Origin of the sequence: Streptosporangium sp. NPDC020145 (assembly GCF_040631275.1) — a bacterium.
In the GTDB taxonomy this organism is placed as follows: Bacteria; Actinomycetota; Actinomycetes; order Streptosporangiales; family Streptosporangiaceae; genus Streptosporangium.
Genome location: NZ_JBEXZT010000034.1, coordinates 1 through 54,942 on the forward strand (window position 1 = coordinate 1; position 54,942 = coordinate 54,942).

57 protein-coding genes and 2 tRNA genes (1 of these 59 only partly in view) are annotated in these 54,942 nt (G+C 69.1%); 36 read left to right on the plus strand and 23 right to left on the minus strand.

Annotation, left to right across the window (positions count from 1 at the left end; translation table 11 throughout):
* Window positions 1–449 precede the first annotated feature (449 nt).
* Window positions 450–728 carry a BldC family transcriptional regulator gene (locus tag ABZ463_RS36445; RefSeq protein WP_362783653.1) on the plus strand — a complete coding sequence of 93 codons (279 nt, stop codon included), beginning with the start codon at window positions 450–452 and terminating at the stop codon, window positions 726–728.
* A gap of 14 nt (window positions 729–742) precedes the next feature.
* Here the strand turns inward: ABZ463_RS36445 and ABZ463_RS36450 are convergent, their stop codons facing one another.
* A complete protein-coding gene (locus ABZ463_RS36450) occupies window positions 743–1,492 on the minus strand; it encodes a DUF2127 domain-containing protein (RefSeq protein WP_362783656.1) in 750 nt (249 codons plus the stop codon).
* 1,250 nt (window positions 1,493–2,742) lie between these two features.
* Here ABZ463_RS36450 and ABZ463_RS36455 point away from each other — a divergent pair.
* From ABZ463_RS36455 to ABZ463_RS36465, 3 genes are all read left to right on the plus strand, one after another.
* Window positions 2,743–2,982, plus strand: coding sequence for a hypothetical protein (locus ABZ463_RS36455; RefSeq protein WP_362783659.1), 240 nt, complete (start codon window positions 2,743–2,745; stop codon window positions 2,980–2,982).
* Window positions 2,982–4,910, plus strand: coding sequence for a hypothetical protein (locus ABZ463_RS36460; RefSeq protein WP_362783662.1), 1,929 nt, complete (start codon window positions 2,982–2,984; stop codon window positions 4,908–4,910). The genes ABZ463_RS36455 and ABZ463_RS36460 overlap by 1 nt, the downstream gene beginning before the upstream one ends.
* A gap of 318 nt (window positions 4,911–5,228) precedes the next feature.
* A complete protein-coding gene (locus ABZ463_RS36465; protein ID WP_352013567.1) occupies window positions 5,229–5,468 on the plus strand; it encodes a hypothetical protein in 240 nt (79 codons plus the stop codon).
* Between the two features lie 109 nt (window positions 5,469–5,577).
* Here the strand turns inward: ABZ463_RS36465 and ABZ463_RS36470 are convergent, their stop codons facing one another.
* On the minus strand, window positions 5,578–6,120 hold the full coding sequence (locus ABZ463_RS36470) for a carboxymuconolactone decarboxylase family protein (RefSeq protein ID WP_352013566.1): 543 nt from the start codon (window positions 6,118–6,120) through the stop codon (window positions 5,578–5,580).
* Window positions 6,121–6,308: 188 nt separating this feature from the next.
* Between ABZ463_RS36470 and ABZ463_RS36475 the strand changes: the two genes are divergently transcribed.
* Window positions 6,309–7,841 (plus strand): NAD(P)-binding domain-containing protein, encoded by a 1,533-nt coding sequence (locus ABZ463_RS36475; RefSeq protein WP_362783665.1) that lies wholly within the window; start codon window positions 6,309–6,311, stop codon window positions 7,839–7,841.
* Window positions 7,842–7,883: 42 nt separating this feature from the next.
* Here ABZ463_RS36475 and ABZ463_RS36480 read toward each other — a convergent pair whose 3' ends face one another.
* The 3 genes from ABZ463_RS36480 to ABZ463_RS36490 form a co-directional block, all read right to left on the minus strand.
* Entirely contained in the window at window positions 7,884–8,546 is a 663-nt protein-coding gene (locus ABZ463_RS36480) for a nitroreductase family protein (RefSeq protein ID WP_352013564.1), read from the minus strand.
* Between the two features lie 64 nt (window positions 8,547–8,610).
* Entirely contained in the window at window positions 8,611–9,738 is a 1,128-nt protein-coding gene (locus tag ABZ463_RS36485; RefSeq protein WP_362783668.1) for a glutamate--cysteine ligase, read from the minus strand.
* A 92-nt stretch (window positions 9,739–9,830) separates the two neighbouring features.
* Window positions 9,831–10,961, minus strand: a complete 1,131-nt coding sequence (locus ABZ463_RS36490) for a M20/M25/M40 family metallo-hydrolase (RefSeq protein WP_352013562.1) — start codon at window positions 10,959–10,961, stop codon at window positions 9,831–9,833.
* Between the two features lie 236 nt (window positions 10,962–11,197).
* Here ABZ463_RS36490 and ABZ463_RS36495 point away from each other — a divergent pair, with 236 nt between their 5' ends.
* The 4 genes from ABZ463_RS36495 (at window position 11,198) to ABZ463_RS36510 (ending at window position 14,924) form a co-directional block, all read left to right on the plus strand.
* Window positions 11,198–12,505 carry an MFS transporter gene (locus ABZ463_RS36495; protein WP_362783672.1) on the plus strand — a complete coding sequence of 436 codons (1,308 nt, stop codon included), beginning with the start codon at window positions 11,198–11,200 and terminating at the stop codon, window positions 12,503–12,505.
* 108 nt (window positions 12,506–12,613) lie between these two features.
* Window positions 12,614–13,717, plus strand: a complete 1,104-nt coding sequence (locus tag ABZ463_RS36500) for a ferritin-like domain-containing protein (RefSeq protein ID WP_352013560.1) — start codon at window positions 12,614–12,616, stop codon at window positions 13,715–13,717.
* 80 nt (window positions 13,718–13,797) lie between these two features.
* Window positions 13,798–14,496 carry an HAD family hydrolase gene (locus tag ABZ463_RS36505; RefSeq protein ID WP_362783676.1) on the plus strand — a complete coding sequence of 233 codons (699 nt, stop codon included), beginning with the start codon at window positions 13,798–13,800 and terminating at the stop codon, window positions 14,494–14,496.
* Window positions 14,496–14,924 (plus strand): NUDIX domain-containing protein, encoded by a 429-nt coding sequence (locus ABZ463_RS36510; RefSeq protein WP_362783679.1) that lies wholly within the window; start codon window positions 14,496–14,498, stop codon window positions 14,922–14,924. The genes ABZ463_RS36505 and ABZ463_RS36510 overlap by 1 nt, the downstream gene beginning before the upstream one ends.
* Here ABZ463_RS36510 and ABZ463_RS36515 read toward each other — a convergent pair.
* The 3 genes from ABZ463_RS36515 to ABZ463_RS36525 form a co-directional block, all read right to left on the minus strand.
* Window positions 14,899–15,969 carry a polysaccharide deacetylase family protein gene (locus ABZ463_RS36515; protein ID WP_362783682.1) on the minus strand — a complete coding sequence of 357 codons (1,071 nt, stop codon included), beginning with the start codon at window positions 15,967–15,969 and terminating at the stop codon, window positions 14,899–14,901. The two genes, ABZ463_RS36510 and ABZ463_RS36515, sit on opposite strands and share 26 nt — an antisense overlap.
* An 89-nt stretch (window positions 15,970–16,058) precedes the next feature.
* Window positions 16,059–16,457, minus strand: coding sequence for an ATP-binding protein (locus tag ABZ463_RS36520; protein WP_362783685.1), 399 nt, complete (start codon window positions 16,455–16,457; stop codon window positions 16,059–16,061).
* A gap of 69 nt (window positions 16,458–16,526) precedes the next feature.
* Window positions 16,527–16,898, minus strand: coding sequence for an STAS domain-containing protein (locus ABZ463_RS36525; RefSeq protein WP_362783688.1), 372 nt, complete (start codon window positions 16,896–16,898; stop codon window positions 16,527–16,529).
* Between the two features lie 201 nt (window positions 16,899–17,099).
* Here ABZ463_RS36525 and ABZ463_RS36530 point away from each other — a divergent pair, with 201 nt between their 5' ends.
* From ABZ463_RS36530 to ABZ463_RS36550, 5 genes are all read left to right on the plus strand, one after another.
* Complete coding sequence (locus ABZ463_RS36530; protein ID WP_352013554.1) at window positions 17,100–17,384, plus strand: GNAT family N-acetyltransferase; 285 nt, start codon at window positions 17,100–17,102, stop codon at window positions 17,382–17,384.
* Window positions 17,385–17,434: 50 nt separating this feature from the next.
* Window positions 17,435–19,150: a pentapeptide repeat-containing protein gene (locus tag ABZ463_RS36535; RefSeq protein WP_362783691.1), complete on the plus strand. Its 1,716-nt coding sequence runs from the start codon at window positions 17,435–17,437 to the stop codon at window positions 19,148–19,150.
* Between the two features lie 343 nt (window positions 19,151–19,493).
* The gene (locus ABZ463_RS36540) at window positions 19,494–19,613 is read left to right on the plus strand and encodes a DLW-39 family protein (protein WP_013130296.1); all 120 of its coding nucleotides are present in this window, start codon (window positions 19,494–19,496) and stop codon (window positions 19,611–19,613) included.
* A 29-nt stretch (window positions 19,614–19,642) separates the two neighbouring features.
* Entirely contained in the window at window positions 19,643–20,383 is a 741-nt protein-coding gene (locus ABZ463_RS36545; protein WP_362783694.1) for an HAD-IA family hydrolase, read from the plus strand.
* Window positions 20,384–20,496: 113 nt separating this feature from the next.
* Window positions 20,497–20,569 (plus strand) — tRNA-Ala (locus ABZ463_RS36550).
* Between the two features lie 420 nt (window positions 20,570–20,989).
* On the opposite strand, the gene ABZ463_RS36555 is transcribed toward ABZ463_RS36550, so the two are convergent.
* Window positions 20,990–21,616 carry a hypothetical protein gene (locus tag ABZ463_RS36555; protein WP_362783696.1) on the minus strand — a complete coding sequence of 209 codons (627 nt, stop codon included), beginning with the start codon at window positions 21,614–21,616 and terminating at the stop codon, window positions 20,990–20,992.
* Between the two features lie 717 nt (window positions 21,617–22,333).
* On the opposite strand from ABZ463_RS36555, the gene ABZ463_RS36560 reads away from it, so the two are divergent.
* From ABZ463_RS36560 to ABZ463_RS36570, 3 genes are all read left to right on the plus strand, one after another.
* A tRNA-OTHER gene (locus tag ABZ463_RS36560) sits at window positions 22,334–22,408 on the plus strand.
* Between the two features lie 263 nt (window positions 22,409–22,671).
* Window positions 22,672–24,339, plus strand: coding sequence for a TROVE domain-containing protein (locus ABZ463_RS36565; RefSeq protein WP_362783699.1), 1,668 nt, complete (start codon window positions 22,672–22,674; stop codon window positions 24,337–24,339).
* Window positions 24,340–24,538: 199 nt separating this feature from the next.
* Window positions 24,539–25,453, plus strand: a complete 915-nt coding sequence (locus tag ABZ463_RS36570) for a hypothetical protein (protein WP_362783702.1) — start codon at window positions 24,539–24,541, stop codon at window positions 25,451–25,453.
* A 76-nt stretch (window positions 25,454–25,529) separates the two neighbouring features.
* Here ABZ463_RS36570 and ABZ463_RS36575 read toward each other — a convergent pair whose 3' ends face one another.
* Entirely contained in the window at window positions 25,530–25,712 is a 183-nt protein-coding gene (locus tag ABZ463_RS36575; RefSeq protein WP_352013543.1) for a hypothetical protein, read from the minus strand.
* Window positions 25,713–26,585: 873 nt separating this feature from the next.
* Here ABZ463_RS36575 and ABZ463_RS36580 point away from each other — a divergent pair.
* Window positions 26,586–26,738: a hypothetical protein gene (locus ABZ463_RS36580; RefSeq protein ID WP_362783704.1), complete on the plus strand. Its 153-nt coding sequence runs from the start codon at window positions 26,586–26,588 to the stop codon at window positions 26,736–26,738.
* A 28-nt stretch (window positions 26,739–26,766) separates the two neighbouring features.
* On the opposite strand, the gene ABZ463_RS36585 is transcribed toward ABZ463_RS36580, so the two are convergent.
* The gene (locus ABZ463_RS36585; RefSeq protein ID WP_352013542.1) at window positions 26,767–27,369 is read right to left on the minus strand and encodes a response regulator transcription factor; all 603 of its coding nucleotides are present in this window, start codon (window positions 27,367–27,369) and stop codon (window positions 26,767–26,769) included.
* Window positions 27,369–28,532: a histidine kinase gene (locus tag ABZ463_RS36590; protein ID WP_362783707.1), complete on the minus strand. Its 1,164-nt coding sequence runs from the start codon at window positions 28,530–28,532 to the stop codon at window positions 27,369–27,371. Before ABZ463_RS36590 ends, ABZ463_RS36585 begins: the two co-directional genes overlap by 1 nt.
* Window positions 28,533–28,642: 110 nt before the next feature.
* On the opposite strand from ABZ463_RS36590, the gene ABZ463_RS36595 reads away from it, so the two are divergent.
* Entirely contained in the window at window positions 28,643–29,194 is a 552-nt protein-coding gene (locus ABZ463_RS36595; RefSeq protein WP_352013540.1) for a hypothetical protein, read from the plus strand.
* Window positions 29,195–29,223: 29 nt separating this feature from the next.
* Here the strand turns inward: ABZ463_RS36595 and ABZ463_RS36600 are convergent, their stop codons facing one another.
* Window positions 29,224–29,685 (minus strand): HIT family protein, encoded by a 462-nt coding sequence (locus tag ABZ463_RS36600; protein ID WP_362783710.1) that lies wholly within the window; start codon window positions 29,683–29,685, stop codon window positions 29,224–29,226.
* Between the two features lie 165 nt (window positions 29,686–29,850).
* Here ABZ463_RS36600 and ABZ463_RS36605 point away from each other — a divergent pair, with 165 nt between their 5' ends.
* A complete protein-coding gene (locus ABZ463_RS36605) occupies window positions 29,851–30,852 on the plus strand; it encodes a 5'-nucleotidase (RefSeq protein ID WP_362783713.1) in 1,002 nt (333 codons plus the stop codon).
* Between the two features lie 73 nt (window positions 30,853–30,925).
* Here ABZ463_RS36605 and ABZ463_RS36610 read toward each other — a convergent pair whose 3' ends face one another.
* The gene (locus ABZ463_RS36610) at window positions 30,926–31,414 is read right to left on the minus strand and encodes a DUF1648 domain-containing protein (protein ID WP_362783716.1); all 489 of its coding nucleotides are present in this window, start codon (window positions 31,412–31,414) and stop codon (window positions 30,926–30,928) included.
* Window positions 31,415–31,777: 363 nt separating this feature from the next.
* Here ABZ463_RS36610 and ABZ463_RS36615 point away from each other — a divergent pair, with 363 nt between their 5' ends.
* The 4 genes from ABZ463_RS36615 (at window position 31,778) to ABZ463_RS36630 (ending at window position 35,894) form a co-directional block, all read left to right on the plus strand.
* On the plus strand, window positions 31,778–32,719 hold the full coding sequence (locus ABZ463_RS36615) for an RNA ligase family protein (protein ID WP_362783719.1): 942 nt from the start codon (window positions 31,778–31,780) through the stop codon (window positions 32,717–32,719).
* Between the two features lie 156 nt (window positions 32,720–32,875).
* On the plus strand, window positions 32,876–33,892 hold the full coding sequence (locus tag ABZ463_RS36620) for a phosphotriesterase (protein ID WP_362783722.1): 1,017 nt from the start codon (window positions 32,876–32,878) through the stop codon (window positions 33,890–33,892).
* Window positions 33,889–34,959, plus strand: a complete 1,071-nt coding sequence (locus tag ABZ463_RS36625; protein WP_362783725.1) for an aryldialkylphosphatase — start codon at window positions 33,889–33,891, stop codon at window positions 34,957–34,959. Before ABZ463_RS36620 ends, ABZ463_RS36625 begins: the two co-directional genes overlap by 4 nt.
* 83 nt (window positions 34,960–35,042) lie before the next feature.
* A complete protein-coding gene (locus ABZ463_RS36630) occupies window positions 35,043–35,894 on the plus strand; it encodes a DUF72 domain-containing protein (RefSeq protein WP_362783728.1) in 852 nt (283 codons plus the stop codon).
* 2 nt (window positions 35,895–35,896) lie between these two features.
* Here the strand turns inward: ABZ463_RS36630 and ABZ463_RS36635 are convergent, their stop codons facing one another.
* From ABZ463_RS36635 to ABZ463_RS36645, 3 genes are all read right to left on the minus strand, one after another.
* On the minus strand, window positions 35,897–37,243 hold the full coding sequence (locus tag ABZ463_RS36635; protein WP_362783732.1) for a cation:proton antiporter: 1,347 nt from the start codon (window positions 37,241–37,243) through the stop codon (window positions 35,897–35,899).
* Between the two features lie 95 nt (window positions 37,244–37,338).
* Window positions 37,339–38,001: a response regulator transcription factor gene (locus ABZ463_RS36640; protein ID WP_362783735.1), complete on the minus strand. Its 663-nt coding sequence runs from the start codon at window positions 37,999–38,001 to the stop codon at window positions 37,339–37,341.
* Window positions 37,998–39,260: a histidine kinase gene (locus tag ABZ463_RS36645; protein ID WP_362783738.1), complete on the minus strand. Its 1,263-nt coding sequence runs from the start codon at window positions 39,258–39,260 to the stop codon at window positions 37,998–38,000. The genes ABZ463_RS36640 and ABZ463_RS36645 overlap by 4 nt, the downstream gene beginning before the upstream one ends.
* A gap of 255 nt (window positions 39,261–39,515) precedes the next feature.
* On the opposite strand from ABZ463_RS36645, the gene ABZ463_RS36650 reads away from it, so the two are divergent.
* The gene (locus ABZ463_RS36650; RefSeq protein ID WP_362783741.1) at window positions 39,516–41,033 is read left to right on the plus strand and encodes an alpha/beta hydrolase; all 1,518 of its coding nucleotides are present in this window, start codon (window positions 39,516–39,518) and stop codon (window positions 41,031–41,033) included.
* 2 nt (window positions 41,034–41,035) lie between these two features.
* Here ABZ463_RS36650 and ABZ463_RS36655 read toward each other — a convergent pair whose 3' ends face one another.
* On the minus strand, window positions 41,036–42,121 hold the full coding sequence (locus tag ABZ463_RS36655; RefSeq protein ID WP_362783743.1) for an acyltransferase family protein: 1,086 nt from the start codon (window positions 42,119–42,121) through the stop codon (window positions 41,036–41,038).
* Window positions 42,118–42,702 carry a TetR/AcrR family transcriptional regulator gene (locus tag ABZ463_RS36660; RefSeq protein WP_352013527.1) on the minus strand — a complete coding sequence of 195 codons (585 nt, stop codon included), beginning with the start codon at window positions 42,700–42,702 and terminating at the stop codon, window positions 42,118–42,120. Before ABZ463_RS36660 ends, ABZ463_RS36655 begins: the two co-directional genes overlap by 4 nt.
* Window positions 42,703–42,973: 271 nt before the next feature.
* Between ABZ463_RS36660 and ABZ463_RS36665 the strand changes: the two genes are divergently transcribed.
* On the plus strand, window positions 42,974–43,447 hold the full coding sequence (locus ABZ463_RS36665) for a carboxymuconolactone decarboxylase family protein (protein WP_362783747.1): 474 nt from the start codon (window positions 42,974–42,976) through the stop codon (window positions 43,445–43,447).
* Window positions 43,448–43,505: 58 nt separating this feature from the next.
* Here ABZ463_RS36665 and ABZ463_RS36670 read toward each other — a convergent pair whose 3' ends face one another.
* A complete protein-coding gene (locus ABZ463_RS36670) occupies window positions 43,506–44,759 on the minus strand; it encodes a hypothetical protein (protein ID WP_362783750.1) in 1,254 nt (417 codons plus the stop codon).
* Window positions 44,760–44,944: 185 nt separating this feature from the next.
* On the opposite strand from ABZ463_RS36670, the gene ABZ463_RS36675 reads away from it, so the two are divergent.
* Complete coding sequence (locus ABZ463_RS36675) at window positions 44,945–45,451, plus strand: DUF6461 domain-containing protein (RefSeq protein ID WP_352013524.1); 507 nt, start codon at window positions 44,945–44,947, stop codon at window positions 45,449–45,451.
* A 4-nt stretch (window positions 45,452–45,455) separates the two neighbouring features.
* Here the strand turns inward: ABZ463_RS36675 and ABZ463_RS36680 are convergent, their stop codons facing one another.
* On the minus strand, window positions 45,456–46,142 hold the full coding sequence (locus tag ABZ463_RS36680; protein WP_352013523.1) for a dihydrofolate reductase family protein: 687 nt from the start codon (window positions 46,140–46,142) through the stop codon (window positions 45,456–45,458).
* A 505-nt stretch (window positions 46,143–46,647) separates the two neighbouring features.
* Here ABZ463_RS36680 and ABZ463_RS36685 point away from each other — a divergent pair.
* The 3 genes from ABZ463_RS36685 to ABZ463_RS36695 all read left to right on the plus strand — a co-directional run bounded on the left by ABZ463_RS36685 (window position 46,648) and on the right by ABZ463_RS36695 (window position 48,594).
* Complete coding sequence (locus tag ABZ463_RS36685) at window positions 46,648–47,175, plus strand: DinB family protein (protein WP_362783754.1); 528 nt, start codon at window positions 46,648–46,650, stop codon at window positions 47,173–47,175.
* A 436-nt stretch (window positions 47,176–47,611) separates the two neighbouring features.
* Window positions 47,612–47,968 carry a hypothetical protein gene (locus ABZ463_RS36690; protein ID WP_352013521.1) on the plus strand — a complete coding sequence of 119 codons (357 nt, stop codon included), beginning with the start codon at window positions 47,612–47,614 and terminating at the stop codon, window positions 47,966–47,968.
* Between the two features lie 2 nt (window positions 47,969–47,970).
* Window positions 47,971–48,594 (plus strand): class I SAM-dependent methyltransferase, encoded by a 624-nt coding sequence (locus ABZ463_RS36695; RefSeq protein ID WP_362783757.1) that lies wholly within the window; start codon window positions 47,971–47,973, stop codon window positions 48,592–48,594.
* On the opposite strand, the gene ABZ463_RS36700 is transcribed toward ABZ463_RS36695, so the two are convergent.
* Window positions 48,565–49,200, minus strand: coding sequence for a GNAT family protein (locus ABZ463_RS36700; RefSeq protein ID WP_362783760.1), 636 nt, complete (start codon window positions 49,198–49,200; stop codon window positions 48,565–48,567). The genes ABZ463_RS36695 and ABZ463_RS36700 overlap by 30 nt on opposite strands.
* A gap of 258 nt (window positions 49,201–49,458) precedes the next feature.
* On the opposite strand from ABZ463_RS36700, the gene ABZ463_RS36705 reads away from it, so the two are divergent.
* From ABZ463_RS36705 to ABZ463_RS36720, 4 genes are all read left to right on the plus strand, one after another.
* Window positions 49,459–50,772 carry a lysozyme gene (locus ABZ463_RS36705; RefSeq protein ID WP_362783763.1) on the plus strand — a complete coding sequence of 438 codons (1,314 nt, stop codon included), beginning with the start codon at window positions 49,459–49,461 and terminating at the stop codon, window positions 50,770–50,772.
* Window positions 50,773–50,854: 82 nt separating this feature from the next.
* Window positions 50,855–51,484: a PadR family transcriptional regulator gene (locus ABZ463_RS36710; protein ID WP_352013517.1), complete on the plus strand. Its 630-nt coding sequence runs from the start codon at window positions 50,855–50,857 to the stop codon at window positions 51,482–51,484.
* A complete protein-coding gene (locus ABZ463_RS36715; RefSeq protein WP_362783766.1) occupies window positions 51,462–51,965 on the plus strand; it encodes a hypothetical protein in 504 nt (167 codons plus the stop codon). Before ABZ463_RS36710 ends, ABZ463_RS36715 begins: the two co-directional genes overlap by 23 nt.
* 141 nt (window positions 51,966–52,106) lie before the next feature.
* Complete coding sequence (locus tag ABZ463_RS36720; protein ID WP_362783769.1) at window positions 52,107–53,060, plus strand: GNAT family N-acetyltransferase; 954 nt, start codon at window positions 52,107–52,109, stop codon at window positions 53,058–53,060.
* A 58-nt stretch (window positions 53,061–53,118) separates the two neighbouring features.
* Here ABZ463_RS36720 and ABZ463_RS36725 read toward each other — a convergent pair whose 3' ends face one another.
* Entirely contained in the window at window positions 53,119–53,604 is a 486-nt protein-coding gene (locus ABZ463_RS36725) for a hypothetical protein (protein ID WP_362783771.1), read from the minus strand.
* A 304-nt stretch (window positions 53,605–53,908) separates the two neighbouring features.
* On the opposite strand from ABZ463_RS36725, the gene ABZ463_RS36730 reads away from it, so the two are divergent.
* Together ABZ463_RS36730 and ABZ463_RS36735 are read left to right on the plus strand one after the other, a co-directional pair.
* On the plus strand, window positions 53,909–54,448 hold the full coding sequence (locus ABZ463_RS36730; RefSeq protein WP_352013513.1) for a peptidylprolyl isomerase: 540 nt from the start codon (window positions 53,909–53,911) through the stop codon (window positions 54,446–54,448).
* Between the two features lie 161 nt (window positions 54,449–54,609).
* A protein-coding gene (locus ABZ463_RS36735; protein ID WP_352013512.1) for a rhomboid family intramembrane serine protease crosses the window boundary here: on the plus strand, window positions 54,610–54,942 show its beginning. 546 nt of this gene lie beyond the right edge of the window; the window shows 333 of its 879 coding nt (coding positions 1–333); it begins with the start codon at window positions 54,610–54,612; its stop codon lies off the right edge, out of view.

The window sequence follows — 54,942 nt, forward strand, 5'->3', positions numbered from 1 at the left end:
GTTTCCGTGCACGTTCCGGGCGTGCTGGGGAAGGGGAGCCGTCTGGCGCACCGGCCCTGTGTCCTGGGGCCGGTCCTCCTCCAGGGTGCCCGGCCTGTGCTCCCCGGCTCGGGGCCGGGCACCCGCCCCCTCCCCACAGGGACTCCGCTGACCCGAACGATCGGGACCCCGACCCGAAACGACGCCCTCCGAATCAGGACGACCATGACCGGCGACGAACGACGGCTGATCAGCCTGCTCCTCAGCACCCACCCCGCCTGGCGGTACGAACAACATGACCTGCCCGGCCTCCCCACGTGGTGGGCCATCCGGTACGAACCGTTGCGGCTCGACCGGCGAAAGGCCGGGGCCCGGGTGTGCTGGGCCGTACGACCCTGTGTCGGCTGGCCGAGGCGCTGGCCTGGCACGACGAGATCCTGCACCGCAGTCGTCACTGAAGGAGAGCCCCCATGTCACCGCTCAAGGCCGTAGCCCCGGACGGCACCTTCGCCACCGGGCCCGGCACCACCGAACGGCTCCTCACCCCCGGCGAGGTCGCCCGGATCTTCAGGGTGGACCCCAAGACCGTCAACCGGTGGGCCCTCACCGGGCGCATCCCCTCGGTCAGGACCCCCAGCAGGCAGCGCCGCTACCGCGAAACCGACATCAAGGCCCTCCTCGACGTCATGACCACGCAGCTCCGGCCTCAAGAGAAGGATCACCAGGCCGGTGCCGCCTCGACGTCGTAGGCCGAGAGACGCACCTAGGGTCCGTCGTTCATGGCGGCGCGTTCGATCTCGACGAGGGAGTCGTTTCTGCGTTCGGCCTCGTAGGCGGCCCGGCCGCCCCGCAACCCGAACAGCCGTTTCGTCCAGACGAGGTAGCCGAGCAGGGCCAGGTTGACCAGGAGGGCGCCCAGCCGTAGCGGGGTGACCCGCTGGGTGAGTTCGTGGATCTCCAGGGGGAGGAAGACGCCGGTCGCGACGAACGCGAAGTACTCCCCCCACCGTTTGAGCAGCCACAGCCCCACCGCCTCGACCAGCTCGACCGCGGCGTAGGCGACCAGCGCGACGGTGATCCAGCGCAGGGTCGTCTCGCTGGCGCCGAGCGCGTCCTGGATCCAGGACAGGACACGGGAGTGCTGGACGTCGAGGCCGGCCTGGCCGAGGATCGGCAGTTCCCGCTGAAAGATCTGCTGGAGCGGCTCCCGGTTTCCCCTGAAGCGCCAGACCGCGTACGCCGCCAGGAGCAGCAGGACCGTTCTGAACAGGCGCTCGACGGCGAAGAAGCGCAGCACGACGATGTCGCGCAGGTGGTCGCCCCGGCTCACGTCCGGCGCCAGGTCGGCGGGGCCACCACCCTGGGCGGGTCCCACGGTGAAGTCGGCACAGCGCAGGCAGCGCCACGCCTCACCCGCCGCCGTCGCCGTACGCAGACGTTCGCGCAGTTCGGGTTCGTCGGGGGCGTAGGTGCGGTGGCCGGTGAAGGCGCAGGTCAGCAGCGACCAGTCCATGACCGCCACCCTAGGCGCGTCCCCGGGGCGCCGGACGGGCCGACACGGCCCAGGGCTCCCGAAGCCGCAAGTAGGAGGCTGACCGGACAGGACCATGACTTCACGGCTCTGACTCCGATCGCCCCGCCAATCCGGTCCCCCACGCCGACCCGGGACAAGCCGCCGGAACTCGGCCCCGGGAAACCCTCGCTGAGCTGGACCGGCCCGCCTACTTTGCGGCTCGTCGCGGCTTCGGGAGTCCGGGGCCAAGATGACGACGGCCGCGTCAACGACCCACCACCGAGACCGACAGCGAAGCCGACGCACGGATCGGTGGGTCCATCGGCCTGGACGTCGATGGCGGGCAGCGCGGGACCTTGATGCCGGCACTCGCTCCGGCTCGGTGAATAACTAACATTCTCCGCTGAACATTGTGGTGACCTCAGTGGATAACGCCTCATCCGTGAGGGAGAAAGCAAGGCGGAACCCGGCGGATAAGACGACATGGTGAGCGATCTGTTTGAGAAGGGGGCCGGCCGGTCCGGAAAACGGGCCCTTTCCCGACGTCGCCGACGCCGGGTTCAGGCCCTGGCCCAGAGCGTCGGCGGCCGATCCCGGCGGCGTCGAACATGCTGGACGGTTGACGCGACCGGGCTGCGGGCCGATCCGGAACGGGGCCGAATCCGCGCCCAGCAGGTTGAGATGGGCGGGGCGGCCGACACAACCGCGTTCGGGCCGAGGCGGCCGGGCCGGTCGCCAGGAGCGGCAGGACGCGGCCCGTACGGCTTCCAGTGAGCGTATGGATTGACGTTCTAGCAGCTCAGAGGAGTTTCCGAATCATCCCGAAAGTCATTTGATCTTGTTTGGCGAGGCAAAGGAAGCAAGACTGGGACCGGTGAGGCGCTCGCGCGCCCGCCACCTCGGATGCCCGTCTTGTCTTCCTGGGCGCGGCGTGGACCGTTCGAGGGACATGTGGGGCCCCTGTACCGGCAGGGGCCCCTTTATTTATTTCCCCTCTTTTGTCCGGTTCTCCGATGCGGGAAGGTTTCGGCCGCGAATCGCGGTTTCGGAACGGTCGTACGGAATGGGCCGCGGCTATAAGTCGCATACGACCGAACGCTTCCGGAGAATTCCGAAGGACGGAAAGGTCAGGAAATCTAGACCGGTGACCGGGAAATGCGTAACTCTTACGACCACAGATCAAGGGCGGCCGGTAACCGCCCGACGAACACCGCAGCGGATTCCACGCCGCGCCCAGGAAAGAGGCCCACATGTCCGTCCGTACCCCGCGCCGGAAGTCGCCGGCGCCCGCTACGCGTCCCACCCCGGTGACCATGCCCTCCGGCCACCGGATCGTCGTCCTGATCGTGGTCGTCCTCGTCACGGCGGTACTGCGGGTGAGCGGCCAGCCGCTGCCCGAGAGCCTCCTGCTGGTACTCGCGACGGGCGGCGCGGCCGCCCAGATCAGCTCGTGGCTGGCCGGCGGAACAGCCGGAAGCAGGTGGCTGTGATGCCCGGACAGGACAAGGCCCCGGTCCGGTCACTGGTGGAGGAGCTGAAGGACGTCACCACGCCCGAGCAGTTCACCCAGAAGCTGAAGGACCTCAAAGAGGTCAACAACCTGACCTTCGAGACCATCGACAGACGAGGCGGCATCCGCAGCAGCACCGCCTCCACCGTTCTCGGGAGGCGGACACTGCCCGCGGAGCAGTTCGTCAGGGACTATGTGCGCGCCTGCGGTGTCAACGACGACGACGTGGAGGCCTGGGCGCAGGCGCGCGAAAGGCTGTACCAGCAAAGCAGAGCACCCGTGCCCTCCCCGCCGCCTTCCTCCCAGGAACCGCCGCAGCTCGCCGACCCGGCTGCGGCCACAGCACCGGAGCCTTCCGCCCAAGAGCCGCAGCAGCCCGCTGCCACAGCCACAGCCCGGCGGTCCTTGCCGGCGCGATTCGGTACCCGGCGCACGATCGTCATCTCCCTGGCGGTCGGTGTGACCGTGGCCGCCGCCGCGACCACCGCCGTTGTGCTGGTGCGCGACGGCCAGTGCGGCACCGGTGATTCGGCGCTGATGAGCGTCGAGGTCCGGCAGGGGGGAGCAGGCCAGGGTGGGGGCCGCGAGTGCGTGGGCGTCACCGACGCCATCGGCACCTCCACGGTGTTCGGCCCGGAGGCCGCGAAGGTCCTGGAGCTGATCGGTCAGGAGAACGAAAGAGCGATGACCGGCCCGTACGTCACGATCGCCTTCCTGGCCCCGATGGGTTCCGGACAGGGCTCGCTGACGGGCAACCGGAGCGTCCACCAGCTGGAAGGGCTTCTCACCGCCCAGCGCGCCGCCAACGACAGCCAGACCCGTCCGAACATCCGCCTGGTCCTGGCCAACATGGGCAGCGACGAAACCCAGTGGCGTCACGCCGTCGACCACCTGAAGACCATGACCGAGGGCCCGGATCACCTCGTGGCCGTCGTGGGAACAGGGCTCAGCCAGCAGGAGAGCATCCAGGCGGCCCGGGCCCTGTCCGCCGCGGACATCTCCATGGTCAGCGACGTCATCACCGCCGACGGCTTCGACGCCACCGGCACGATCGACGGGGGAAAGCCGATCCGCGGGCTGTTGCGGGTCGCGCCCTCCACCACCAGCCAGCTCACGGCCATCCGGGACTACCTCTTCAAAAACGGATACCTGGGCGACACCAAGCGCAAGCCTCTGAGCGGCAAGGCCGTGCTCGTCTGGACCGACGAGACCCCCCAGGGCAGCTCCGACCTGTACACCTCCTCCTTGAAGGAGGCCTTCCTCAAGCAGTTCGCCGACCTCCTCGGCGACAAGGACCATCGCAGGCAGTTCTACTTCGACACGCGGGGCAACCCGGTTCTCCAGGACGTGTGCGGGCAGGAGATGGTCCTGTACGCGGGACGGCAGACGTTCCTGCCGAAGTTCCTCCACGAGCTGCAGAACCGTGCCTGCCCGGACAAGCTCATCACGGTCATCACCGGCTCGGACGGCGCCGCGCAGCCCAGGGACACCCCCGAGCTCACCGACCCGAAGGTGCCCACCGCGCTGGTCTACGTCCCTCTCGCCGACCCGGGCTATCTCAGGAGTTCCAGGAACACGAACAACAACGCCTTCGTCTACGCCGAGTTCGAGAGAAGGTTCGGTGAGAGATTCAAGATCAAGGACCTGGACAGCGGGTGGGCCGTCATGTCCCATGACGCGCTGCTGACCGCGATCGCGGCGGTCAAGGACGCCTACAACCGGAAGCTGACCTCCGGAGGGCCCGACACGCTGCCCAACAACCACGACGTCGGCAACGCCCTGAGCTCCTTCAAGACCGGGGAGAAGCGCATCCCCGGAGCGAGCGGGTTCATCACCTTCGACATCACCACGGGCAGCCGGGTGACACCGGGCTCCGAGGTCGTCCGCATCGCCCCGCCCGGCAGGTAACGGCCGAGAGCACGTCATCCGCCATATCCCGACCGTGAAGGAATGTTTCACCACGAACCCGTACGGTGCCGCCCGCGATTCACCGCGGGTGGCACCGTTGATCACCGAACATCACAAGTTAAAGATCAGCAGAGCCGTGAACTGGAACGATGTGGTTCCGGTGGCCGGTCAGCCTCCTACTTTGCCCTGACCGCAGCTTCGGGAGCCCTGGGCCGACACACAAGGGACCCTTTCCGGCCTTAACAGGAAGGACTCTTTCCTGTTAAGGCCGGAAAATAATTCGTTTCACGAAAGAGGGTCGCGCCGTAGAGTTGAGGTATGTCTCCCAAGGAATCATCCGGTGGACAACCTGGCAGCACCTGGATTTTTCTGACCTTCATCCTCCCCATCATCGGTCTCTCCTCCATCGTCCGCGGCATTCACGATCTCTCCCACGGCGGGGGCTGGTGGACCTACGTCACCGGGACGTTCTTCCTGGTCGTCGGCGCCGGCATCTGGGGTGTCCGGCTGGGTGTCGTGTGGAACCGCCTCATGAGGCGGCGCAAGGTCTCCCGCTAGTCACCGGATAAATCCGCTGTCGGCTACATATGTCGGATTAGCCATTCTGTAGCATCCGGAGATATCCGTCCGGGCCGTGAAGGAATCACCTTTCGGCCCGGACCACCATTCAGGACAGATAGCCCGATTCGACAATGCGCCGGGCCGAGGCCTCGTACCCCTCCCCACCCTCGGGGGCCAGCGTCCCGAGCCCGTCGACGTAGCGGTTGAACATGCAGAACGCCGCCGCGATCAACACGGTGTCGTGGATCTCCAGGTCGGTGGCGCCCTCCTTGCGGGCCGCCTCGACCAGTTCCCGGCTCACCTCGCGGGCGTCGCCACGCACGACGCCCGCGATCCGCAGCAGGGCGCGCAGCTTGCCGGAGACCGGCGCCGCGTCCAGGTCGACGCGCACCTGCTCGACCAGGGTCATCCCCTCGTCGAGCTGGGCGGCGGCGAACGCCGAGTGGGACGCGCAGCAGAAGGAGCACTCGTTCAGACCGGAGACGTAGGCGGCGATCAGCTCGCGCTCACCGGCGGTCAGCGGGTGCGGCCCGCGCAGTAGTACCTCGGCCAGTGCGCCGAGCGGCCCGGCCGTCTCCGGCCTGAACCGCATGAGTCCGGAGATGCCGGGAAACGCGCGTTCGTCCACGCCGAGATCGATGTGTGCCATGACGTCACTCCTCGAAGGGTCGGTAACACCGGCGAAGAAGGCCGATGGTGACACGGCGTCATCCCGCGTGTCTTCGCTGAAAGTGCTCAGAAGGCGACACGTCCTGATCCGGCCAACTATGCGTCATTGACAGTCTTTTGAGGGTCCCCCATGGTCAAAAGGGGTCACGAGCGGAGGCCATGTCACCCATGAGTGAAGCGCACCAGTACGTCATCGTCGGAGCGGGGCCAGCGGGTCTCCAGCTGAGCTACTTCCTGCAGCAGGCGGGCGCCGACTACGTGACGCTGGAACGCGCGGACGCCCCCGCGAGCTTCTTCCGCACCTACCCCCGCCACCGCAGGCTGATCTCCCTCAACAAGGTGCACACCACGAGCACCGACCCGGAGATCAGGCTGCGCTGGGACTGGAACTCGCTGCTCAACGACTCCCCCGGACTGCTGTTCCCCGACTACAGCGCCGAGTACCTCCCCGCGGCCGACGACCTGGTGCGCTACCTGTCCGACTTCCAGGGCCTGCACGGCCTCGCCGTCCGGTACGGCACCGCCGTGAGCCGGATCGAGCGCTCCGGTGACGGCTTCCTCGTGCGCACCGGGGACGACGTGCTGCGCTGCCGGTGCGTCGTCGTGGCCACCGGGTGGGGCGCGCCGTACGTGCCGGAGATCAGGGGCATCGAGCACGCGGTCGGCTACGAGGAGATGGACACCGACCCGGCGGCGTACGCGGGCAAGCGGGTGCTCGTCGTCGGCAAGGGCAACTCGGCGTTCGAGACCGCCAACGCCATCCTCGGCCACGCGGCGATGGTGCACCTGGCCAGTCGCAGACCGCTGCGCCTGGCGTGGAACACCAAACACCCCGGTGACGTACGGGGTCAGTACGGGGCGATCCTGGACAGCTACCAGTTCAAGACGCTGCACTCGGTGCTCGACTGCGTGATCGACGAGATCTCCTGGACCGGGGAGCACTACGAGGTTCGCATCACCTACACCCACGCCGACGGGGAACAGGCCGTGCTCGAATACGACGCGGTCATCCGGTGCACCGGCTTCAGGATGGACACCTCGATCTTCGACCCGTCCTGCCGTCCGGAGACCGAACGCGACGACAGGCTCCCCTCGCTGCACCCGGACTGGCGTTCGTCCAACGTCGACGACCTCTACTTCGCGGGCACCATCGCCCAGGCACGTGACTTCCGCCGGGCGTCCTCGGCCTTCATCGACGGCTTCCGGTACAACCTGCGCACGCTCACCGCCCTGCTGCGCGAACGCTACGAGGGGGTGGCGCTGCCGTACGACACGGTTCCCGCCGACCCGCAGAAGCTGATGGCGCTGGTGCTCGACCGGGTGAACTGGAGCTCGGCGCTGTGGACCCAGTTCGAGTACCTGTGCGACGTGCTGGTGCTCGACGAGGCGAGCGGGCTGGTCAGGCACTACACGGACCTGCCGGAGGACTACGCGCTCTCCCGGTTCGGGGACGAGCCCCACTACTACACGGTCACGCTGCGCTGGGGGCGTGAGGACTACGGCGACGTCTTCGCCATCGAACGGCACCCAGAACCCGGCCGGGCGCGGGAGAGCGCGTTCATCCACCCGGTCGTACGGCGCCACCGGGGCACCGAGCAGGTGGCCGAACGGCACCTGCTCGAAGACCTGCTGGCCGACTGGCGCCGTCCCGAACGGCACGTGGAACCGCTGCTGGCCTTCTTCGAGGAGAACCTCACCTGAGCAGCCGGGCGATCCCGGCATGATCCGCTCGAAGGAGCGGCCTCAGCAGCGGATCATCACCTCCTCCAGCGGCTTGCGGGTCAGGTCGGGCACCCGGACGCCCGCCGCCGGGTAGCCGACCGGCATCACCAGGTAGGGACGCTCCTCCGGGGGCCGGTCGCACACCTCGTTGAGGAAGCGCATCGGGCTGGGCGTGTGGACCAGCGTGGCCAGCCCCGCGTGGTGCAGCGCCGCGATCAGCAGACCGACCGCGATGCCGACCGACTCCTTGACGTAGTAGGGCTTGGGGGTACGCGGCCCCTGGTGCACCTCGAAGATCACGATCACCACCGGGGCGATCTCCAGGAACGGCTTGTGCCAGTCGGTGCCGATCGGGGCGATCATGTCGAGCCACTCGGCGGGGGCCCGGTGCGCGTAGAACTCCCGTTCCTCGGCCTCGGCGGCCGCACGCAGCCGTCGCCTGCGCTCGGGGTCCGTCACGACGACGAACCGCCACGGCTGCAGGTTGGCGCCGCTCGGCGCGCTCGCCGCCGCCCGTACGGCCGCCTCGATCACCCCTTCGGGCACCGGGTCAGGTGCGAACTCCCGCACCGATCTGCGGGCGGTCATCGTGTCGGCGAACGCCCTGGCGTCGTGGGCCATGGCCGAAGGCGGCCTACGGCTGGTGTCCAGGGGAATCGTCGGGTGCTCTGCGGTCTCGGTCAACGGAAAACGCCTCCCAGTCCGTCCTGCCTCCCCTCAAGGGTGGACCGGGCGGACCGGGATGTCGTTACGCGGACGTGCTCTCCTCCTGGAGGGCGGGCGGGGCCGTACAGGTGATGAGGTGGTCGACGACCCCGGCGAGCCCGCCGTCCTCGGCGGCGCGGCGCTGGCGGGTGGCCCCGTCGCCCTCCCCGGTCAGGCGCTTCAGCCAGCCGGTGACCAGGTCGAGGTCCCCGTGCTCCTCAAGCCCGGCAGCCGCGGCGTCGAGCATCCGTACGGCCAGCTCGGCGGCGGGCACGGGACGGCCGGTGCGCACGTCAACGCCGTACCCGCCGAGCCCGTCGCGGGCGGCCCGCCAGTAGGCGACCCGCATCAGGTCGGCCGAGACGACCGGCCCCGGGTCCCCCCGGTCGACCAGCGTGAGCGAGGTCGTCACCAGGCCTCTGACCAGGGCGGCGACCATCGCCGACTCCTCGGCGGTGGTCGGCACGTCGGCGGCCCTGATCTCAAGCGTCGGCTGGTGCGCCGAGGGCCTGATGTCCCAGAAGACCGTGCCCACGTCGACCAGGGCCCCGGCCTCCTGGAGCATGGCGATGTGGGAGTCGTAGTGGTCGGCCGAGGTGAAGTACGGCGGAGGCCCCGCGACCGGCCAGCGGTTCCACACCAGCGTGCGCCAGCTCGCGTAGCCGGTGTCGCGCCGCGACCAGTACGGCGAGTTCGCGGTGAGCGCGATCAACGTGGGCAGGTGGGGCCGCAGGTGGTTGCCCGCGAGCACCGCCCGGTCGCGTTCCGGCAGCTCGACGTGGACGTGCAGGGCGCAGATGCTCAGCTCGTCGTGCAGACCCCTGAAGGTCGCGTTGCCCAGGTCCTGCCGGGGCCCCTCGGTCATCGGCGAGGGGACGACGTCGCCCAGCACCGGGGTGCCGCTGGCCATGATCCGCAGCCCCTCCTCGGCCGCCGAGGCGTCCAGCTCCGCCCGGCCCCGTGCGAGCTGGCCGTACAGGTCGGTGACCGTACGGCAGGGCAGCGTCCGTGACTCGACCTGGAGCTTGGTGATCTCCCCGCCCACCTGGGGTCCGAGCCGGTCGGCCGCCCGGCGCAGCACCGCCTCCGCCTGGGGCACCGCGCACCTGGTGACCGGATCGACGACCAGGAACTCCTCCTCGACCCCGATCCGCCGGCTGTCCCTGTTCATCGTGTCGCGCCCACTTTCGCGGTAGCCCCGGACGCGCGGGAGCGCGGCCGATCACAGCGTATTGGGGGCGGCCGTCCGATGTGGGGCCTTCGTCAGGAAGGCGTCGTCAGAAGCCTCGCTACGAGTGCGGCCAGCAGCGCCGCGCGGTCGGGCATCGCCCGTACGTCGACGTACTCCCCCCGCGCGTGCGCGCCGCCGCCGACCGCGCCGAGCCCGTCCAGCGTCGGCACGCCGAGCGCGCCGGTGAAGTTGGCGTCGGAGGCGCCGGGCACGTGCGCGCCGTCCGGCGGCGGCAGGCCGATGTCCTTGGCCGCGGCCTGTGCCACCGCGAGCAGCGGCAGCGCGACCTCCGGGGTCAGCGGGTGGCGGTTGATCCCGCCGCCGACGGACAGCACGGCCCCGGGCAGCCGTGCGGTCATCCTGCGGATCTCCAGGTCGACCCGTTCGAGCTCGTCCCTGGTCCAGGCGCGGACGTCGACGCAGAGGGTCGCGGTCTCCGGGACGGTGTTCGTCGTGGTGCCGCCGGTCAGCACCGTCGGGGTCACGCTGGTCTCCTCCGCCGGTGAGGCGAACGCCTGCACGGTGAGGACCTGGTGGGCGACCTCGACGGTGGCGTTGACGCCCCGCTGGGGTTCGACGCCCGCGTGCGCCGCCCTGCCGACGGCGGTGAGCCGGTAGAGGGAGCCGCCCTTGCGCGCGACCTTCAGCGCGCCCGCCGGGTCGCTGGCCTCGCAGACGAGCACCGCCCCCGAGCGCAGGGCCTGGCGTTCGATCAGCTCGCGGGAGGTGACGGAGCCGCTCTCCTCGTCGCAGGTGAGCAGCACACCGACCCGTGAGGTGTCCGCGAGCAGGCCGAGGGCGGTGAACATCTGCACGATGCCCGCCTTCATGTCGTAGGCCCCCGGCCCCGTCGCGCGGTCGCCGTCCACGGCGAAGGGCCACTGCCTGATCGTTCCCGCGGGCCACACCGTGTCGAAGTGGCCGAGCAGCAGCACCCGCTGGTCCCGCGCGGCCCAGAGCAGGTGGGGCAGTCCGTCCCTGACGACCCGCCGCGCCGGTCTGCCGAGTACGGCCTCGCCCCAGCCGGCGACCAGGTCGGCGCAGGCCCGCAGGTGGGGGAGGGAACCGGGGGGCGACTCGCACGAGACCAGCTCCCCCAGCCGGTCGATCATCTTCGCGCCGTCCTCGTGCGCCGCCCATCGCATGACGCTCAGCGGTCTCATCGGACTCCTTCGGCAGCGGTCCCCGGCCGTCAGGCGGGCGCGAGGTCCTGCGGAGCCGCCGTGGTCGCGAGGATGACATGAGGTGCTGACTATCAGTCAATTGTCGGATATTTCGTCTTTTGGGGCTTCTTCTGCGTTGCCTGGCTCCTGGACAGGGGGCGAAATTCATGCGACATATGACCCGGGAACCGGAAGAATGGGTTCTCTTTCTGGTTTGGGGTCTAAGGGGACGGCACGTGCACAGCTACCGGAGTGATCTCGGCATGCTCCGGGATCGGGACTTCTCTCTTCTGCTCGTCGCCAGAACCATCTCGGTGCTCGGCACCTCCTTCGCCCCCGTGGCCCTCGCCTTCGGCGTCCTGGCCCTGCCCGGCGCGACGGCCGGGACCCTGTCGGTCGTCCTCACCGCCGAGTCGCTGCCCATGGTGGTGTTCATGCTCGTCGGCGGTGTGATCGCCGACAGGCTGCCCCGCGACCGGGTGATGATGACCGCCGAGACGCTCAACGCGGCGGCCTTCCTCAGCCTCGCCGGCATGATGCTCACCGGCTGGACCCCGCTGCCCGCCCTGGCGACGGCGGCGGCCGTCAGCGGCGTCTCCACGGCCATCCTCTTCCCCGCCCTGACCGGCATCGTCCCCGACGTCGTCGAAGCCGACCGCCTGCAGACCGCCAACGCCCTGCTGGGGCTGGGCACCAACATCTCCCGGGTCGCCGGTCTCGTCATGGGCGGCATGACGGTCGTCCTGATCGGCGCGGGCTGGGCACTGGTCGTCAGCGGCCTGATGTTCTCCCTGGCCGCCGTGCTCGTGGCCGCCCTGCGCCTCAAGCCCGCCGCCGCCCGGGCCTCGGACGAAGCCGAGACCGTACGGCCCGCCAGGACGTCGCTCCTCGACGGCGTGCGCTCCGTCTTCACCGACCTGCGCGGCGGCTGGCGCGAGTTCATCTCACGGCAGTGGCTGTGGGTCGTGGTCGCGCAGTTCTCCCTGCTGGTGCTGGCCATGCAGGCCGCGCACGGCGTGCTCGGGCCGCTGGTCGCCAAGGAACAGATGGGCGGGGCGGCGGCCTGGTCGGCCGTCCTGGCGGGCGAGGCGGTCGGCATGCTCGGCGGCATCGTCGTCACCCTGCGGCTGCGGCCCAGCCGTCCTATCCTGATCGCCACACTCATGACGCTGCCGACCGCGCTGCCGTACCTGCTGCTCGGGATCTCGGCGCCGCTGTGGACGGTCGTCCTCGGCGCGGTCGTGATGGGTGTGTGCTTCGACGTCTTCGGCGTGCTGTGGAACACCACCATGCAGCGTGAGATCCCGCCGGAGGCGCTGTCGCGGGTCAGCTCCTACGACGCCCTCGGGTCCCTCATGTTCGGCCCCATCGGCCTGATGCTGGCCGGGCCCGCGGCGATCCTGGTCGGGCCGAGGCCCGCGCTGCTCGGCTGCGCCGCCCTCATCCTGCTGGCCTCGCTCGCCGCGCTGCTCTTCCCCGGGGTGCGCGGGCTGCGCGCCCCCGCCCAGGAAACGGAGGCCCCGGCGGCGGTCGAGGCGGTGTGAGAACCGGGTTCTCCCTGGTTGCGGACTTACGGCCCCGCCGTTGACACCCCAGGGAGCGCGTGAAACCGTTCCTACGGCGTACGTCCGCGTGCCATGGAGGTGATCACCGTGTCGACCGGCCGGTTCTACACGACCCCCGTAGGCGAGGCGACCTGGGATGTGCCGATGACCGGCGACGCCCGCTTCACCTGGGAGTACGACGAGAACAGGGAGAAACTGCTTGCCCTGTACCAGAAGGGCAAGGACAAGCAGTGGGACTCGGTCAAACGCATCGACTGGGACATCGAGGTCGATCCGTACGACGCGCTCGGCATGCCCGACCAGTCGCTGGCCATCTTCGGCACCAGGCACTGGGAGAAGATGGACGAGCGGGAGCGGAAGCGGGTGCGCCACCACGCCGCCGCCTGGCAGTTCTCCCAGTTCCTGCACGGTGAGCAGGGAGCCATGATCACCGGCGCCAGGATCGTCGAGACCGTCCCCGACCTGGACGCCAAGCTCTACTCGGCCACCCAGACCATGGACGAGGCCCGGCACGTGGAGATCTTCTCCCGCTTCCTGCACGAGAAGCTCGGGCTGGTCTACCCGATCAACGGCAAGCTCCAGGACCTGCTGGGCGAGACGCTCGGCGACTCCCGCTGGGACATGCCCTACCTGGGCATGCAGGTCCTCATCGAGGGTCTGGCGCTGGCCGCCTTCGGCGTGATCCGCGACGCCAGCACCAAGCCGCTGCCCAAGCAGATCCTCGCCTACGTCATGCAGGACGAGGCCAGGCACGTCGCCTTCGGCCGCCTGGCGCTGCGCGACTACTACGCGCAGCTGTCGGCGGCCGAGCTGCGCGAACGCGAGGACTTCGTCATCGAGGGCTGCTACCTCATGCGCGACCGGCTGCGCGGCGTCGAGATCTGGGAGAACTTCGGCATCCCCCGCGCCGAGGCCCAGGAGATGCTCAGGGACTCGCCGTACATCCGGATGTTCCAGAGCCTGCTGTTCAGCCGGATCGTCCCGTGCGTGAAGGACATCGGCCTGTGGAGTGAGCGCATCCGCCAGGCCTACGACGACATGGGCGTCCTGGAGATGTCCAGGGGCGACCTCGACGCCCTCATGCGGCAGGACGAGGAGATCGCCGAGCGGATCGAGGTCGAGCGCTTCGCCGCCGAGGAGGCGGCGCGCCGCCGGGAAGTGGACGAGGTCATCGCCGAAGCCGCGTCCTGACGGCGGGAAAACCCTTTGCCGCTGCTCCGGGTGCCCTGTACCTCTTGTACGGCATGCGGAAATCCGAGCAAGGGAGAGTCGTGCCACCGCGGTCAACCGGCAGGGTGCTCATCTTCGACGCCGACGACACGCTCTGGGAGAACAACGTCCTGTTCGAGCGGGTCATCGACGACTTCCTCGACTGGCTTGAGCATCCGACCCTCGACAGGGCCGAACTCCGCGCCGTCCTCAACGACATCGAGACGGCCAACACGGCGGTCCACGGCTACGGCAGCAAGGTGTTCCTGCGCAGCCTCCGCGACTGCTTCGAGCGGCTCAACGAGCGGCCCACGACCGAGCGGGAACGGCGCCGGATCGACGAGCTGGCGGTCGCGCTCGTCGAGCACCGCGTCGAGCTCGTCCCCGGCGTCGCCGAGACGCTCCTCGACCTCGGAACCCGGCACCGGCTGCTCCTGCTGACCAAGGGCGACCAGGCGGAACAGCGCCGCAAACTGGACGCCTCCCAGCTGGCGCACCACTTCGACGGCATCCACATCGTCCCGGAGAAGGACATCACCGCCTACCTACGGCTGGCCGAGGAGCACGCGCTGACACCCGCGAGCACCTGGATGATCGGGAACTCCCCGAAGTCGGACATCATCCCCGCCCGGCAGGCCGGAATGAACGCCGTCCTCATCCCCAACGCCCACACCTGGGTGCTCGAACATGCCACCCTCGACCCCGGCGACCGGGGAGTGCTCACCCTGCGGGCGTTCCCCGAGCTACTGGACCACTTCTGATGGAGGGGAACCGTACACCATCCGTCTCGTGTGTCTTCGTCTGCCACGACGGCGCGGGCCGGGTGCTGCTCGCCCGGCGCGGCACGGGCGCGCGGGACGAACCCGGCACCTGGGACTGCGGCGCCGGAGCCCTCGAATACGGCGAGTCGTTCGAGACGGCCGTGGCCCGCGAGGTCCGCGAGGAGTACTCGGCGGAAGCGCTCGACATCGAGACGATCGGCGTCCGCAACGTCGTGCGCGCCGTACCCGACTCCCACTGGGTCGCGGTCGTCTTCGCGGTCAGGGTCGACCCCGCCGAGGTCGCGATCGGCGAGCCGCACAAGTTCGACCGGCTCGGCTGGTTCGACCCCGGCGACCTGCCGGAACCCCGCCACTCGCAGCTGCCGGAGACCCTCGCCCTGTTCAGTAGGCCAGGATTCGGTCGCTGAAGCGCTTGAGCGCGAAGGGCGACTTGAACTTCGGGAAGGCGACCGTGTTCACGTCGCCGTCGGAGGTGTAGCGCTCGTCCGGATGGGCCTGCAGCCAGTCGAGCCAGGCGGTCGAGCAGAACTTCGCGCAGTCACCGGTCTTGTCCATCGAACGGATCCTCGGGATGCCCTGCGGGTCGAACTTCTTGCTGAAGGGCGACTCCGCGGGCGTGTACCCGGCCAGGAACACCCCGCCGTAGTCGTAGGAGACGCCTCCGGAGGTCCCCTTGAGCCCCCACGACTTGGTGCTCGGCTGGTTGCCGTACGGCAGGGCGAGCGTGACGGGCTTGGCGGGGATCAGGTCGGTGATGAGCTTGTGACCCGCGGCGATCTCGGCGGTGACCTGGTCCTCGGGCCTGCCCCGCAGGTTCTTGTGGTCCCGGGTGTGGTTGCCGATGTCGAACCCCTTGTCGTGCAGCCACGTCAGCATCTCGGTGCCCTCCTCGGGCGTCGCCTTGCCGAACATGTCGCGCGTCACGTACATGGTGGCGACCGGCCGGAAGCCCGGGTTCCGCTTGGCGACGTCCTCAAGGATGGCCACGGCCGTCCCGGGCTTGGGGACGCCCATCCCGTCCAGTGAGAGCTGGGAGGGGGAGGAGTCGTCGAAGGTGAGCACGACCGGGTGCTTGCCGGCCGGGATGTCCATGCGCCCGGTGACGTACTCGGCGGCCGTCACCGGGACGTAGCCCTCCTTGGCCAGCCGTTCCAGCTCGGTGCGGAACTGCTTCGGGGTGCGGTCGTCCTGGGTGCCGGGCTTGTCCACCACCCGGTGGTACATCAGGACGGGGATCTGCCCCAGTTCGTTGGCGCGGACCTGGGCCGCCGTCACCGCCCTGGACCTGAGCTGGGCCGCCTTCCTGGCCGCGACCGCGGACGCCGAGGCCTTCGCCGCGGCGGCGATCGCCGCGGGGTCCTTCTCCGCCTCGTCCTGTCCCGAGCACCCGGCGAGCGCGGCTCCCGTCGCCACGGCCACCACAACGACGCCGATCACCCTGAGACGGCCCATCGAATCCCCCTCGCGCGCAGACGATGGCCAGGTGATCCCCCCGGGATTCGCGTGCCGATCTCCACGCGAGGCAAAGCTTCGGAGAGGGCTTACCGGGCGGGGACGGTGTCCAGGCACATCCGCAGGCGTACCAGCGAGCGGCCGTCGTTGCGCCGGATGGTGAACTCGTCGCAGAGCTGACTCATCAGCCACAGGCCGAAGCCCCGCACGGCGTCGGCGGGACGTCGGGGCGGGACGTCACGCCTGCCGAGCGCGCCCACGGTGTCGGTGATGTCGACGGTGACGCAGTCCGCGTCGTGCCGTACGGTCACCGTGCCCTCGCCGCCGCCGTGTTCGAGCACGTTGATCACGGCCTCGTTGACGGCGATCAGCAGGTCGTCGAGGCGGTCGTCGCGCAGGCCCGCCAGGGCCGCCCTGCGCAGGAGGAAGTCCCGCAGGGCACCGAGATCCTCATCGATCGGCCACTGCTGTTCCTGGTCGCCGGTCACGCCTTCCCCCTCGACCTCGCCCCGTCCGGTGGTCGTTAGACATCTGCCCGGTCCCCGCCGACTTACGTCCTACAGCGGGGTCTGGCTCGTCAGGATCTCCACCGCCCGTGTGACGGTCGGCTGGACGCCGAAGGCCTCGGCGAGGCCGGTCAGGTGGAAGATCCGCTTCAGCCGCTGGTGCGGATTGGCCAGCGCGATCCGGCGCCCACGGGCCTGGACGAGCTCGCGCACACCGAGAAGGACCTGAAGGCCGGACGAGTCGCAGAAGCTCAGCTCCGTCAGGTCGACGACCAGGTCACGCGGCTCGGGGCCGACGGCCTCGTGCAGGTCGTGCCGCAGCCGTTCGGCGTTGGTGTAGTCGAGCTCCCCACCCAGGGCGAGAAGGAGAATCCCCTCGGGGGCGTCGCCGGGGACGACGGTTACGCGGACGACCGTGGTCACGGGGCCACCTTTGCGGGCTGTCGGATCGGAAGGCGTCACACGACCGACGCCGTGACCGTCCAGTTTACCGTTGACCGGAAATCCTGTTGGGTGCCTTTTACCAGGCCGCCACGGCTCCGTGGTCCGCGGGGGAATGAATCCCCTCCGGTGGAGGCTGATTGGTAGGCCGCCGCCCGGCGGCCCGACGAAGGAGGACTTCTCGTGCACGTCGACGTCAAGCTCTCACCCGAAGGCGACCTCTACGAGGCGTTGATCGACGGAAGGCACGCGGGACAGCTGGAGTTCGTCCGGCGTGACGGCGTCATCGTCTACACCCACACCGAGGTGGAGGACGAGTTCGGTGGCAAGGGGGTGGGTGGCTCCCTCGTCCGCACGGCCCTGGACGCCGCCCGCGCCGAGGGCGTCCAGGTGGTGCCGCGCTGTCCGTTCGTCAGGCAGTGGATCGACCGGCACCCCGACTACGCCGACCTCGTCAAGGACGCCTGACCCGCTTTTCGGTAGGATCCTGATGTTTCGGGGGAGATAGCGAGTGGAAAATGCGGGTCTTTCTCCGGCTTCTCACCCTTCTCACCCCGACGGTGATCCTGGCGGCCGTGACGCAGGCCCCTCCGGCATCGGCCGAGGCGGCGTGCAGGCCGGGCAGCGGCGTCGACCTGTCCGGCAGGAACCTCACCACGGCCGCCCTGCCCGCCGACCTGACCTGCGCCGACCTGCACGGCGCGACCCTCGACGGAGTACGGCTGCGCGCCCCCCTCACCCGGGCGAACCTCAGGGGGGCCTCCCTCAAGGGGGCCGACCTGTCCACCGTGAGCATGGCGGGCGCCGACCTGCGGGAGGCCGACCTCACCGAGGCGAACCTGCCCGGCGCCGACGCCCGCGGCGCCGACCTGCGTGAGGCGACCCTCGACGACGCCATGTTCGCCTACGCCCACCTGGAGGGGGCCGACCTCCGCGGGGTCCGCATGGTCAGGGCCAAGGCGTACAACGCCCAGTTCGACGGCGCCAGGCTCACCGGGGCCGACCTGCGCGAGGCGAGCGTCTACTACGCGGACCTGCGCCGGGCCGACCTCACCGACGTCAGGGCGGCGGGGGCCAGGTTCTACAACGCGATCCTGATCGACACGGTCTTCCACAGGACCGACCTGACCAAGGCCGAGATGTACTCGACCGCCGCCGACGGGGCCACCTTCCAGGACGCCGACGTCACCGAGGCCAACCTGCGCGACGCCACCGGCCTCGACCTGGCGGGCAGCAAGGGCGTCCCCACCGACCTGCCCGCCCCCGGCGCGAACTGCGAGCCGGGCAGCGGCCAGCGGTACGCGGGCCGGGACCTCACCGGCGTCAGCGACTTCCCCGACGACCTCAGCTGCGCCGACCTGACCGGTGCCCGTCTCGACGGCCTGAACCTGAGTTCCGTACGACTCGACCGCGCGATCCTGCGCAAGGCGTCGCTGTCTGGGGCCAGGCTCCGCTCCCTCAAGGGGGCCGACCTGCGCCAGGCCCGTCTCATCGGCGCCGACGTCGGCAGCGGTGACCTGACGGGCGCGGACCTCGGCTCCGCCGTCCTGGCCACGGCCAACCTCGGCAGCGCCGACCTCAGGGGGGCCTCCTTCAAGGGCGCCGACCTGCGTGACGCCCGTCTCGGCAGCGCCAAGGGCGACCGGGCCGACTTCACCGGGGCCATGATGGAACACGCCGACCTGAGCAGCGGCCAGTACTTCGACGCGGTCTTCAGGAACGCCTCCCTCATCGGTGCCGACCTGTCCTCCACCCACCTCAAGGGCGCGTCCTTCCAGGGGGCGAACGTCACCGACATGGAGACGGCCAACGTCGACGACGCCGACCTCTCCGGCTCGACGAGCGAGATGCCGGTCGGCTGGGTCGTCGTCCTGTGGCTGCTCGGCCTGGCCGCCGCCGCCCTCGCCGCCAGGATGGCCCTGGGAGTCGTACGGCGCAGGCGGGCCGCCGTACGGGAACGGGCCCGGTTCGAGGACTCCAGGCGTGCGGTCGAGGAGGAGGTGACCTCGCTGGGCGAGGAGATCGACCTGCTCGACCAGGCGGGCACCGACGCCGAGGCGGCCGACTGGCACGAGGCCCTCGACGCCTACGACGCGGCGAAGGAGGCGTTGGCGGCGGCGAGGGACGAGGCCGGGCTGAAGGCGGTCAGGGACATCGTGCACCGGGGACGCGACGCGCTGACCAGGCCCGGGGGCACTCGTCGCAAGGGCGGCGGAAGGCGGGAACAGCGCTGACCTCCCGGTTTTCCTCCCCTGCGCCTACCCGAAAATACGCATATTTCCTGATCGTGTGGGCTTTGGGGAAGATCGTCCCCGGGTGGGTGCGCCGCCAGAGGTTTCCGGGGGTTATGGTGAAGCAGGAACGGCCATGAGGCCCGACTCGTCGCGTATTGCGGCCGTTTGGATGCGAGCCGTACGGCGTGATGTTTAGAATCACCCGGTTGACGGTGATTGGCCGCTTCGGCTTGTCGCCCAAACCGGATCATGGCCCGATCCCTTGCTAGGCTGCAGGGAAAACGTTGGAACCGGGCGTTGTCTCACCCCGGCAGGTGAGACCGTCAAGAAGTGGGGTCACACCGTGAAGAAGCTGCTCGTTCTCGCGCTCGTCGCGCTTGGGGGACTGCTGATCTGGCGCAAGGTGCAGGCGGACCGCGCCGAGCTCGACCTGTGGACTGAGGCCACAGGAAGCGAGAACTGAACAACGCGGCTACCGATTCGGGTGCTTTCATGGTCCTTGCCCACGATGGGGGAACGCTCCCCATCAGGCTCGTCTGCCTGGATCTGGCGGGCACCACGATCGGCGATGTCGTCATGGTCGAACGGGCGTTCGCCGAGGCGATCGCCACACAGGGAATCGTGCCCGGGACCGGCGCGTACGCACGTGCCATGGTGCACGTACACCGGTCCCGGGGCCGCTCCACACTGGACGTCTTCCGGGGCATCTTCCCCGACAACGAGGCTCAGGCCCAGGCGGCCAATCTGACCTTCGAGCGCTCCTACGAGGGCGCCATCGGCCGTTCCGGCCTCGTCCCGGCGGCCGGCATCGTCGAGACGTTGGACACACTCCGCGACGGCGACGTCAAGGTGTGCCTGACCACCGGCTTCAGCCGCTCCCTGATCAGCCGGGTGCTGGCCGACCTGAGCTGGTCCGACCGGTTCGACCTCGTGCTCTGCACCGAGGACGTCGGCCGTGGCCGCCCGATGCCCGACATGGTGCTCAGCGCGCTTCTGCGCCTTCGCGTCCAGGACGTCCGCCAGGTCGCGGTGGCCGGAGACTCGGAGAACGACATGCTCTGCGGACGGCGCGCAGGAGCCTCGGTCGTCGCCGGGATCATGACCGGGGCCCACAGCAGGGAACGCCTCCTCAAGGGCGGCGCCACCCACATCCTGGACTCCGTCAGGGACCTGCCCTCCCTGGTCCTGACCGACCGCCCCGCTGAGACCCCCGTGGGCGCCTCCGCCCGCTGACCCTTCTCCGGTGGTCATGCGTCAAGTGGCGTCGGAGGGCGTCCAGTTGCTACCGTGTACGCCTGAAGCAGGTCGCGAGCGCACTTCCACATGCCGGTCGGCGACCTGGTCTCGGGGCCTTAGCTCAGTTGGCAGAGCGCCTGCTTTGCAAGCAGGATGTCAGGAGTTCGAATCTCCTAGGCTCCACTCGCTTTCATGTCTCTGACCAGCCTGAACGGCTCGTCTTCCCCCCATGGAAATGATCTTCGCTCCCTGGGTGGGAGGAATTCGGGAGATCGTTTCCCACGGCCCGAGACGGGACCGTACCCGATGCGCGGGGGCCTCCCTGCCGACTCGTCGAGTTCGCATGTCGTCGTCGGTAGGGCGACCTGGCTCGGACACCACGGTTGGAGTCGGTGCCACGGCGAGATCCTTCATGTGGGCGCTCCTGATGGCCGGACAGGCTGCGTTGCGCGCGCGGACCAGGTGGAGGGCCGTGACGACGGACGAATTCGGTGCTCGCCGTACGGGGGTGGGACCCTTCGCTCCTGGAGGTCGCGTGGACAGGCGTGCCGGCGCCCCCCGGGAAATCGCCGACCATGATCGAACCCTTACCCGTACGGCCTCCTACAGCCCCGGGTGGAAGCCCGGAGAGCCCAGCTGTTCGAACCAGCTCGGTGGCTCGGGCGCGGTGAACGCTTTGGTCATCGCGTCCAGCCAGGCGGCGAACGTGGGGAAGTCCGGGGTGGAGTTGGCCGGGTCCTCCCAGTCCCCGCCCTCAACGTAGCGGGCACGCCCTTCCTGGTCGTCGTAGTGGTGGTGGTAGACCGGGTACTCGCCGTCCGCGTCCGGCTGGGTGACATCGAAGCACCAGACCGCCTCGTTGTCCGCGTCGGCGAGGGCGAAGCCGACCAGGTGGTTGGTGGACAGCCACCGGCCGTCGCCGCGGTCCACATGCTCGGGCATGTGCACGAGATCGGAGTTCAGCTCGACGACGGCATCGTCACCGACGACGACGAACTCGATGTACCGGTCGGATGAGGCGTCCCAGCGCTTACAGGAAAAGGTGTTGTGCTCGGCGAGGAAAGCCCGATAGCTGGGCGGAGCCGTCCATTCGATGGTTCCGAAATGGGGCTTCAGCCCTGTCTCGCGGTCGCGGACGGCTTCGGTGGAGGCGGGCTCCGACGCCGTGATGACGACCGTTCCGGATTCGGCGGCGCGGTGAAGGAGTGCCAGACTCTCGGCTATCGACATCGTGGTCCTTGGTCGGTTGTTCGTACGGCTACGCGGGTGTGGGGCCCGATAACAGCTTCTGGTCGCACCAGTCCGTGCGGCCTCAAGGGATGCTCGTCCTCATGAGGTTGCTCCCGGTTATGTGAAAACGGCAAGGTCTCCGGCCGTGCGACTCTTCGACGGTGTGTCGGCGTTCAACTCGCAGAGTCGGGGCCACACCGCCGTACGCACCAGGACCACAAGACGCGCCTCGCGTGACGATATACCCTCACTCCGCACCTACGGCGCATATGACGAGGACGTCGACCATCGTTCACGAGCCTGCCGTCGTCGGACGGCCGCGTGATCACACCATTCGGAGGGATGTGATCACATTTCCCTCGGTTGCCACTCTCGTCCGGAAATTCAGGTGTGACGCGTCACGGGAATCGGTAGCGTTGCATGCAGTTCATCGGGCCTGGAGACGGTGCGGGTCGAAGGACATCGGTTATCTCTTCAAATCAGATGCCGCCGGTGTCCGCCCTCATATCCGTGCCTTCTCTCGGCCCGATGAGCTGGTCAGGTCTGGTGCCGGCACGGGTCGAAGCTCGTCGGTTATCCACTGTTAATGGGGCGGTTGCGGGTTCGAGTCCCGTCGTGGGTTTCGGCTCACGTAGCTCAATCGGTAGAGCACCAAAAAGGCCGGTGGGCGTCCCCACATCCGTGACGGCTCCAGACCTGATCGTTCATCGGTCCGCCGGTGGCGTGGGTCGAATCTCGATCGGTTATCGCTCTGTAAAAGCGGAGACCCGGGTTCGAATCCCGGCGCCGCCTTCGGGTGGTGTGGTGCAGCGGCCCAGCACGTTCAACGGCCGGTCGGTCTCTCCACATCCGCGCCGCAGGAAGGGCTGATGAACGGGGGAGAGCGGGTCGAATCCAGTCGGTTATCACATGGTGAATTCAGGTTCGAGTCCTGTCGGGTCAGCTCGCCTGACCCATCGCCCAGCTTGGTAGGGCACAGCCGGTCGGAGATCCCACATCCGCTCTCCCCTTTTCGCATATCCGCCTCTGGGCGGGTCGAACGGAAGGAAACGCCCATGGCTCCTCGTGATCCCCTCGCCGCGGTGTCGACGGTCGCGACCCCGCAGTCTCAGCCGATCCCCGGTCGCAGCGACCAGGTGCCCAACGCCGCGGGCGGCTACGTGTTCGCCAAGGATCTGTGGACCCGCCTGGAGGACTTCCTCATCCTCGGCACGACGGGCGGCACCTACTACGTGGGTGAGGACAAGCTGACGGCGGAGAACGCCGGCGTGTTGTTCCAGGCGATCGCCGAGGACGGACCGCGCGTTGTGCGGCTGCTCACGGACATTTCAACGGCTCGCCCGCCGCGCGCTCCGAAGCCGCGGCCGGCGCTGTTCGCGCTCGCTGCCTGCTACGCCCGGGGGGACGCCGACACGCGCCAGGCGGCGAAGTCGGCACTTGTGAAGGTCGCCCGGACGACGGACCATCTGGCGCAGTTCTTCGGCTACTACAAGAACCTTGGCGGGAAGCCGACCTCACGCGGTACGGCGCCGCGGGTGGGCCGGTCGCTTCGGACGGCGCTCGGCTCCTGGTTCCTGCGGGATGACCCGGACCACGTGGCGTTCAAGGCGGTGAAGGCGCGGCAGCGTAAGACGCCACAGGGTGAGGCGTTCGACCTGCGGGACGTGCTGCGGATCGCCCACCCTGCCGCTGACTCCGAGCAGCGGAAGGCCTTGTTCGGGTGGATCGCCGGAAACGTCACCGATGACGAGGCGCGTGACGAGCTGCCGGCGGTCGACCGGTTCCTCACCGCGAAGGCCGTCACCACGGTCGACCAGGCCGTCCGGGTCGTGACGGAGGCGCGGGTGCCGTGGGAGTTCCTCCCCGACGCGATGCTGCGCGAGCCCGCCGTGTGGGAGGCGCTCATCGACACCGTCGGCATGACCGCCCTCATCCGCAACCTGGCCCGCATGACCCGGATCGGCGCGCTCAAGCCCCTCGGCGACGCCACCGGCCGGGCGGTCGCCCGGCTCACCGACCGTGACGCGATCCTCAAGGCGCGCATCCACCCGATGGACGCCTGGCTCGCACTCCGCGTCTACAACTCGGGACAGGCGCAGCCGAACCCGCGCGCCGACCGGCAGGTGTGGCAGCCGGTGCCGGCGGTCTCCGACGCGTTGGAGGAGACGTACGAGCTCGCCTTCGGCGCCGTCGAACCCTCGGGGAAGCGACTGCTGGTCGCCGTCGACTCGTCAGGATCGATGAGCTGGGGCGGCGGGGTGCGGGTCGGCGGGTCGCCGGTCGGCTCGCCGTACGAGGTCGGTTGCGCCATGGCTGCCATGCTCGCCCGCATCGAGCACGGTGACGTCCACGTCATCGACGTCGACACCGATGTCCACCCCTCCAAGGTGACGCCGCGCACGAACCTCCGGGAGATCTCCACCTGGAGCCCCTCGGGCGGCGGCACCGACCTGTCGCTCCCGTTCGTCTGGGCGCGGCGTGAGCGGTTCCACGCCGATGGCATCGTGGTCTTCACCGACAACGAGACGTGGGCCGGCCGGACTCACCCGTCGCAGGCGCTGCGCGCCTACCGAGACAGCGTCAACCCGCGGGCCCGGGTCGTGGTCGCGGCGATGACCGCTGCCGGCTACTCGATCGGTGAGCCGGACGACGAAGGCGTGTTGAACATGGCGGGTGTGGACGCGTCGCTCCCACTGGTCATCAACGGCTTCGTGCGCGCGTAGAGCCGGACCGGAGCCCCGGCCCACCGACCAAGGGGGCCGGGGCCTCCGGTCGGTCCATGTCGCGCCAGAAGAGGTCGGCCCGTCGTTTCAAGCTCCGGTGCGGCATTCCGTCCGATGAATGAGGACGCGATCGTCCGACATCCGTATGTGATTCACGGGTGGCACGATCTTCATCGCCTGCTTTAGCCGAAGGAGCGTTATGAAGCGTCTCAGCGTCGTCGTCGCGCTTGGTGTGTTCGCGGCTTTACTCACCGATACCGGAACCGCTCTTGCCGCGCCGCCTGTAGAGCCGGTCCAAGCTCTCAGGAAGCAGTTCGTGGCCGGACAGGGCGTCTTGGTCTCCGAGACGAGCCGGACGACCGTCAAGGCGTCGAAGGAGACCTACACCAGCCGAACCACCGGCACGATCGCGTTCGGGAAGCCCGGAGTGGTCGGTTACGACCTCACCGAGAAGGTGAAGATCACCCCAAAGAACAGGGCCACTCTCAGCGCCGACGAACTGGAAACCATGAGGACCCCCCTCCGCGCGGTCAATGTGGGGCGCTACACCTATGTCCAGGGTTTCGAGTGGGGGCCGATGCCCGAAGGAACGAGTTGGATCAGGTTCGGCAAGAGCGCGACCTGGCAGTGGTACGGCCAGCGCGGCGAACAACGCGTTGACGTCCTCAGCCCCGCGAGGCTGAAGTTCGTGATCTCGAAAGCCACCTCCTTCCACTCGGGTGAGTATCGCGGCACCCTCAGAACCGAGGATCTGTACGCCGAGCGGGGCCCCATGAACCCGGAAAAGCTGAAGATCTCGTTCAGACTGTTCGTCGACAGGAACGGACTTCCCGTCCGCCTGGTCACGCGGTACACGGAAACCGAACAGGAATTCAGGCCCAAGGGCAAGACGGTCACGAGAACGTACGACAGCGTGGTGGACACCCGGTACCACCACTGGAACGCGAAGGTGAAGGTCGTCGCCCCTCCGGAGGCCGAGGTCGTGGACTTCGGTGACCTGCCGATAAACCAGTCGCGCTGGGGCGAGGAGTCGCTGAAACTCAACTCTGAGGGACCGGTTGAGAAGTGCGCCAACCTCGTTCCCTGCCGGCTCCCGTTCAGGATCCCCAACTGAACGGAACACGTGTCCCACCGTTCCCACGATCCATATCGTGCCGAAACGGCGGGGTGTGGGCTCGTGCGCTTTTCGGCTAGTCCTTCTGGCGACCCGCGCGGTACTCGCGGATCGCCAGAACGACCGAAAGGACAAGAATCACGACCACGGGGGCGGATCGTGCGAGCAGATCCCAGCCCCTCTCACCGTCGGAAACGGACAGTGCGATATAAGTCGGCAGCGCGATCACGCCGACCAGGACGACCTTCCACCAGATCATTCCCTTGAGTCTTTTCATGAGAGTGTTCGCTCCGGCTCCTCTGGTCAGGCGAGAATCATGAAAGGTCGTTTTCTGGTTCGTTCTCCGAACCTGCTCCGGCGAGCTCCCCTCCGGCTGTCGTCGTTTCCGTTTTGTGGTCGACCTTTCTTTGACGATAACTCCGGATGCGCTCCGGCGGCGTGGTGATGCTGTGCGGACCGCGCAGAAAACCGATGAAACGGTATTTCGCGGAAGCGCCGCGACCAGGACGCCGTCTGTGAACGTCACTGTCGGAGCAGTTTCCGGCCACAGCCTCGAAATATGACCGGAGAGTCGGCTCCGAACCGAGAACCCCGGGCCGTCGGTGCCCCGTGAACGCCGGGACACAATGTCTCCGTCGCTGTCGCGGTCGCCGCCGAGTACGGTGTGCGGGTCGGTGAGCCGGTGGTGTTGAAGGACTCTTTCAGCGTTCGGGTGCACCTTCGTCCGGCGCCGATCGTGGCCCGTGTGCCCACAGTCACCACGCTCGGCAGGCCGCGACCGGCCGGGCGCCGGCGGATCTGCACACGGCTCTTCGCGACCATCCTGGAGAACTGCCGTATCTCGGGCCGGCGCTTGAGGAGACCGTCCTCCTTCTCGACCTGCTGGACTCGCGGGATCACCCGGACCGGGGGACGTACGCCGAGCTGCGCGAGGAGCTCGGTCTGCTGCGCGCCGAATCACACCGCCGGCCAGGTCCTGTCCAGGCCGTTCACGGAGACGCGCACGCGGGGAACCTCCCGCCACCCCTGACGGGCGCGCTGGATCGACTTCGAGGAGGCCTGTCTCGGTCCGGTGGGCTGGGACCTCGCATGCATGCTCGGCCCGGGGCGGCGGGCCGTACAGGAGTATGGGGTGGATCCGGACGATCCGGGGCTTGGGCCGTTCCTGCGGGCTCGGCGGTTGCAGGCCGCGCTCTGGATGCTCGCCAAGACGCTGAGCTTCCCCGAGGAGACGCCCCGGGCGCTGGCGGCCCTCGACGACTGGCGCAGGAACAGGTTCTCCTGAACGCGCCCGAGGGAGGACGGCTCGCGGCTCAGATCCAGCCCTCCTCCCAGGCGCGGTGGGCGGCAGCGTGGCGGGAGCCGACGCCGAGCTTGGCCATGGCCGCCGACAGGTAGTTGCGCACGGTGCCCGGAGCCAGGTGGACCTGGACGGCTATCTCCTTTATCGAGGCCCCGGTCCGGGAGGCCCGCAGTACCGCGAGTTCCCGGTCGCTGAGCGGACAGGCGCCCTCGGTCAGGGCCGTGGCGGCGATCTCGGGGTCGACGTAGCGCCGTCCGGCGGCGACATCCCGGATGATCTCCGCCAGCCTCGTCGCTGGGGTGGTCTTGGGCACGAACCCGCTCACCCCGACTGACAGCGCACGGCGCAGTACCCCGGGGCGGGCGTGTCGCGTCACCAGAATGATCTTGATAGGGGAGTTCGCCCTGATCTCCTCGGCGGCACGCAGGCCGTCGGCCGGTGGCATCTCCAGGTCCAGCACGGCGATGTCGGGCCGATGCTCAAGCGTCAGCCGTACGGCGTCGGCGGAAGTGGCCGCCTCGGCGATGACGGTCAGGTCGTCCTCCAGCCCCAGTAGTGCGACCAGGGCACCCCTGACCAGGTCCTCGTCATCGGCGACCAGCAGCCGGATCATCACATCTCCTCGATGGGCACGCGGGCCGTCACGACGAAGCGGTCGCCGTCGTGCCGCCAGGTCAGCTCGCCTCCGGCGGTCGGCAGCCGTTCGGCGAGTGACCGCAGGCCGGTACCCGTGTCCGCGTCGGGCCGTTCGGACACACCGTCGTTGGTGACCGTGAGACGGGCCAGGCCGTCGGCGGTCCGGTATTCGATCTCGGCGTACCGGGCGTGGCTGTGGCGCAGCACGTTGGTGGTCGCCTCCCGCACCACAAGCCCCAGCAGGTGCCGTCCCGGGCCGGGAGGAAGGGCGGGGTCGAGCTTCGTCCGGGCGTCGACACCGGCCGAGGTGAGCACCCTGGTCGCGTTCGCGATCTCCTCCTCGAACGTGACACGGCGGTATCCCTGGACAACGGCCCGGGTGTCGCGCAACGCGTCCGCGGCGAGCCGCCGTACCTCCCGCATCTCCGCGGCCGCACGCGAGGGGTCGGCCTCGGCCAGCCGCGCCGCCAACTCGCTCTTGAGCGCGATCACCTGCAGGTGGTGGCCCTGGATGTCGTGCAACTCGGCGGCGAACCGCAGTCGTTCGTCCTTGACCGCCAGCTCCGCGGACAACCGGCGGGCGGCGTTCAGCCGCTCGGCGACGTCCCACGCCCACAGCATCCCGAGTGTGACCCAGCCGCTGAGGATCATCAGCCCGGCGGGGAAGGCCGCCGCGAGGACCGATCCCCGCCCCGTGATCCCGCCGAGTACGGCCACACCCGCCGCAGCGGTGACGATCAACAGGCGGCGACGCCGGGGCGACAGGAAGGTCGCGGTGATCGCGACCATCATGGCCGGGCCGAACGACCAGAGCCCGCGGTCCTGCAGGGCGAGCAGGATCACCCCCAACATCACGGAGCCCGCGCCACCGGCCACCAGCCACCGCACCGGGGTCGTGACAGACGGAGACCCGTGGGGGAGGTGCGGAAGCCGACGGCTGACGGACACCGCGACGGCCGTCACCGTCAGTGCGAGGGCGGCGACGGCGGCGAGCCGTACCGCGACCGGTACCGCCGGGTCCATGATCCGGCTCCTGACGCTGAGGGCCAGGAAGAACACGGTGACGCCGATGAGGCTCCACCAGGTGGAGCGACGGAGGTTCGTCAGTCCCGCCCCTGGATCGACCGGTACGTCACGCACACGGCCATTGTCCACTGATGACAGATGTCATGCGATCACGTGTGGTTTCGGCGCTACCGACAGGCATCCGCGTCGAAGAGCCTGGAGGCCCCACACGAAGGAGCCTCTCGATGCGCCTCTCGACGCCCTCCACACGCTGGATCGACGCGCTGAAAGGCCGCTGGCCGACCGCCGTCGCCGTCGGCCTGGCGTTCCTCACCCTGGACGGTGGGGCCGGGAACCTCGCGCAGATCCTGCCTCTCCTGCCGCTGCTCTACCTCGTCGTCGCCAAGCTGGACCGCCCCGCGCTGTCATGGCCGCTGCTCGGCGTCGGCACGGCGATCGTCATCGGGTCGCGACTGCTGAACCTGGTCGCGCCGTCCACCGTCCTGTTCGCCCTGGCGCTGGCCGTACTGGTGTGGGGCGTGCTCGACGGGCACGCACGCCGCTCCGGCGAGTTCAGGCTCCAGGCGCTCGGCATGATCGGGTACGGCGCGCTCGCGCTGGCCGGGTTGGCCCTCGACCCGGAGGCCGGCCGGTACATCGTGGGGGCCGGATGGCTGCTGCACGGAGTCTGGGACTTCGCGCACCTGCGCCGTGGCAGGGTCGTGGCCCGTTCCTACGCCGAGTGGTGCGGCGTGTTCGACGTCCTGATCGGCCTGGGCCTGATCTTTCTGCCGTGACATCTGGGAACCGTGACATCTGGGAACCGTCAGAGTCTCAGGTTCTCGTACGGATCCAGCTCCGCCAGCCCGGACCGGATCGCCTCCGCCTCCTGGTCGAGCAGGTCGCGTGCCCTTGTCCCCCAGTCGGCGGTTATCCGGAAACCGTCTCCCTCGAAACGCGGGAAGACGTGCAGGTGGAAGTGGAAGACCTCCTGGAACGCCGCCTCCCCGTCGGCGAGGAGGACGTTCACGCCCTCGCATCGCAGACCGGAGCGCCGCATGGCCCGGCCCATCCGGTGGCCGGTCCGCCACACGTGCGTGCTCGTCTCCTCGTCGAGGTCCTCCAGTCCTACGGCGTGGACGCGCGGGATGACGAGGAGGTGGCCGGGGGTCACGGGCCCTATGTCCATGATCACCATCACCCGGTCGTCCGCGTAGGGAACGCTCGCCTCGGCCTCGCCGCGAACGATCGCGCAGAACACACAGTCCGGTCCGCCGTCATCTTTCATGGTTCACATGGTGGCGGTGGAGAAGGGTCGTTGCGAATCATTTTCTCCCCGTGGGAACCAGCCGCAACAATGCTTTCCGGTCGCCCTTTAAAAAATGTCAGTCGACCTGTCTAACGTCCATCCCGTCAAGAGAAAGAAGGGTTTCGAGAAAGGACTTTTGTGAGATTGTCGAGCAGATTCGGGGGGCTGGTGGCCGCCGTGGTCCTGGCGTCCGGCGTCTTCGCCCCCGTGGCGCAGGCGGCCCCGGAGCCGGTCACCTCCGGTGAGACCCCTCCGGCCCAGCAGGCCGACGCCCTCGCGGGAAACCCCGTGGGGAAGGTCACCATCGCCTTCGAACGGGCCACGGCGACGAAGTGCCCGTTGACCTTCAAGATCCACGGTTACTTCGAGGGACTGCCGGCCGGTTTCCAGCTCGTGCGCTACCGCCTCGTCGGCGCCGAGAAATGGAGGAGCTTCAAGGTCCCCGACAACCACGGCGCGGTTTTCCACACGGTGCTGGGAACCTTCAACTGGGACGAGAACACCGAGCAGACCTCGGTGCAGGTCGAGATCGGCCAGCCGGACGGCCTCACCTCCAACGTCATCCACTACTTCGAGTGCGCCTCGCCGGGTGGTGAGGAGACGTTCGGCGCGACCGCCGAGAAGATCCCGCTGACGCCGGGTGGCGGCCCGCTCGTCGAACTGGTCGCCGACGCCTACCTCGACGCGGTCCAGGCCGTCTCCGGCGCGGAGGTCGCCCTCGTCAGCAGGTACGGCTTCCACACCGACCTGGACGAGGGGCCGGTCACCTACGAGGAGCTGTGGGCCACCCAGCCCGCAGGACTGGCGATCGACGTGCACGCGATGACCGGCGCGCGGCTCAAGGAACTGCTGGCCTACCGGAACCCGTCCGGCTGGGTGCTGACCCCCTCGTCCTCGCTGCGTTACACGGTGCAGGACGGGGTTGTCACCGAGATCACGCTGAACGGCGTGCCCGTGACCGACACCCAGGTGATCAAGATCGCGGCCAACTACATCCTGATGGGCGGCTGGCAGGGCTTCCCGCAGTGGACGGACAGCACCGGCGTCTACCACGGCGGCCCCGACGACAGGGGGGCGCTGGCCTCCTACATCGTGAACAACTCGCCGGTCAGAGCCCCACAGGGAGACCGCGTCACCATCCGATGACCACCCCGGCCGCTCGCCTGGCGAGCGGCCACCGGGACCGTACGGAGCGCCAGGTCCCGCCTCGGCCGGGCGGTCACAGCGGTACGGCGAAGGCGGCGACGAGGACGGCGCAGCCGAGGAGGGCGGCTGCCCATCTCCATCCGGCCGGTACGGAAGGCCTGCCGGCCAGCGCCAGTACGGCCAGGCCGAGCACCCCGACGATCACCCGGGGCAGGACCGCCCTGCCGGACAGCGCCGCCTGAAGGACGAAGCCGTGCGCCGTCACGAGCATGAGAGAGATCAGCACCCATCCGGGTACGACGTTCCGCTGAACGCCTCCCAGCATGTCGACCAGCCAGGCCACGAGGCTGACGACGATCGAGACGATGGGAAGCGTCAGGAGCGCCTCCAGCCTCGACACGTACCGATCCGCCTCGCCGATCGCATTCCAATGGACAGGGACCACCGCGTCGGCCGGTACCTGGCTGAAGGCCCACACCGACAGCGCCGTCGTCAGCAGCGGTCCGCAGGTGAGTAATGCGAGCTTCCACAATATGGAGCGAGAGCCATGTGATTCATCCACGCCGAACCCGCTTCTCCTGGGCTGTTGTTACTTTTCTGTGACGACGAGGAGGATTGTCCGGAAGGCTGGTCATTCCTGGTCGTGGAGACCATCTCAAAAAGGCCGTAGGCCCCGGGTAAAGCATTTCCGGTGATGAGACGGCTCCACGGAGACCACGGCGCACGGGCCACCGTGGCCTCGGCCCTTCGGCGCAGAAGCGATCCGCCGCACGATACAGAGATCACGATCGGCGGCCCCGGGGCGAACCCGATCTGACCACCGGCTCCGGACCGGCAGAACCGGCTCAGGACCGGGCCGGAACAGGCTTCGGACCGGCCGGAAAAGCAGAGGTGTTTCCGCGTTCGTCTCGGCCATACTGCTCCGATGCGGCATCTCGCCTACCCCAAGATTCCCGCCGCCGACCGGGCCGGTGGGGGCACCGCCGGAGGTCCATGGGTGGCCACCGAGAAGGTCCACGGGGCCCAGATGGTGATCGCCCATGACGGCGAGGGCCTGTCGGTGGGCAAGCGCAAGGCGTGGTTGCGTGACGACGAGCCGTTCTTCGGCTGGCAGCTCCTGCGCGCCGCCTTCGCCGGGGCCGTGGAGGCCGCGCTGGCCCGCGGTGGTTCGGCGGTGCGTCTCTACGGCGAGCTGTACGGCGGCCACTACCCCCACCCCGGCGTCTCCCCGGTGCCGGGCGCGTCCCCCGTCCAGACGGGCGTCTGGTACAGCCCCGGGATTCGCTTCGCCCTTTTCGACGTGTTGCGTCACGAGGGGCCGGACGACCCCGGGACCTTCCTGTCCTACGCGGACATCGCCTCGATCGCCGCCGACACCGGTCTCGACGTCGTGCCGCTTCTCGCCAGGGGAAGCCTGACGGACCTCGACGGTCTGCCCCGCCGTTTCCCCACCCGTGTGCCGCGGATGCTCGGTCTGCCCGAGGTGCCGGACAACACGGCCGAGGGGATCGTCCTGCGGCCCGACACCCCCCTGCCTCCCGCGCGCCGTCCCGCCCGCAAACTGAAGATCGAGGAGTTCGACGAACGGCGCTTCGACCAGAGCCGTCCCTGGGACCCGCAGGTGATGCTCTCTCCGGAGGAGCTACGCCGGATCGCCCTGGAGATGGTCAACGGGCCACGGCTGGCCGGGGCACGGTCCAAAACGGGGCCGTCCTCCCTCGACGAACTTCTGGACGAGGTGGTCCTCGACGTCATGGTGGACCTGTCCGACGCCTTTCCCGCGACCACGGCTGCCCTCGACGACCGCGCGGAGGCCGCGTTGCAGGCCCACGTCCGCAGGGCCGCCGAGGCTCTGGCCGGGGGTTGACGGGCCGTCGGCCGGCCCGGGGACAGGGGAGTTCGGAACGGACCTGTCCATGGTTTCGTACGGCCGGCGGCGCGGCGCGTCCACGTGCCGTTCCGTCTCGGAGACACACGGATTGCCCTCTGTATCATATACGATCTTCTATGTTATGTTGGCCCGGTGTCCACCACCGACTCCACCACGGCAACCGCGCGCGCGGCGAGGGTCGTCACCGTCACCGGTGACCTCGCGCCGGACGCCCTCGGCGCGGTCATGCCCCACGAACATCTGCTGAGCGACTTCAGCGACGGGACCGAACCGCAGGAACCGCTCACCATGGAACTGCTCGGCGAGGTCAGTCTGGGCCTCCCCAACAGGGACAACCTGCTTCTCGGCGACGAGGCGCTGGCCGTCCGCGAGGCCACCGCGTTCAAGCAGGCCGGGGGCGGCACGCTGGTGGACGTCACCACCCCCGACCTCGGGCGTGACCCGGCCGCGCTGCGCCGTATCGCCGAGGCGACCGGCCTGGCCGTCGTCATGGGCGCGGGACGATACCGCCCCACCGGTTCCGGCGACGTCGACGGGCTCACCGAGGAGATCGTCAGGGACATCACCGAGGGCGTGGACGGCGTGCGCGCGGGCGTCATCGGCGAACTGGGCGCACTCGACCCCGGCGAGCCCGCGGGACGCGCGATCCTCGTCGCGGCGGCGCGGGCCTCCGCGGCCACCGGTGCCGCGATCACGCTCGACCGCTCCGCCGACCCCGCGACCCAGCGGCGGGTGCTCGATCTGCTCGCCGAGGAGGGCGCGGACCTCACGCGCGTCGTCGTCGGGCACTGCGACCCGCTCTCCCCGCGCCCCGACGAGCTCGAACCGCTCCTCGAACGCGGGGTGTTCGTGCAGTTCGACCAGCTCGGCAGGCTGCCGTCCGTGTTGAGCGTCTCCGACGACCAGGACGTGGCGACGGCCGTGGTCGAGCTGGCGCGCAGGGGACACGCCGAGCGGGTCCTGCTGTCGCAGGACGTCTCGGCCAAGTCGCACCTCCTCGCCTACGGCGGCGGCGGGTACGGCTTCATCCTGCAGCAACTCGTCCACTACCTGCGGATGGTCGGCGCGGACGACGCCCTCATCGAGACCGTCACCGTGCGCAACCCGAGGCGACTTCTGACCATCACGACCCCGAAGGCAGACTCGTGAGCCGCTACCCCTTCGAGATCCCGAACATCGCGGGCAAGGCGCTGACCGTCACGGGCCCGGTCGACCCGTCGACGCTCGGGGAGACGCTCATGCACGAGCACGTCTTCGTCGACCTGCGGCGCCCGGCGCGCTTCCGCCGTCCCGGAGAGGACTCCCCGGAGGCCGCCGAGCCGCTCACGCTCGCCAACCTCGCCCGCACGCGTCATGGGTTCCCCAACGCCGACAGCGACGCGATGGGCGACTTCGACGAGATGCTGACGGAGGTGCTCGCCTTCGCCAACGTCGGGGGAGGCACCCTGGTCGAGGTCTCGCCCATCGGCGTCGGCCGCGACCCCGAGGGACTCCTGCGGCTCTCCCGGGAGAGCGGGCTCAACGTCGTCATGGGCGGCGGCTGGTACACCCCGACCTTCCACCCGGAGAACATGGACGAGCTCACCGTCGATGACCTCACCGACATCATCGTGCGCGACGTCGTGCTCGGGGTCGGCGAGACCGGCGTCCGCTCGGGCATCATCGGCGAGGTCGGCGCCGACTCCGCGCCGCTGACCGAGAACGAGCTCAAGAGCGTGCGCGCGAGCGGCCGGGCGAGCAGGATCACCGGCGCCCCCATCACCTTCCACGTCGGGGGAGTCGGCGAGGAGAAGATCGCCGTGCTCGACATCCTCGACGAGGAGGGCGTCGCCCCGACGAACGTCGTCATGGGCCACTGCATGGAGGCGGTGACGAACCCCTCGCTCGCCGAGCGTCTCGTCGCCCGTGGCGCCTTCATCGAGCTGGACTTCCTGGCCTCGCCGGGAAGCCCGTGGGGACACCTCTTCCTGACCAGCGACCACAAGGTCGTCCGGGGCGTCGCGGACCTGATCGAACGGGGCTACGCGGACCAGATCGTGCTCGGTCACGACGTGTGCCAGAAGATCCAGCTCAGGAAGTACGGCGGCAAGGGGTACGACTACATCTCGCGCTACTTCCTGCCCGCGCTGCGCGAACTCGGCGTCGGCGACGAGGTCATCCACAAGATCATGGTGGAGAACCCCGCCCGCGCCCTCTCCTTCGCCGAACCCCGCTGACCCCGGCCGCCGAACCCGGTGGATCATCAGTACGGCCCGCATCCGATGACCGGACGCGGGCCGTACTCGGATAGCGTCGGTACATGCGGCTTCATGTGGGATGCGCGATGTGGACGAACACCTCATGGCAGGGGCGTTTCATCCCCCATCCCCTTCCGCAGAAGGAACGGCTGCACGCCTACGCGAGCCTGTGCAACGCGGTCGAGGGCAACACGACCTTCTACGCCACACCCGCGAGGAACACGGTCGAGCTGTGGGCGCGGCAGACCGACCCCGACTTCCGGTTCGTGCTCAAGCTGCCCAAACCGATCACCCACGAACGCCGGCTGAACGGCGCCGAGGAGGAGCTGAGGGCGTTCCTGGACGCGATCGAGCCGCTCGGCCCACGCGCCCACGCGCTGTGGATCCAGCTTCCCGGCTCGTTCTCCCCGGGTGACCTCGGTGTTCTCGCGGCCTTTCTCAACCGGCTTCCCCGATCCCACCGGTACGCCGTCGAGGTCAGGCACCGGGCGTTCTTCGAGGACGAGCGGTCCGCGCGGCTGCTGGAACAGGTCCTGGCGGGCGCCGGGGCCGAGTGGGTGCCGTTCGACACGGTCGTCCTCTTCCAGACGCCGCCGACGACCGACGCCGAGCGGGAGTCCTGGACGAAGAAGCCGCGCATGCCACGCCGTACGACCGCCCTCACCGGGAACCCGATCGTCCGCTACATCGGCCGGGACGACGCCGAACGCACCGCAGAGGGCTGGCGGCCCTGGGTGGACACGGTCGTGGCATGGCTGCGGGAGGGTCGTTCGCCGACCTTCTTCCTGCACACCCCCGACAACGCCGACGCCCCCGCGCTCGCCCGGCGCTTCCACGACGAGGTACGGTCCCACCTGCCCGCTCTGGCCCCGCTGCCGGAGCCCGTACCGGTCGAGCCGCTCACCCTGTTCTGAGGTCACAGAATCGGTTCGGTACCACTGGTCGAGTGGTTGTTCCAGGCCTGGTGTTCGGCTTCCCTGAGCTTCTCCTCCGCGGTCTGCTCGACCCGGGCCATGGCGATCCGCAGGATCGGCGGAGCCATCAGCGAGGTCACGATCGCCACGAGGATCACGATGGTGTAGGCCTCGACGCCGAGGATGCCCAGCCGCAGGCCGACCATGGCGACCACCACCTCGATCACGCCGCGGGCGTTGAGCCCGGCGCCGAGTGCGAGCGCCTCCCACCTGTTGAGCCTGCTCAGCCGCGCCCCGGCGTAGGCGCCGAGGAACTTGCCGACGATCGCGATGGTCAGTACGGCCAGGCCGCTGAGCAGCACCTCGGGCCTGGCCAGCGCGGTCAGGTCCATTCTGAGGCCCGCGGTGGCGAAGAAGATCGGCGCGAATCCGGAGAGCACGACCGTGCGCAGCGGGGCGAGTCTGGCCGGTTCGACCTTGCCCGCGCTACCGATGAGCATGCCGCAGACGAACGCGCCGATGACGGCTTCGAGCCCGAGCGCGTGGGTACCGGCCGAGGCGAGCAGGATGAGCACGGCCGCGGTGGCGACGGCCGGACCCGCCTCCTCCGACCTGGCGGTGAGCTGGAAGGCGTACCTGACCAGGGGACGGCCGATCGTCAGCGCGAACACCACGATGACGGTCAGGTAGGCGAGCGAGGTCAGCACGGTTCCCGTCGAGGCCACGTTGACGGCCATCGCGCTGACGATCGACAGCATGAACCAGCCGAAGGCATCGTCGATCATCCCGGCGGTCAGGGTGAGCTGCCCGATGTTGCGGTGCAGCAGCTTCATGTCCATGAGCGTCTTGGCGATGACCGGGATCGCGCTGACGCACATCGCCACACCGAGGAACAGCGCGAAGACCGTGATGTCCGTGCCCTCGGGCACCAGCGTCCTGGGCAGCAGGAACCCGGCGCCGATGCCGAGGCCGAGGGGGACGACGAGCCCGCCGACGCTGACTCCTGCGGCCGTGACGCCACGGCGGCGGACCAGCTTCATGTCCATGTGGATGCCGGTGAGGCCGACCAGCAGCAGCATGCCGATCTGGCCCACGGCGTCGAGCAGGTGGAACTGCTCGGGGTCGGCGGGGAACAGCCAGGTCTGCAGGCCGGGCGCGACGTGCGCCAGGAAGGAGGGGCCGAGGACCACGCCGACGAACAGTTCGCCGACGACGGCGGGCATCCCGAACCGGGTGGCCAGCCGCCCGAGAACCAGCGCCAGCAGGAGTAACAGGCTGACCTGGAGCAGGAAGACGAGCAGATTGTGCGCGGCGATGGGCGCTATGGGAGCACCTAAGGCAGAAGGCATCATTACCCCTAGAGAGAGTAGGAATCTAGGAAGGTCTCCCCGTTAAGCACCCGAAACCCACTTCTGGACAGATCACAAACCAGTCGCGAGAACGCTCACGACGGATGAACGAGGCGGCTCTCGTAGGCGAAGACCACGGCCTGGACCCGGTCGCGCAGCTCCAGTTTCAGCAGGATGCGGCCCAGATGGGTCTTCACGGTCGCCTCGGCGAGGTGCAGTTCGGCGGCGATCTCGGTGTTCGACAGACCGCGCGCCACCTCGACGAGCACCTCCCGCTCACGCGCGGTGAGCCGTTCCAGCCGTTCGTCGGACACAGGACGCTCCCCGTGGGGAAGCCGGTGGGCGAAGGTCTCCAGCAGCCGCCGGGTGATCCTGGGGGAGACCACGGCGTCGCCCGCCGCGACGTTGCGGATGGCCGCGAGCAACTCCTCGGGCAGGGCGTTCTTCAGCAGGAAGCCGGAGGCTCCGGCCCGCAGCCCGGCGAAGGCGTACTCGTCGAGGTCGAAGGTGGTCAGGATGAGCACCTTCGACGACGGTGAGACACGCGTGATCCGGCCGGTCGCCTCGATGCCGTCCATCCCGGGCATCCGGACGTCCATCAGCACCACGTCGGGACGCAGTGTCCTGGCGAGCCGTACGGCCTCGGCGCCGTCGGCCGCCTCCCCGACGGCCTCCATGTCCGGCTGGGCGTCCAGGACCATGGTGAAGGCCATCCGCAGCAGCGACTCGTCATCGGCCAGCAACACCCGGATCGTCACACTGCCCCCTTACCGGCCGCCACACCCGGACCAGGCCCGGCGACACCCGGCGTTTCCAGGCCCCCGGTCTCACCCGCCCCGTCCAGACCGGGCCCGGCCGTCCTCGCCATGCCCCGGCCCCCGGTCACGCCCGCCGTGGTCACGTCCGGTCCGGTCACGCCCGCCGTGGTCAGGGTGAGCCTGGTCGCGACCCGCCAGCCGCCGCCGTCACGGGGACCGGCCTCCAGGGTCCCGCCGTACGCGGCGGCGCGTTCGCGCATGCCCACCAGGCCGTGTCCGTCCGACGGGCCGGGGGCCCGCGCCGCCGGGCCGTCGTCCACGACCTCGACGGTGACGGCGTCGCCCGCGCACCGCACCCGTACGGCGGCGCGTGTCCCGGAGGGGGTGTGCTTGAACGTGTTGGTCAGCGCCTCCTGGACCAGCCGGTAGACCGTGAGCTGCGCGGCGGCGGGAACCGCCGAGACGTCCCCCTCAAGGGAGAGACGGACGGACAGTCCCGCGGCGCGCGTCCGGGCGGCGAGCGGTTCGAGCTCGGCCAGGCCGGGAGCCGGATGCCGGCTCGCGTCCGGTTCGTCGGCCCGCAGCACGCCCAGGGAACGCCGCATGTCGGTCAGCGCCTGCCGTCCGGTGCCGGAGATCTGCCGCATGGCGACCTCGGCCCGCTCGGGTGAGTACCGCTGGGCGAAGACGGCGGCGTCGGCCAGCGCGACCATCACCGACAGGTTGTGGGTGACGATGTCGTGCATCTCCCTGGCGATGCGTCCGCGCTCCTCGGCCACCGCGAGCCGTTCCCGCTGGTCCCGTTCGTGTCCGAGCCGTACGGCGCGCTCCTGCCTGATGCGGGTGTTCACGCCGGTGACGGCGACGGCCACGACCACTGCGGTCAGGAAGGCGGCCGAGTTGAGGAACCTGTCGGCGGGCGCGGCCCAGCGGGCGGCGGCCAGCAGGACTCCCGCTTCGAGGACGACCCCGGCGGCGAGCGTGTACCGCCAGGCCGAACGGGCGGCGACCGTGTAGAGGGCGACCAGCAACGCCACGTCGGTCAGCGTCTGGACGTCGGCGAACCACTGCACGAGCGCCGCCCCGGCCACCACGCAGAACACCGTGAACGGTGCGTGCCGCCGCCACACCAGCGGCGCCGCCAGCGCCACCTGGAGGACCAACGGCCCCGGGGAGCCGTAGACACGGTCGTTGAGGACCACGCACCCCAGGAGGATCACGGCCGCCAGCACCCCGTCACGCAGGTGGACTCCGAACATTGGGGCATTCCTCCTGAACAGCCGCGTCGCGTGACACATGTTAGGTTCCGCGACCCGGTGAACACGTGCCCCCTGGGGATGACGATGACGCGGAGGACCTGCGACCCCAGGAGGACACCCTCCGCAAAGAACCATCCCCCGGCAGGCGAAAGCCCAGGTCACAAGGGTTGTCAAGACCAGACCCCGGACTGACGCGCCGCCGCGGCCCGCCCGCCTAGCCTCGTGCCCCGCATGACGAAGCGAGAGGAGAGTCCGATGCGCGGACGAGGGATGGCGGCGGTGCTGGCCGGGACGGCCCTGGCCACCGTTCTGACCGGTACGGCGACGGCCGACGACGGTCTGGCCAGGTTCCAGAACCAGCGGATCGACTGGCACCGCTGCCAGAACGGTCCCGACGACGAGGCGGGCAAGGAACTGGACGCGGCCAAGGCCCAGTGCGCCGAGGTCACGGTGCCGCTCGACTACGGCCGTCCCGACGGGCGGACCATCAAGGTCGCGATGTCCCGGTTGAAGGCGACCGACCCCGCGCACCGGCGCGGCACGCTGCTCTACAACCCCGGCGGCCCCGGCGTCCCGGTGACCTACCTCGCGCTCATGGTGAAGAACGCCGCGCCCGAGGTCGCCGCCCGCTACGACCTGATCGGGATGGACCCCCGCTTCGTCGGGCGCAGCACCCCGCTGAACTGTGGCTGGCCCAGTCCCATCGTCGGCTCCGCCGGGCCCGACCGGCGTTCCTTCGACCGGACCACGGCGCTGGCCAGGGACCTGGCCTCCCGCTGCGCCGCCCACCGGGACGTGCTGCCGTACGTCTCGACCAGGGACACCGCCAGGGACATGGACGTGATCCGCGCCGCCCTCGGTGAGCGGAAGCTGTCCTACCTCGGCTCGTCGTACGGCACCTACCTGGGCGCCGTCTACCTCCAGCTGTTCCCCGGCCGTGCCGACCGGGTCGTCCTCGACAGCGCGCTCGACGTCGACCGTTACGGCCCCGACCTGGCCCGGTACCAGGGCCCGGCCCTCGCCGGGGTCATGCGGGACTGGGCGGCCTGGACGGCCCGTCACCACGACCGCTACCGGCTGGGCCGTACGGCGGGCGAGGTGCTGGCCGTCGTCGACCGGATCAACCGGGCGACCGGCCGAGGCCCGCTGAAGGTCGGCCGGTTCCAGGTGGACAGTCGTGTGCTGCCCATGATCATGTTCAACGTCACCGGAGGAGACAGCGACGAGGCCTACGGCAGCTTCGCCGCCGACGTCAAGGTGCTCGGCGACGCGGCCAGGGGGGTCGAGGTCACCCCGACCCCGGTCCTTGAGCAGGTGCTGACCGGCTTCTCCGGGCCGGACGTGGACGGGGCGTCGGCCGTACAGAACGCGATCTTCTGCGCGGACCGGGCGGCCTCCCGCGACCCCGAGACCTACTACCGCGACATCCAGGCCCACCGGGCAGGGGAGCCCCTGTTCGGGCCGCTCATCCGCAACCTCACCCCCTGCACGTTCTGGCCCGTGGCGCCCGCGGAGCCGCCGACCCGGATCCGCAACGACGTGCCGGTCCTGATGGTCGGCGCGACGGGCGACCCGGGAGCCCCGTACCAGGGCCAGCGGGCCACCCATCGGGCCCTGACCGGATCACGCCTGGTCACCCTGCGCGGCGCCTTCCGGCACACCGTCTACGCGGGCCTGTTCTCCCCGAAGAACGACTGCGTCGACCGGATCGTCAACCGCTATCTGGTGGACGGCGTCATGCCCGCGACCGACACCACCTGCACGGAGACCTGACCTCACAACACCCGCCTGGCGCCGGGTAGCGCGCGCACCAGCCAGGCCACCCCCCAGCACAGCGGCAACGAGACGGCGGCGGCCACGACGAACTTGACGATCGCCGGAGCGTGCAGCCAGGCCAGCGCGTAGCCGACCGCGACGAGCACGACCGGATGGATGAAGTAGACCGTGTAGGCGTGCTCGGAGAGGAACCTGCCACCCTCCCCCTGCCGGTTGTACCGGTTCCTGAACAGCACGATCAGCCCGACGATGATCGAGACGGAGAACGTCGACTCCCACAGGGAGTTGAACGCCTGGTGGAGCACACCCTCGGTCGTCATGCTCAGCGGCAGCACGACCAGCGTCACCCCGGTCGCAGCGAGAAAGCCGATCCGTCCCGCCTTGGCGGGCAGCGTCTCGAACCAGCCACGCCGGTAGGCCAGCACTCCGACGACGAACATCGAGGCGTACTGCGGCAGGTGGGAGGGCGTCGGCAGCCCGATCACGATCCAGTAGGTCCCGACGGGCACCAGGAACCGCCACAGGAACGTGGCCACCGCCAGCCCGAGCGCGAACAGCACGATCGCCCGCGCGGTCAGCTCGGTGCGCCGGGGCTCGACGGCCTGCTTCGACGCTCCGGCCCGCCTCGACCACAGCGTGTACACGATGCCGAAGACCAGCAGCACCTCCACGAACCACATCGGGCCCGCGTCCCACGAGCCGAGGTAGAACAACCAGTACGGAATGCCGTCCGGGTAGAAGCCGGCGACCAGCAGGGGCCGTAGCAGCAGGAGGAACACCAGCAGGGGGATGCCGAGCCGCTTCAACCGGTCACGGACGAAAGCCCCGCCGCCCTTGCGGTCGTGGGAGGCGGGCGTGAAGAAACCGGAGATGAGGAAGAAGAACCCCATGAAGAACGCCTGGTTGAACATCACCAGGATGTCGAGCGCGACGCCGCTGGCGTCCTTGGCCTCCTCGAAGTAGTACCACGCGGGGATGTGGCTGTAGGTGATCGCGACATGGTGGAGGACCACCAGGACCGTGAGCACCACACGCAGGTTGTCGACGGCGAACAGTCTGGTCCTGGTCCTGGTCTCGGTCGTCACTTCGCCGCCGCCCTTTCGAAGAAGTCGGCCAACTCGCGCGCGTGCGCGTCGAGGTCGTGGTCAGGGGTGACCGCCCAGTAGGCGAACATGGCGTCGACGGCGGAGGAGTGCGTGATCGCCATGACGCGCAGGTCGAAGGCACGGAACTCGCCCGTGCTCTGTCCGAACCGGTAGATGTGCTCGATGCCCTGGTAGAGCTCCTCGTTGGTGTGCGCGCCGTACCGCGGTTTGCCCTCGGCGTCGCGCAGGTTGTGGAAGATCTCACCCAGCGCCAGGAGCTGGGTGCGGTGGTCGCGCATGTGCTCGGCCACGGACAGGATGTACGTGCGCAGCATCCCGACGGCGGTGTCCTGGCCCTCCAGCCTGGCGATGACCCGCTCGGCGATCTTCGTGTAGATCTGGGTGACGATCTCCTCCATCAGCTCGTCCTTGCCGGCGAAGTGGTAGGAGATCACCCCCTTGCTGATGCCCGCGTGCTTGGCGATGGCCGCCAGCGACGCCTTGGCGAAGCCGACCGAGGCGAGCACCTCGATCGCGGACGCGATGATCTGTGCTCGCCGCGCCTCCTCGATGAACGACATTTGTCGATCCGGCTTGTTTTCTGGCCGCATGGTCAAAAAATAACACACCCGGCCAAGCTTCAAGCCGCCTGGTCAACTACTACCTTACGTGTGTTTTCGATCACCGAGAGTGGCAGGGTTGCCGTTCGCCGGGCCCTCGCCCGGGTGCCTCTCCGGGCGGTGAGGACAGGGGCTCGACGGGCAGGAGATGTACATCACACTCATTTGCGTCACATCCGGCCCGGCTGGTTGGTCAGAGAGGTGTAACCACCGCAACGACAAGGAGCGCACCATGGACGCTCGTTTGAATCCGCTCGACAACCCGGTCGCGGCGAAGTTCCTGAAGCACCTCATCGCGGCGAACACGGCGATCCACAACTCGGCGCTGCCCACCGCGACGCAGGAGCTGGTGAAGATCCGCGCCAGCCAGATCAACGGCTGTGGTTTCTGCACCGACATGCACACCAAGGACGCCGCGCACGCCGGAGAGACCCCGCTCCGTCTCAACCTGGTCGCGGTCTGGCGGGAGGCCACGGTCTTCACCGACGCCGAGCGCGCCGCCCTGGAACTGACCGAGCAGGGCACCCGCATCGCGGACGCGGCAGGTGGCGTCCCGGACGACGTCTGGGCGAACGCCGCCAAGCACTACGACGAGGAGCAGCTCGCCGCCCTGGTGGCTCTCATCGCCCTGATCAACGCCTTCAACCGGATGAACGTGATCATCCAGCAGCCCGCGGGCGACTACCAGCCCGGCCAGTTCGGGTAACGCGGAACGAACGCCCCGGGGCCCGCTGCCGGGTCCCGGGGCGTCGCACGCCGTACGGTCAGGCGGCCCCCCGCAGCTGGGCGGTGGCGGAACGGGCCAGTTCGGTGGAGACGCGGCAGAGCCGGTCCATCGGGAAGGAACCGTCGACCAGCAGCTGTAGCGTCTCGGCCTTCGTCCTGCCGTACCGGTCGGGATAGGAGCGGTAGACCACCTGTGTCAGGCAGGTCCTCTCGTCGTCCGCCCACCTCTCGACGAAGGCGCGGTAGCCGTTGAGCCGGGTGGGTGCCCCGTCGGTGGAGTCCGGTTGCCGTCCCTGGTCGAAGTGCAGGTTCACCCGCAGATCACCGGTGGTACTCGACCATTTGCACGTCCAGTCGCCGTAGCCCACGTAGGGATTCGCCGCGTCGACGCCTGGGACGAACTCTCCCAGGGTGTCCGGGCTGAGAAGCGCGCAGGCGTCCTCGTTCGCCAGGGAGTCCCGGGGAAGAGAGCGGGGATACTTCTCCAGCTCTCCGGCACCGAGTTTCTCAGCGGCGATCTCGGCCGCCGTGTCTGCGATGTCACACAGGGAGGCCCTGCCCTTCTCCCCGCGTTTGGCGGTTACCGACACGATCGTGTCGTTGTCCGCGGACAACGCCATCCTGCGTTCGCATTCCGTGCTCTGGGCGGGATCCTTCATGACGATGACGTTCTTCATGGTTTCGGAGGACGTGGTCTGCTCAGGAAGTGGACCGGGATCGAATTCCACCTTGACATCCACTTCATCCTCTCCCGGTGGATATATCAGGACATCGCACCGGTCGAAATTTCCGTAAGCTGGATCAATTTCCGTTTTCCCGAAACGGCCCAGTCTCACGGCGTCGACCAGACGGCACGGATCGGCCGCGAGCGGAGACGGCAGGCTCCTCGGTGGCCTCACCGGTGAGTCCTTCGGCGAGGGCGACATTGAGGGCGAGGGCGACGGCGTGGGAGGTGGCGTGGAAGACGCCCTGCTTTCCTGATCGGCCGGGGAGTCGATCCGGATGGGTCGCAAGGGAAGCGCGAAGACCAACACCGTGAGCATGAGCAGGCAGAACTTGACGTTGGCTGGGCTTCCCTTGATCAAGGTGAAAACCCTATTTGCGGGAGATTCGACTGGAGAAAGCTCCGGCGGGTTCGTCGACGGTGGCTCGGCGAGCAGTATGGCCAGCACCGCGGAGATGATGGCCCACTGCAGGCTGAACATCCCGTTGTTGAAGATTTGATTGATTGCGACCCCGAGGACCGCGCTCAACAACGCTCTCGAAGTCGGCGACATCGGCCCGATTGTCATGTCGACATCATCGAAGCAATCGCCAGGCCGTTTCCTCGGAACAGCCAAAATGGCATCCAGTGGAACGAGCCCGTACACCTTCACAAAATCGATAAACCCCCACAAATCGCAGACCGTGCGCGGTTTCTGTCGGACCCGCCTGCCAGGATTCCCGTATCCGACCCCCTACGGAGAGCAGGGCTCCCATGACGTACGGCTGGCTCGACGACGAGGCGTTCTGCGCGACGCACGTCCGCGGCCTCACCCCGCACGAGGCACTGGCCCGTCTCGGTGTCGAGGTGCTCGACGGCGACGACGAGGAAGGCGAGATCGACGTGGGGCTCATCTGCGCCTACCCGGCCGAGGGCGGCACCATCCTCGGCGAGGCGATCGGCTACGCCGGGTCGTTGGGAGAGGTGCTGCGGCCCCTGTCAGCGGGGACGGTCGTGGCGAGCGTCTTCGTCAACGTGAACATGGTCGCGGGCTTCAACCACTACGCGGACGGCCGCGAGATCCTGTCCTTCGACCCGCTGTTCCCCCACGAGGTCGACGACCAGACGGCCTTCCTGGCCGACCGGATCGAGCTCGGGCTGGTCCACGGCAGGGCGACGGGCGGGCTCGCCGCGGCGCGAGCACTGGCCGAACGCGTCACCGGGGTGCGGCCGACGCCGTCCAGCCGCGTCGCGGTCGCCCACGGTTTCCTCGATTACTGAGCCGTCAGGCCTCCGGCGGCCGGACGGGTTGATAGCGGGCGAGGATGACATCCCCCATGGGCCGCACTTCGAGCAGTCGCATGCGGTTCCTCGCGTCGTAGGGGAACGACGCGGGGTTGACGAAGCGGGGGGCGGCGGCGTCGCCGACGAAGAAGGGCGCGGTGACGACGTGGAGCTCGTCCACGAGACCCGCCGCCAGAAACCGGGTGTGCACGGTGCCGCCGCCTTCGACCATGAGGCGCTCCACCCCTCGTTCGGCGAGGTCGGCGAGGACGGCTCGCAGGTCGAGGGGGTCACCGGCGTCGACGACCGAGGCGACCTCGGCGAGGGCGTCCCGCTGGACGGGAACGTCCGGGGTGGTGGCGTAGACGACCTTTGCGGTGTCGCCGGTGGTGAAGAGCCTCGCGGCCGGGTCGAGGGGCCGGTGCCCGGCGATGACGGCCTTGAGCGGAGACTCCGGCCGGCCGGCGGCGACACGGGCCTGACGGCGGTGCGCGGCGCGGACCATGAGCCGGGGGTCGTCGGCGCGGACGGTTCCGGCGCCGACGAGGATGGCGTCGCAGGTGGCGCGTACGGCGTCCACCCGGTCGAAGTCCTCGTCGTTGGACAGCAGCAGCCGTTCCGAGGTCGCGTCGTCGATGTAACCGTCAAGCGAGACGGCGACGGAGGACAGGACGAACGGCCTGGTCATGTGGTGCTCCCCGGAACGTTCCCGACGACGGCGCGAAGGCGGAGCCTCCATCCGAACCGGCGAACTCCACACCTGTACGGCGCCGCGTCCCACGCTACCCTCCGGCGGAGCTCCGCCTCACCCTCCCCGCGGAAGCCCCGGCGTCGTGGCGGCGTCGCAACGCCTTCACCCGGCTTCGAACCTCTCGTGTGGAGGGTCCCAGCGCCGTGGCGGTGTCGACTGACCCTTCCCCGGCCCCGCTCTCCCAGGGAAGCCCCAGCGACCGATCCTTCACCCGGCTTCGAACTTCCGCGGACGACCCTGGTGCCGTGGCGGTGTCGATCAACGTTCTCACGAACCTCCACGGGCGGCCCCGGTGGCGTGGTGGCGCCGACCGACCAGCCCTCACCTGGTTTCGACCCCTGGCACGGAAACCCCCCGCGTCGTGGCGGTGCCCACCCCGCACCTCGTCCGAACCCCCGTGCGGGACGGTCGATCGTTGTCCGGAGCCTGCCATTCTGTCTTGATGCGTACATCTCGATGTGATCTGTTGCGTTGGCAGTTCGACCTGACCTGGTCGTTGTTCGACTACCACCTGGAACGACTACGACCCGATGACTTCCTGTGGGAACCCGCCCCCCTTTGCTGGACCGTACGCCGTGACGCCACGGGAGCATGGGTGCCCGACTGGGCGGAGACCGAGCCCGACCCCATCCCCGTTCCCACCATCGGCTGGGTGAGCTGGCATATCGGCTGGTGGTGGAGTGTGACCATCGACCACGCCCAGGGACGCGCGCCTCGGGACAGGACCGAGGTCACCTGGCCGGGTGACGGAACGAGCGCCGTCGGGTGGCTGCGTGGTCTCCGCACCACCTGGCTGACCGTGCTGGACGGCCTCACCGACGCCGACCTGGACGCCCCGGCCCCCTTCCCCTGGCCGCAGGACTCCGAGCACACCGTCGCCCACATGATCGCCTGGGTCAACTCCGAGCTGATGAAGAACGCCAGCGAGATAGGCCAGCTTCGCATGGTACGGGCCGCGTCCTCGAAGTAGATCGTTCTCAGCCCAAGGCCGGTCCGCTCGGGCCGGTGGTCGTTCTCGGCCAAGGCCCCGCGACCGGTTCGGGGAGCAGGCTTCCGGGTCGGCGAACCCGGCGCTCTCGCGCCGACCACTCGTAGGACGGCCGTGCCGATGCCGGTGTCGGCCCGTCCACCGGTCACGCCATGGCCCGGGCGGTCCGACCGACATGATCTCCTCGGTGGTGGAGAACCTCGCGTGCACACCTCGACGCGTGACTCCAGGACTCCGTCCCTGACACGACGGCACCGCGACAGACCCATGAGGTCGCGTGGGCCCCGGCGGAAGGGCCGCCCGACGAGGGCGCTGTCATCCCGAATGCCATCCCAACAGAACCTCACCAGCAAAAATGGCTAAATACCTGATTTGTTAATCCGTGGTGGTGTTTATGGCGTTCGCCTATTCTGGCGAGGTGATCGAGCTGAGTTCACGAGAGAGAAAGCAGCCCCCACCTCCCCGAATCGTGTGGGAGAGCCTGACCAATCCGCGGCGTCCCGGCCCCAGGCAGTGGCTCGAACTGCAGCGGGACGAGATCGAGCCCCGGGTGCTCCGGTCGGTCGAGCCCGAGCTGGTGGTCTGGTCGTCGCTGTGGCCGAACAGGCCGAACGACGAGATCCGGTTCGACCTGCGGCCGTATGGCATGGAGACCTCGCTGCGCTGGACGTTGCTCACCTCCGCGGAGCCCCCGCCGCCCGAGGCGGTCAGCCACATGCGTTACCGCCTCAACTTCCTGATCAACGCCCAGCTCCGCTTCACCTACGGACAATAGGGATGTCACTCAACGGGACGGACGCCTACCGGGGCCTTGAGCTTCCCCCGCTGGTCGCCAGGGCGGTCGAACTGGCGGACCGGCAGGGCTTTCCCTTCTCCTGCCGCCCCGAGCAGGGGCGCCTGCTGCGGGTGCTCGCGGGCGGGGCCTCCTCCATCGCGGAGACGGGCACCGGATGCGGGGTCGGGCTGGCCTGGCTCGTCACCGGGGCGCCGTCGGGAGCCACGATCGTCAGCGTGGAACGCGATCCCGGCCGGGCGCGGGTGACGGCGGAGCTGTTCGCGGACCTGCCGGACGTCACGGTGGTCCACGGCGACTGGACCGAGATCCACGGCCGCGCGCCGTACGACCTGCTGGTCCTGGACGGGGGCGGGGCGGGCAAGAACGGGGCGGCGGCCGACCCGGCGCGGCTGCTCACCCCCGGCGGGACGCTCGTGGTCGACGACTTCACCCCGGCCAGGCGGTGGCCGATCCTGCACGAGGGCGAGCCCGACCTGGTCCGGCTGCACTGGCTGGAACACCCGCTGCTGGACGCCGTCGAACTGCGCCTGGCCGCCGACCTGGCCGCGATCGTCGCGGTCAGGACGCTACGCCCGTCACCGGTCCAGCCGCTCCCTGAGCGATGAGCGGACCGCCGGCCACTCCTCGGCGATGATCGAGTAGTAGGCGGTGTCCCGGACGGTGCCGTCCACGGCCCTGGCGTGCGCGCGCCGTACCCCCTCGAACCGGCCGCCGAGACGCTCGATCGCCCTCTTGGACCGCTCGTTGCGGGCGTCGGTCTTCAGGGTGACCCGCAGGACCTTCCACACCTCGAAGGCGTGGCCGAGCATGAGGAGCTTGGCCTCGGTGTTGCTCCCCGTCCGCTGGGCGGAGGCGGCCAGCCAGGTGCTGCCGATCTCGGCCACGCTGGGAACCCCCTCCGCACTGGGGACCGTACGGCCCGGCGGCCAGGACGGGGGCCAAGACCAGTAGTCGAGGTCGAGGAAGCGGGAGGTGCCGATCACCCGCCCCGAGGAGAGAGACCGGATCGCGAAGGGAAGCGCCCAACCGGTCAGCTGGTCGTCGAGGGCCGACCGGACGTAGGCGCTCATCGACGCCTCGTCCTGTGGCACCCGGGTGAAGTCGTAGGTCTCGCGGGACTCGATCGCGGCGGCGACGAGACCGCCGACGTGCTCAACGGTGAGCGGTTCCAGACATACGCGTTCACCCCGCAGGGTCACAGTCTCCGGCACATGATCCATCTTAGGCAACAGGTGTCGTACGGCCTGGCTCAGGGTTTTTCGGGACAGGTCGGGAATTCACCGGAAACCCTTTACCGAAGGCCATTGACAGGTCGAAACTCGGAGCCGCGCACCCCCTGGTTGGTATTCTCTGGGCGACATTCCTCCAAGAAAGGCACCGCCTCCCGTGCCATTCGTTCCCCGCCCTTGCGATTCTTGGGGGCATCGGTCAGGATCTTGCCCGGTGCCACGCGAGGGTGAGTGATTCACGTGAAACGTCTGTCCCTGCTCGCCGCCCTCGTCGCGGCCGGGACCTTCGTCCCCGGTACGGCCAACGCCGTCGGACCGGTCGAGCCGATGCCCGGCGAACCTCAGGAGATCCGGGGGATCGACGTCAGCAACTGGACGGGCCAGGTCGACTGGCCGTCCGTCCTCGGAGGAGGCGGCCTCTTCGCCTTCGTCTACGCCTCCGAGGGCACGAACTTCCGCAACCCCCTGTTCGCCGCGCAGGAGAGCGGGGCGGCCGGGGCGGGGCTGTTCCGGGGGGCCTACCACTTCGCCCAGCCGCACGAGTCGGGCGGCGCCGAGCAGGCGGACTTCTTCGTCGACAACGGCGGTGGCTGGAACGCCGACGGCCGGACCCTGCCGGGTGTGCTCGACATCGAGGACAATCCCTACACCAACCGGAACGGCCTGGATCACTGCTACGGCCTGGACCGGCCACGAATGGTCGCCTGGCTGAAGGACTTCACCACGCGTTACCGGGAGCGGACCGGGCGGGACGCGATCATCTACACCACCACCGACTGGTGGCGGAACTGCACGGGGGACTCCTCGGCCTTCGGCCGTAACCCGCTCTGGCTCGCCCGATGGGGAGCCGAGCCGGGGCCGCTGCCCGCGGGCTGGCTGCGTCAGACCTTCTGGCAGTTCGCGGACAAGGGAGTGCTTCCCGGCGGGCAGAACGTCTTCAACGGCAACATGACGGAGCTGAGCATGCTCGCCCAGCCCCCGGCCGAACTGGCCGCCGCGGGCAGGCCGGTCGGCAGGTACGGCTACGGCATCACGGTCCTCAACACCGGGCCGATCCCGGCGACCAGGGTCTCCGTGGTCGGCAGGACCTTCGGCGGCCGGCGGATCGTCGGGGCGAGCCCCGGCTGTGACTTCAGCGGTAGGGCGGTGCGGTGCACGATCGACGAGCTGCAGCCGCAGGGTACGACGGAGCTGAAATTCGCCACCGAGCCCATTGGGCCCATTGGGCCCGGCGACCCTGCCAAAACTCCCAAGCCCCCCAGGTCCACCAAACCCGCGAAATCCACCAAACCTGGTGAGCCCGTCAAGAACATCAGGTCCGATAAACACCCTAAGAACGATGAATCCGCTGAATCCTCTGGGCTGATCAGCCCGGAGAGGCCCATGCGGATCGGCCAGGAGGGTCACGAAGCCCTCCACGACGATCTCGGCGCGCGGGGCGCGACCACCGCCGACGCCGCGAGGCCCGACGCCCCGGAGATCGAGGAGCCGGAGGAAGGGATGAAGGTCACCATCGGCACGGTGATGGTGACCATCGACTCCGGCCGCGAGTGACTCTCGGGAGAGATCGACCGCGAGTGCCTCCCAGGAGGGATCGTGAGGCGTGCCTCCATAGTGCATACTGCAATAAAGGAGCATGCACTATGGAGGTGTGATGGCCCGCGGCCCCGACCTGGTCGGCCTGACCGTGCTCGCCCTGCTCTCGGTGCGGCCGGGTCATCCGTACGAACTGCACCGGATGATCCTGGACACGCACAAGGACTACGTGACCGGGCTGCCGCGCAGTCTCTACCACGCGATCGACCGGCTGGCCGGGGAGGAGCTGATCGTCCCGGCCGAGACCAGCAGACAGGGCCGCAGGCCGGAGCGGACGGTCTACCGGCTCACCGAGGAGGGCAGGGCGGAGCTGACCACCAGGCTCAGACGGCTGCTTGAGGAGCCGGGGCCGGACACCCGCACCCTCAACGCCGCGCTCTCCCTCATCGGGGGGCTGTCCGCGCGGGAGGCAGAGCGTGCGTTGCTGACCCGCGCCGCCGCCCTGGAGAGCGCGGTCTTCGCCTGTGACGCGTACCTGAGGAACCTGAGGGAGAGCGGGCTGCCCCCGGTGCTGACGCTGGAGCTCGAATGCGAGCGCGCCCTGCGCGGCGCCGAACTCGACTGGGTGCGCGGTGTCCTGGAGCGGCTCGCGTCGGGAGAACTCGCCTGGCCGGACCACACCGGCCCCGGCACGGCAGGAGGAACGCATGAGCAGGGCTCCACTGTGTGAGGTCGCCGGGGTGGTCGAGGCGCCGCCGGACCGGGTCGGGCGGCTGATCCTGACGGTCGGGCCGGGTCCCGTCGGCCGGGACAACGCCTGGCTGTACGCCTCCAACGAAGGCACGGTCGAGCCCTACGGCGGCACGGCCGCGCCCCGCGGTGGCGCGGCCGCGTCCTATGGAGGCACGGCCGAGGGCGGCCCACGGCGGTTCACCCTGAGGACACCGGCCCACACGATGACCATCGAGGTGACCGGCGCCACCCTGGCCGTCCAGGGCGGCTGGTGGTACCGGGGGGAACACACCGTCGAGCCGCATCCAGAGGGCACACTCCTCATCCATCGCGTCTTCAACGTCGCGGAACGGGGTCGCTGGGCCGTACCGCTGGCCAACCGGTTCTTCGCCGGCCTCGGTGACAGGACGAGGAACGGCTTCGCGGAGGGACTGCGCCGCCTCGGCCTCGAACTCGGCTGCGGGACACGCCTGCTCTGAGCCGTACGGCGAGACACGCCTTCCAGGTCATAAGAAGACACGCCTGCCCCAGGTTGTACGGCGAGACACGCCTGTCCTGTGTCATGCGAAAGGCTGAAAAATCAGTCGTGCTGGAAATGGGGCGATCGTATGCTCCCCGGCATGACCTTCACGTGGACCCCGCTGACCGGCGACGACGTGGACCGGTGGGCGGAACTGCTCACGGCGGTCGAGGCCGAAGACAGAACCGGGGACAACTACAGCCGGAGTGACCTTCTGCAGGATCTCGCCCTGGCCGATCCCGCCGAGGGCACCTGTGGAGTGTGGGACGGCGACAGACTGGTGGCCTTCGGCGTCGTCTACGCCGGGTCCGTCGCCGAGCCCGGCCACATCATGCGGACGTGGGGCGCGGTGCACCCGGCCTACCGGCGCCGTGGCCTCGGCGGGAGGCTGATGAACTGGACCCTCCAGGCGGGCCGCAGGGTCCACGAGGGGCTCTTCCCGGGCAGGCCGCTCTCGCTGCACGTCTACGTGCACGACGGCAACGAGGGGGCCGGAGCCGTGGCGCGGGCGGCGGGCATGCTGCCGGTCCGGACGTTCCACGTGATGACCCGTGACCTGGCCGCTCCTCTGCCGGAGAGCCACCTGCCGGAAGGGCTGAAGATCGTCCCCTATGGTGACGATCTTGAGGAGGCCGCCCGCGAGGTGCGCAACGCGGCCTTCGCCGACCACTGGGGCAGCACGCCGCACACGGCGGAGAGCTGGCGCGAGAAGCTCATCGGGCTGGAGGCGTTCAGCGGAAAGGACTCCTTCGTCGTCCAGGAGGAGTCGGGCAGGAGCGTCGGGATACTGCTCACCTTCTACTACGCGGCCGACACCGAGGTCACCGGAGTCCGCGAGGCCTGGGTCCAGACCGTCGCGACCCTGGAGGACTGGCGGGGCAGAGGGGTGGCCGGCGCGCTGCTCGCCCACGCCCTGGCCCACTTCCGCTCCGAGGGGTACGGCAAGGCCGCCCTCTCCGTGGACACCGGAAACGCGACCGGAGCGCCCGGTGTCTACCTTCGGGCCGGGTTCGAGGTCTCACGCGGCGCGACAGCCTACGTCGCCGACCTGTGAGACCCCTGACATGAGGACGGCCCGCGCCAGGTCGGCGCGGGCCACCCTCATGCGACGGTCAGGACAGTTTCCTGGACGCCTGGTCCGCCTTGTGCTCGGCCTTGTCGCCAAGCTTGCCCGCCTTCGCCTCGACCTTCGAGGCGGCCTCGTCCGTCAGGTCGGAGACCTTCTCCGAGGTCGCACGGGCCTTGTCCGTCGCCCACCGGGAGGCTCCGGCGGCGTTCTCCTTCATCGCGTCGGTCCACTGCTCGGAGTTCTTGCGGTACAGCGCGAAACCGACCGCGCCGACCGCGAGGCCGGTGAACAGCAGGAGCATCGGCCACTTCCTGGACCTGACAGGTGGCCGGGGATCGACCCTGCTCGCCGCCTGGGACAGCAGGGCGCTGACCTTGGGCGCTATCTGTTCCTCGAACGAGTGGGCCGCGGCGTCCAACTTCGGCGCCGCCCACTCCCTGGCCACGTAGATCTTGTCACCGGCGCTGCCACGCGCGTAGGCGGCCGCGTCGCGAGCGTGACCGGCGGCGTCCCGGGCCTGACTGGCCATCGGACCGACCTTCTCGGATGCGAGGTCGCCGACACGGTTGACCTGAGCCTTCATCTGATGCAGCCGACTGTCCGGAATCACGATCGTATGACGCTTTCCAAAAAGTGTAAGAGGCACGTTAACCTCCCCAGTTGTCTGGGCCCCGTTGCGTCCCCTTCCCGCTCGAAGGCGGATCAATCATCGCTGGTCGTGGGAGGATGCTGAGTGGATCGGCTGTCGCCGAGGCCACTGATAGATCACCTGAACGCCATGAAACTGCACATCGCAGAGGTCCTGACCACCGACATGAAGGGGGAGCCCGATCGTGGCTGAGAATCTGATCGCGACCCTGAAGACCAATCGCGGCACGGTGAAGATCCAGCTCTTCCCGAACCACGCGCCCAAGACGGTGCGTAACTTCGTCGAGCTGGCGGAGGGCACCCGCGAGTGGGTGCATCCGGAGACGGGGGAGAAGCAGCAGAACACCAAGCTCTACGACGGCACGATCTTCCACCGGGTCATCGACAATTTCATGATCCAGGGTGGTGACCCGCTGGGTGAGGGCATCGGCGGCCCGGGTTACAAGTTCGACGACGAGATCCACCCGGACCTGTACTTCAACCGTCCCTACCTGTTCGCCATGGCGAACGCGGGCATCGTCGCAGGCCGTGGCACCAACGGTTCGCAGTTCTTCATCACCGTGGTCCCCACGCCGCACCTGAACGGCAGGCACACCATCTTCGGTGAGGTCGTCGAGGGCAAGGACGTCGTGGACGCCATCGCCAAGACCAAGACCGACGGCCGCGACCGGCCCGTCGAGCCGGTCGTCCTGGAGTCGGTCACCATCGACCGCGTCCAGGGCTGAGGCTCCTGGCGGCCTCCCCGACCGGTTCTCACTGTGACGACCGTGACCGGGGAGGCCGCTGTGGCCGTACAGGGGACTTTTCCCTGGTGCGTGTGCTCAGGATCATGAATAGGCTGGCAGTCTGTGGATGACAGCACGGTCGAAGGGGCCATCGAGACGCCATGACCACACCGCCACCACCCAGCGAGCCGGAGACGGCAGCCGTTCCCACGTGTTACCGGCACCCGGGCCGCGAGACCTACGTCCGCTGCCAGCGCTGTGACCGGTCCATCTGCCCCGACTGCATGCGCGAGGCCTCGGTCGGCTTCCAGTGCCCCGAGTGCGTCGCGGAGGGCAACAAGACCGTACGGCAGGCGCAGACGGCCTTCGGCGGCAGGGCGGTCACGACCCCCAGGGCCACCTGGACACTGCTCGTCCTCAACGTCCTGGCCTACGTCGCCGAGACCCTCGCCCCCGGCCCGGTGATCTACGGCTTCCAGATGGACGCGGGCGCC

Excerpts from the sequence above, each read along its gene's own strand:
- ABZ463_RS36670 (WP_362783750.1), bottom strand. The coding sequence starts at position 44,759 with ATGACAATCGGGCCGATGTCGCCGACTTCGAGAGCGTTGTTGAGCGCG.
- ABZ463_RS36600 (WP_362783710.1), bottom strand. The coding sequence starts at position 29,685 with ATGAAAGATGACGGCGGACCGGACTGTGTGTTCTGCGCGATCGTTCGC.
- ABZ463_RS36490 (WP_352013562.1), bottom strand. The coding sequence starts at position 10,961 with ATGAGACCGCTGAGCGTCATGCGATGGGCGGCGCACGAGGACGGCGCG.
- ABZ463_RS36695 (WP_362783757.1), top strand. The coding sequence starts at position 47,971 with ATGTCACTCAACGGGACGGACGCCTACCGGGGCCTTGAGCTTCCCCCG.
- ABZ463_RS36565 (WP_362783699.1), top strand. The coding sequence starts at position 22,672 with ATGGCTCCTCGTGATCCCCTCGCCGCGGTGTCGACGGTCGCGACCCCG.
- ABZ463_RS36720 (WP_362783769.1), top strand. The coding sequence starts at position 52,107 with ATGACCTTCACGTGGACCCCGCTGACCGGCGACGACGTGGACCGGTGG.
- ABZ463_RS36485 (WP_362783668.1), bottom strand. The coding sequence starts at position 9,738 with ATGAACAGGGACAGCCGGCGGATCGGGGTCGAGGAGGAGTTCCTGGTC.
- ABZ463_RS36555 (WP_362783696.1), bottom strand. The coding sequence starts at position 21,616 with ATGTCGATAGCCGAGAGTCTGGCACTCCTTCACCGCGCCGCCGAATCC.
- ABZ463_RS36645 (WP_362783738.1), bottom strand. The coding sequence starts at position 39,260 with ATGTTCGGAGTCCACCTGCGTGACGGGGTGCTGGCGGCCGTGATCCTC.
- ABZ463_RS36685 (WP_362783754.1), top strand. The coding sequence starts at position 46,648 with ATGCGTACATCTCGATGTGATCTGTTGCGTTGGCAGTTCGACCTGACC.
- ABZ463_RS36635 (WP_362783732.1), bottom strand. The coding sequence starts at position 37,243 with ATGCCTTCTGCCTTAGGTGCTCCCATAGCGCCCATCGCCGCGCACAAT.
- ABZ463_RS36615 (WP_362783719.1), top strand. The coding sequence starts at position 31,778 with ATGCGGCATCTCGCCTACCCCAAGATTCCCGCCGCCGACCGGGCCGGT.
- ABZ463_RS36630 (WP_362783728.1), top strand. The coding sequence starts at position 35,043 with ATGCGGCTTCATGTGGGATGCGCGATGTGGACGAACACCTCATGGCAG.
- ABZ463_RS36470 (WP_352013566.1), bottom strand. The coding sequence starts at position 6,120 with ATGGCACACATCGATCTCGGCGTGGACGAACGCGCGTTTCCCGGCATC.
- ABZ463_RS36445 (WP_362783653.1), top strand. The coding sequence starts at position 450 with ATGTCACCGCTCAAGGCCGTAGCCCCGGACGGCACCTTCGCCACCGGG.
- ABZ463_RS36585 (WP_352013542.1), bottom strand. The coding sequence starts at position 27,369 with ATGATCCGGCTGCTGGTCGCCGATGACGAGGACCTGGTCAGGGGTGCC.
- ABZ463_RS36575 (WP_352013543.1), bottom strand. The coding sequence starts at position 25,712 with ATGATCTGGTGGAAGGTCGTCCTGGTCGGCGTGATCGCGCTGCCGACT.
- ABZ463_RS36595 (WP_352013540.1), top strand. The coding sequence starts at position 28,643 with ATGCGCCTCTCGACGCCCTCCACACGCTGGATCGACGCGCTGAAAGGC.
- ABZ463_RS36475 (WP_362783665.1), top strand. The coding sequence starts at position 6,309 with ATGAGTGAAGCGCACCAGTACGTCATCGTCGGAGCGGGGCCAGCGGGT.
- ABZ463_RS36675 (WP_352013524.1), top strand. The coding sequence starts at position 44,945 with ATGACGTACGGCTGGCTCGACGACGAGGCGTTCTGCGCGACGCACGTC.
- ABZ463_RS36665 (WP_362783747.1), top strand. The coding sequence starts at position 42,974 with ATGGACGCTCGTTTGAATCCGCTCGACAACCCGGTCGCGGCGAAGTTC.
- ABZ463_RS36680 (WP_352013523.1), bottom strand. The coding sequence starts at position 46,142 with ATGACCAGGCCGTTCGTCCTGTCCTCCGTCGCCGTCTCGCTTGACGGT.
- ABZ463_RS36455 (WP_362783659.1), top strand. The coding sequence starts at position 2,743 with ATGTCCGTCCGTACCCCGCGCCGGAAGTCGCCGGCGCCCGCTACGCGT.
- ABZ463_RS36710 (WP_352013517.1), top strand. The coding sequence starts at position 50,855 with ATGCACTATGGAGGTGTGATGGCCCGCGGCCCCGACCTGGTCGGCCTG.
- ABZ463_RS36535 (WP_362783691.1), top strand. The coding sequence starts at position 17,435 with ATGCGGGTCTTTCTCCGGCTTCTCACCCTTCTCACCCCGACGGTGATC.
- ABZ463_RS36460 (WP_362783662.1), top strand. The coding sequence starts at position 2,982 with ATGCCCGGACAGGACAAGGCCCCGGTCCGGTCACTGGTGGAGGAGCTG.
- ABZ463_RS36465 (WP_352013567.1), top strand. The coding sequence starts at position 5,229 with ATGTCTCCCAAGGAATCATCCGGTGGACAACCTGGCAGCACCTGGATT.
- ABZ463_RS36660 (WP_352013527.1), bottom strand. The coding sequence starts at position 42,702 with ATGTCGTTCATCGAGGAGGCGCGGCGAGCACAGATCATCGCGTCCGCG.
- ABZ463_RS36450 (WP_362783656.1), bottom strand. The coding sequence starts at position 1,492 with ATGGACTGGTCGCTGCTGACCTGCGCCTTCACCGGCCACCGCACCTAC.
- ABZ463_RS36715 (WP_362783766.1), top strand. The coding sequence starts at position 51,462 with ATGAGCAGGGCTCCACTGTGTGAGGTCGCCGGGGTGGTCGAGGCGCCG.
- ABZ463_RS36515 (WP_362783682.1), bottom strand. The coding sequence starts at position 15,969 with ATGGGCCGTCTCAGGGTGATCGGCGTCGTTGTGGTGGCCGTGGCGACG.
- ABZ463_RS36650 (WP_362783741.1), top strand. The coding sequence starts at position 39,516 with ATGCGCGGACGAGGGATGGCGGCGGTGCTGGCCGGGACGGCCCTGGCC.
- ABZ463_RS36510 (WP_362783679.1), top strand. The coding sequence starts at position 14,496 with ATGGAGGGGAACCGTACACCATCCGTCTCGTGTGTCTTCGTCTGCCAC.
- ABZ463_RS36570 (WP_362783702.1), top strand. The coding sequence starts at position 24,539 with ATGAAGCGTCTCAGCGTCGTCGTCGCGCTTGGTGTGTTCGCGGCTTTA.
- ABZ463_RS36725 (WP_362783771.1), bottom strand. The coding sequence starts at position 53,604 with ATGGCCAGTCAGGCCCGGGACGCCGCCGGTCACGCTCGCGACGCGGCC.
- ABZ463_RS36545 (WP_362783694.1), top strand. The coding sequence starts at position 19,643 with ATGGTCCTTGCCCACGATGGGGGAACGCTCCCCATCAGGCTCGTCTGC.